A 56,724-nucleotide genomic window follows, 5' to 3' on the forward strand; every position below is an offset into this window, starting at 1 on the left:
CGGCAGTTTCGGCGAGCGTTCGTTCACCGACGTCGTCGCGCGCGATATCGGCGCGATGATCACTGGCTTCAACACCATCGATTAGATCGGAGGACCCCCGATGGCGTGGGATTTCGAGACCGACCCGCAGTACCAGGAATTACTGGACTGGGCCGACGATTTCGTGACGAACGAGGTCGAGCCGCTGGACCTGGCCTTTCCACATCTGCAGTTCACCCAACTCGAGGGCAAGCGCCGGGAGGCGATCGACCCGCTGAAGGCCAAGGTTCGCGAGAAAGGTTTGTGGGCCACCCATCTCGGTCCCGAGTTGGGCGGACAAGGCTACGGCCAACTCAAGCTGGCACTGCTCAACGAGATCCTCGGCCGCTCGCAGTGGGCGCCGATCGTGTTCGGCTGTCAGGCCCCCGACACCGGCAATGCCGAGATCATCGCGCACTACGGCACCGAGGAGCAGAAGAAGCAGTACCTGCACCCGCTGCTCGAGGGAGAGCTGTTCTCCTGCTATTCGATGACCGAACCGCATGCCGGTGCCGACCCCACCCTGTTCACCACGAGCGCGGTACGAGACGGCGACGACTGGGTGATAAACGGATGGAAGTTCTTCTCCTCCAACGCCGCAACCGCGTCCTTCCTGATCGTCATGGTGGTGACCAACCCTGAGGTCAGCGCCTATCAGGGCATGTCGATGTTCCTGGTGCCCACCGACACCCCCGGGGTGAAGATCGTCCGCAACGTCGGGTTGTACGGCGAGGCGGACAACCACGGCAGCCACGCGTTGATCCACTACGACAACGTCCGGGTGCCCGCCGAGGCGCTGTTGGGCGGTGAGGGGCAGGCATTCGTGATCGCCCAGACCCGGTTGGGCGGCGGGCGGATCCACCACGCGATGCGCACGATCGGCCTGGCCCAGAAGGCCCTGGACATGATGTGTGAACGCGCCCTGAGTCGAGAGACCCAGGGCAGCCGGCTGTCCGACAAGCAATTCGTCCAGGGTTACATCGCCGACTCGTACGCTCAGCTGCTGCAGTTCCGGCTGATGGTGCTCTACACGGCCTGGGAGATCGACAAGTACAACGATTACAAGAAGGTCCGCAAGGACATCGCGGCGGTCAAGGTGGCGATGCCCACGGTGTTGCACGACATCGCCTGGCGGGCAATGCAAGTCCACGGGGCACTCGGCGTCACCAACGAAATGCCGTTCCTGGGCATGGTGACCGGTGCCGCGGTCATGGGCCTGGCCGACGGCCCGACCGAGGTACACAAGACCACGGTGGCCCGGCAAGTCTTGCGTGACTACCAGCCGACCACCGACACCTGGCCCAGTCAGTGGATACCCCGCAAGCGTGAGGCCGCGAAGGCGAAGTTCGCGGAATACCTCGAGGCCGAGGTGGGCAATCTGTGACGCAATCTGATTCTGCTCCTCACGTGCGCGGCCTAGATACGGCCCGCCTTGCCGACTGGATGGACAACGCCGGGCTGGCCGGCAAGGGCGAGCCCCTTGACGCCCGTTTCCTGTCGGGCGGCACCCAGAACGTCATCTACGAGATCCGCCGCGGCGAGCACACCTGCGTGCTACGCATGCCACCGACCGGCGCACCACCGGACCGGGACAAGGGCATCCTGCGCGAGTGGCGCATCATCGAGGCGCTCGACGGCACCGACGTCCCACACACCGCGGCGGTGGGGGTGTGCGCCGATCCCGAGGTACTGGGCCGGCCCTTCTACCTGATGGGTTTCGTCGACGGCTGGTCCCCGATGGACACCCACGGCCGCTGGCCCGAGCCGTTCAACAGCGACCTGAGCGCCCGCCCCGGGCTGAGTTATCAACTGGCCGAGGGTATTGCGCTGTTGTCGAAGGTGGACTGGCAGGCCAGGGGCCTCGGTGATCTCGGCCGGCCGGATGGCTTCCACGAACGTCAGGTCTCTCGATGGATCGGGTTTCTCGACCGGATCAAGAACCGGGAGCTGCCCGGGCTCGACGTGGCCACCGCGTGGCTGCAGGCGCATAAACCGTTGGACTTCATCCCCGGTCTGATGCACGGCGACTACCAGTTCGCCAACGTCATGTACCGCCACGGCGCCCCGGCCACGATGGCCGCGATCGTGGACTGGGAGATGGGCACCGTGGGCGATCCGAAGCTGGACCTGGCGTGGATGGTGCAATCGTGGCCGGCCGACACGGATAACCCGGAGCCGTCGGAGATGGGTTATGTCGACATGCGTGGGATGCCTTCGCGCGACGACGTCGTCGCGCACTACGCGAAGGTGTCCGGGCGCCAGGTCGACGATCTCGACTACTACCTGGTGCTGGCCAAGTGGAAGCTGGCCATCGTGCTGGAGCAAGGCTTTCAGCGGGCCGGCAATGACGAGAAGTTGCTGGCCTTCGGGCCGGTGGTGACCGAGTTGATGCGATCTGCCGCCGAACTCGCCGAATCCACCGACTACCGGTGAAGGCCGCGGTCTGCCGGTCCTACGGGCCACCCGAGGTGGTCGAGATCGACGATCTGGACTCCCCCGCGCTCGGCGCCGGTCAGGTGCGGGTACGGGTCGGCGCGGCCGCGGTCAATTACCCCGACGTGCTGCTGGTGGCCGACAAATACCAGGTGCACCTGCCGACGCCATTCGTGGTGGGTAGTGAGTTCGCCGGGGTGGTCACCGAAGTTGCCTCGGACACTGACGCTTTCGCCGTCGGCGATCGGGTGACCGGCACCGGGATGTTCGGTGCGTTCACCGAAGAGGTGTGCGTGGATCCCGCCGGGCTCAACCGGATACCAGACGGGGTCGACGACCACACCGCAGCAGCTTTCGGCGTGGCACACCGCACCGCGTATCACACGCTGCGTTCCGTGGCGCGGGTCTCCCCTGGTGACGACGTGATTGTGCTCGGCGCCGGTGGCGGTGTCGGTTTGGCCGCGGTGCAGCTGGCCGTGGCATTGGGCGCGCGGGTGACCGCGGTCTCGTCATCGGACGAGAAGCTCACGGCTGCAGCCGACTACGGGGCGACTGAGGTGATCAACCGCACGCAAGGCGATCTGCGCTCGGCATTACGCGCCGCGCTGCCCGAGGGCGCGCACGCCGTCGTCGACCCGGTCGGTGGCGATCAGTCCGAACCCGCCCTGCGGTCGCTGCGTCGCGGCGGCCGGTTCGTCACGGTGGGCTACGCGTCCGGCGAGATTCCCCGTATCCCGCTGAACCTGGTACTGGTCAAGGGGATTCACGTCATGGGCTTCCAGTTCCAGGACGTCGATCCCGACGAGTTCGCCCGCAACGAAGCCGAACTTCGGGAACTATTGATCACCGGTGCTGCGAAACCACATATCGGTGCCGTCTACCCGCTGTCCGGGGTTGCCGCTGCGTTGCGTCACGTCGCCGACGGGCGGGCCGTCGGCAAGGTGGTCATCGATCTCAGCTAGTGCTGCTCTCGTCGAAATCCTTGGGCGGGTAGAAGTACTCGCGCCAGGCGGTGATCTTGTCGTCGCGCACTTCGTAGGCGCCCATGACCGGCCAGCTCATCTGCTTGCCGTTCACGATCCAGTGATCGTGGCGCTCCATCAGGACGACGTCACCGTCGACGGCAAGGTGGAGGATCTCGAGATCGACGCATTTCCCGCCCGCGAAGAACACCTTCATCATCTCGTGGATCGCCTCGCGCCCGGTCAGCTTCGGCCAGTCCGGACCGATGTCGAAGGTGGCGTCATCGGCGAAGTGGCTCATGACTTCCTCGACGTCATTGCTTGCCCACGCGGCGATCTCGGCGCGTACTACTTGCTCAGCGGTCATGGCTTTCCCATCAGTCCGTAGCGACAGTCATTTACACCTCACCGACTAACTGTAATGATGGTTCGATACCTGCTAAGCAAGTGCTCAGGAAAACCAGCCCGCATCAGCACTCCCGTCACCCGATGGAGACCTCATGACAGCGCCCACCGCACCAGCCGAACCAGATCTCTACTACGACCCGTACAGCGTCGAGCTCAACATGGACCCGTATGCGGTGTTCGCCCGAATCCGGGAAGAAGCCCCGCTGTACTACAACGAGCAGCACGACTTCTACGCGCTGAGCCGCTACGACGACGTCAACAAGGCCGTCATCGACCACGAGACGTTCATCTCCGGGCGCGGCGCGCTGCTCGAGATCATCAAGTCCGGCATGGAAATTCCGCCCGGGACCCTGATCTTCGAGGATCCGCCGATTCACAACATCCACCGCAATCTGCTGTCGCGGGTGTTCACGCCACGCAAGGTGCTCGCCCTTGAGCCGCAGATCCGGGAGTTCACCGCCCGCTGCCTGGATCCACTGGTCGGGGCGGAACGGTTCGACTTCGTCCAGGATCTCGGCGAGCAGATGCCGATGCGCGTCATCGGCATGTTGCTGGGCATCCCCGAGGATCGGCAGCGCGCCATCACCGACCACGGTGAGGAGACCCTGCAGGGGCAGACGGTCGATGCCCTGGCCACCGGTGAGGTGTTCGCCGAGTTCATCGACTGGCGCACCCAGCACCCGTCCGACGACATCATGACCGATCTGCTCAATGCCGAGTTCACCGACGAGACCGGCACCGTGCGCACGCTGCGCCGCGACGAGTTGTTGTTGTACCTGACGGTCATCGCGACCGCCGGTTCGGAAACCACCACGCGATTGATCGGCTGGGCGGGCAAGACTCTGGCCGACTACCCCGACCAGCGCCGCCAGCTGGTGGAAAACCCTGACCTCATCCCGCAGGCGATCGAAGAGATCCTGCGGTGGGAACCGCCCGCCCTGCAGATCGCTCGCTACGTCACCCGCGATGTCGAGTACTACGGCCAGACCGTGCCCGAGGGCTCGGCGATGCTGATGCTGGTCGGTGCGGCCAACCGCGACCACCGTCGCTTCGCTCCCGACGGCGACGTCTTCGACATCCACCGGGAGCAGAAGTCACACATGACTTTTGGGGCCGGCACCCACTTCTGCATGGGTAATGCACTGGCCCGGCTGGAAGGTCGTATCGCGTTGGAGGAGATCCTCAAACGCTTCCCGGAGTGGGAGGTCGACTGGGCCAACGCCAAACCGTCGGAAACCGCCGCGGTGCGGGGCTGGGCCGCGATGCCGACATTCGTCTAGCGTCGAGCGTGCGCCCAGATCGCGAAATCGCGTGAAATCACGATCTGGGTGCACGTTCGGCGAGTAGTCAGCTGGCCGGGATCAGATCGGCCGGCACTGACCGCTTGATCATGGTGCCGCACCGGAATACTTCGGTGTTGCCGACACCGCCGGCTTCCAGGTGGTTGACGGCGGCCAGCGCCTGCGCCTTGAAAGCCCGCGCCGCAGCGGACAATTCGTGACGAACCGGATCGACGCTGAGATCGGCCGGACACTCGTCGCCCCACAGCGTGACCTCGGTGTGCCCCTGCTCCAAGGCACCCAGGACGCCGCGGCGCACGCGCTCGTCGCTGTTGAACAGGTCAGCGGCCACAGCGACGGTCTGCGGATGCGGCCGGTCTTCCCAAGACTCGAGCACCGACTCCAGCGCGATGGTCTCCACGCCGAGAATCGCCAGCGGCCGGACGTCCTCGTCGGCGCCGATCAGCACCGTGACATCCCAACCAGCCATCACCCGGTCCACCAACCAGCCGCCGGCGAACCGGACCGCGTCCACCACACAGGGGGCGACCACATCGAGCCGATACCGCATGTCGTCCTCCAATCTCACTGGCCGGCCGCCCCGTTGCGCCCGACCGGTTGCGCGATCTCCCGCTCCAGCATCTCCGCGTAGCTGTTGAACACGTCCGTCAACGGGAGCGAGGGATCGAGTAACCATGAGGTCTCCATTCCATTGATGAATGCCAGGATTTCCACGGCCTTGGTGGCCGCGTCGAAGTCGGTGCGATAGCGACCGCTGAGCTGGCCGCGCGTGATGATGTCCGTGACGATGTCGCGCGCGGCCTGCTGCCGTTTCAGCAAACGATCGTGCAGTGGGGCGTCGGGGTGGATGTTCTCGACCAGCAGCACGGTGAACGTGCCGACCAACTCCGGCGCCCGGACGAACCGCTTGGCGACTCGCTTGATCTCCTCGGCGAGATCACCGGAGCGGTCGGCGTGAGTGTCGTCATCGTGATCGCGCGCGTCGAGCACGGCGTTGAGCAGTTGCTCCTTGGACTCGAAATGATGCAACAGGCCTGCCGGCGTCACGCCGACCTCCCTGGCGATCTGCGCCAGCGAGGTGTTGCGCCAACCATTGCGCGCGAGCAGCTTTTCTGCCACCGAAAGTATCCGCAGCCTGCGGTCTTCCCCCTTGGCCAGCAGCGTCTCGTAGGGCCGCACCCCCGCCGAAGACGCCTCTGCACCTGCCACCGAAGCCACCGGACTCCTTCGTCGAACCAACCTAGTGAACACACAGTAAGTTGGTTTGACCGTTGTGACAAGCGTCTCAGGGAAAGATTTTCCGAACGACTGTCACAACCGCCGGACAGGCCCGGTCAGAGGCCCAGCGATTTGGCGATGATGACCTTCATGACCTCGCTGGTACCGGCGTAGATTCGGGCCACCCGGGCGTCCGTGTAGAGCCGCGCGATGGGGTACTCCATCATGTAGCCGTACCCGCCGAACAGTTGCAGGCAACGATCGATCACCCGCGCCTGCATCTCGGTGCAGAACAGTTTCACACGGGCCGCATCGGCTCCCGACAGCTCACCGTCGACGTGCAAGGCCACGGCTCGGTCGAGCATCGCCTGCGCCGCCTCGACCTCCGTGGAGCACGCCGCGAGTTCGAACTTGGTGTTCTGAAACGACGCGACCGGCTGGCCGAAGGCCTTGCGGTCCTTGGTGTAGTCGATCGCCGCCGCGATCGCCGAGCGGGCCTGAGCCACCGAGCCCACCGCCACGGTGAGCCGCTCCTGGGCCAGGTTGTGGCCGAGGTAGCTGAACGCCTCGCCCTCCTCCCCCAACACGTTGGCCACGGGCACGCGCACGTCGGTGAACGACAACTCCGCGGTGTCCTGCACCTTGCAGCCCATCTTCTCCAGCTCGCGGCCCCGCTCGAACCCGGCCATGCCGTCCTCAACGACCAGCAGGGTCAGCCCCTTACGCCGGTTCTCCGGATCGGTGGAGGTGCGCGCCACCACGACGACCAGATCGGCCTGGATGCCCCCGGTGATGAACGTCTTGGCACCGTTGAGCACGTACTCGTCACCGTCACGGACCGCGGAGGTGCGCATGCCGGCCAGGTCCGACCCGGTGCCCGGCTCGGTCATCGCGACCGCGGTCAACAGCGTGCCGGCCGCCAGCCCGGGGAACCAGCGTTGCCGCTGCTCTTCGTTCGCGTAATGCAGGAAGTACGGCAGGATCACCTCGAGCTGGGTGCGCACCGTCGACAGCGTCACCAACGCCCGGGCGGCCTCCTCCTGCAGCACGACGTTGTAGCGGTAGTCGTCGATACCCGCGCCGCCGTACTCCTCGGGGATCGCCATGCCGAGCATGCCGAGCTCCCCCATCTGTTTGAAGACGTCACGGGGCATGCGCCCGCCCTTCTCCCACTCGGGATAGGCGGGGACGACTTCCCTTTCGATGAAATCGCGCGCGAGCGCACGAAACGCCTCGTGGTCCTCGGTGAACAGATTGCGTTGCACTACTTCTCCCTAGCGTCAGTCGATGAGCTCGACCAGCGTGGCGTTGGCGGTCCCGCCGCCTTCACACATGGTCTGCAGACCGTAGCGAATTCCGTTGTCGCGCATGTGATTGATCATCCGGGTCATCAGCACCGCGCCCGACGCACCGAGCGGATGGCCCAGCGCGATGGCACCCCCGAGCGGATTCGTCTTGGCTTCGTCGGCACCCGTCTCAGCCAGCCAGGCAAGTGGCACCGGGGCGAAGGCCTCGTTCACCTCGAACACACCGACCTCGTCGAGCCCCACGCCGGCCTTGCGCAGCACCTTCTGGGTGGCCGGGATCGGCCCCGTCAGCATCAAGACCGGATCGGCTCCGGTGACCGCACCCGCGCGGTACCGCACGATCGGTGAAAGCCCCAGTGCCAGGGCACTTTCGGCGGTCATCACCAGCAGCGCCGCGGCGCCGTCGGAAATCTGCGAGGAGTTGCCGGCGTGGATCACCCCGTCGTCGGCGAACGCCGGCTTGAGCCCGGCGAGTTTCTCGACGGTGCTCCCCCGCCGGACGCCTTCGTCGGCGACCACCGGGTCGAGCTGATCGGCCGGATCCGGGAACACCGTGATCATCTGGTTCTCGAACGCGCCGCGGTCCTGGGCGGCGGCCGCGCGCTCGTGCGAGGCCACGGAGTACTCGTCCAGCCGGGTCCGACTGAAACCCCACTTCTGTGCGATCATCTCAGCCGAGATGCCCTGGTTGAAGGAGAAATCCTGGTACCGGGCAAAAACTTTCGGGCCGTACGGGGTGCCGGTGGCTCGAGCGGCCCCCAATGGCACCCGGCTCATCACCTCCACGCCGCCGGCCACCACCACGTCCTGCTGACCCGACATCACGGCCTGGACGGCGAAATCCAGTGCCTGCTGGCTTGATCCGCACGCGCGGTTGACCGTGGTGCCCGGGATGTGTTCGGGCCAGCCGGCAGCCAGCACCGAATACCGGCCGATGTTGCTGGACTGATCGCCGACCTGCGACACGCAACCCCAGACCACGTCGTCGACGATGTCGGGGCTGATGCCGGCCCGTTCCACCAGCGCGTTGAGCACCAAGGCGGACAGGTCGGCAGCGTGGAAGCCGGACAGCCCGCCGTTGCGTTTGCCGACCGGGGTGCGGACGGCCTCGACGATGACGGTTTCGCGCATGGGATTCTCCTTCAGGACAAAGACTGGTAGGCCGGGCCGATCGCGCCGTGGCGACGTAGTTCGGTGATCTCGTCGGCACTCAGTCCGATCCCGCCCAGGATGGCGTCGGTGTGTTCGCCGAGGCCCGGCACCGCGCCCATGCCGAGTTCCATGCCGCTGATCACCGGCGGGGGCAGCAGTGCCGAGATGTCGCCGTTGGGCGTGCCGACGCTACGCCACCGGTCGCGCGCCTTCAGATGCGGATGCTCGATGACCTCACTGGGCAGGTTGTAGCGCGAATTGCCGATCCCGGCATCGTCGGCGGTCTGCTGGATATCAGCCAGATCGTTTTGCGCACACCAGGATTCGATGGCCTTGTTGAGCTCGTCGCGATGCGCACACCGATCGGAGTTGGTGGCGAACCGCGGATCGTCGGCCAGATCGGGACGTTCGATGATCTCGCGAGCCAGCCGCTGCCATTCCCGGTCGTTGGTGGTGCCGAGCACGACGGTCTGGCCATCGCGGGTGTCGAAGGCACCGTAGGGCGCCACCGCCGGCGAACTCATGCCGAGCGGGATCTGGTCGATCCCGGAGTGCTGGGTGTAGGTCAGTTGGTAGCCCATGATGTCGGTCATGGTGTCGAACAGGCTGACCGCCACGGCCGGCGCGACACCGCCCCCGCCGTTGCGGGCCCGCCCGACCAGCAGCGCCATGATGGACAGCGCCGAGTACAACCCGGTGGTGATATCGGCAACTGCGGCACCGGGTTTGGCCGGCATCCCGGCGTACCCGGTCGACGCGCACGAACCGGATTCCGCCTGCACCAGCAGGTCGTAGGCCCGCTTGTGCGACAGCGGGCCACCGGGGCCGTAGCCGTCGATCTCGACCGGGATCACCTGCGGATGACGCACCTTGAGATCCTCGGGCCCAAGCCCGAGCCGCGCGGTGGCGCCCGGGGCGAGATTGGACACGAAAGCATCGGCGGTGTCGAGCAGCCGGTGCAGGACCTCCATCCCCTCGGGAGATTTCAGGTTGAGGGTAATCGACTCCTTACCGCGGTTGGCCCACACGAAGTGGGCGGCCATCCCGTTCACCACGGTGTCGTAGTCGCGGGCGAAATCACCGCCCTTGGGGTTCTCGATCTTGATCACCCGGGCGCCGAAGTCGGCCAGCACCCGGGTGCACATCGGCGCCGAGACCGCCTGTTCCATCGCGATGACGGTGATACCCGCCAGCGGCAGGGCGGAACGGTCTGTCATCGGTGGTTCGCTCGTCAACTCGCTCACAGAGTCACATAACCATGCCGCCATCGACCGGGAGCACCTGCCCGGTGATGTACGACGCGGCATCGGAGGCCATGAACACGAACGCACCGGCGACCTCGTCGGCCTCGGCCCAGCGCTTGAGCGGGATGCGGTTCATCATGTTCGCGGCGAACTTCTCGTTGGTGCGGATGGTCTCGGTCATCGGCGTGGCGGCCAACGGCGCCAGCGCGTTGACCATGATGTTCTTGGGAGCCAGCTCCCGCGCCAACGACTTGGTGATGCCGATCAGGCCGGCCTTGGCCGCCGAGTAGTTCACCTGACCGAGCGTGCCGGTGATGCCTGCGGACGAGGTGACGTTGATGATGCGTCCGGTGCCGTCGGTGGGCATGTGCGGCAGTGCCGACTGGGTGACGTGGAACGTGCCCATCACGTGGATGTCGAACGTGAGCCGGAAGGTCTCGTCGGTCAGCTTGGGGAACATCGCCGGCGCGGTGACGCCGGCGTTGTTGACGACGATGTGTAGGTTGCCCTCGGTGAGGGCGGCCGCCTGGGCCACGGCGGCCTCCGCAGCTGCGCGATCACTGACGTCGAGCGCGGCACTGTCGGCCTTGCCCCCTGCGGTGTTGATCCGCTCGGCGACCTTCGCGGCCGCCTCACCGCTGATGTCGGTCACCAACACCGAGGCACCGGCCGCCGCCAGCGCCTCGGCGACCGCCGCGCCGATCCCCGCGCCGGCCCCGGTCACCAACGCCGAACGTCCGGTGAGATCGAAATAGGTCTTCATTGAACTGGTTTTCTCCTCAGTAGCTCTTCGGCAGGCCGAGAACATTCGCGCTCAAGAAGTTCAGGATCATCTCCTGGCTCACCGGCGCGATCTTCATCAGTCGGGATTCCCGGAAGAACCGGGAGATGTTGTACTCCTCGGAGTAACCCATCCCGCCGTGGGTCTGCAACGCCCGGTCGGCGGCACCAAATCCGGCGTCAGCGCACAGATACTTGGCCATGTTGGCCTCCCGACCGCACGACTTGCCGTTGTCGTAGAGCCAGGTGGCCTTGCGCAGGATCAGCTCGGCCGCATCCAGGCGGGCCAGCGAGTCGGCCAGCGGGAACTGGATGCCCTGGTTCATGCCGATCGGCCGGTCGAACACCACGCGCTCGTTGGCGTATTTCACCGCGCGGTCCAGCGCCACCCGGCCGATGCCGAGCGCCTCGGCGGCGATCAGCATCCGCTCCGGGTTGAGCCCGTGCAGGATGTACTTGAAGCCCTTGCCCTCCTCGCCGATCAGGTGCTCGGCCGGCACCCGCAGATCGTCGATGAACAACTCGTTGGAGCTCACCGCGTTTCGCCCCATCTTGTTGATGGGCCGGATCTCGACGTGGTCGCGGTCGAGGTCGGTGAGGAACAACGACAGTCCGTCGGTCGGCTTCCCGCCGCGCTTCTCGACGTCCTCGCGGGACTCCGTGCGGGTGAGCAGCAAGATCTTCTCGGACTCAAGGGCTTTGGAGATCCACACCTTGCGGCCGTTGACCACATAGCTGTCGCCGTCTTTTCTGGCGAACGTGGTGATGCGCGAGGTGTCCAGCCCGGCACCAGGTTCGGTGACGCCGAAGCACACGTGCAGATCGCCGTTGACGATGCGCGGCAAGGTCGCCTTCTTCATCTCCTCGGACCCGAAGACCACCACCGGCTGCATGCCGAAGATCGACATGTGGATCGCGCTGGCGGCGTTCATGGCTCCGCCGGAGCGAGCCACTTCCTCGGCCAGGATGGTGGCCTCGGTGATGCCGAGGCCGTGGCCGCCATACTCCTCCGGGATGGTCATTCCCAGCCAGCCGCCACCGGCGATGGCGTCGTAGAACTCCTGCGGGAATTCGTGCGCCTGGTCCTTGGTCATCCAATAGTGGTCATCGAACTTGGCCGCCAGCTCCGCAACGGATTTGCGGATCAGCTGCTGGTCCTCGGTCAGTTCGAAGTTCATACCGCCCGACACTGTGTGTTCTCCTATTTTCTGGGCCGGTCCCGGCCCGACGATCAGTCCCGTGCGCCGGAAACGGCTTTGGCGTTGGCCTGGAAGTCCGCGAAGCTGGTGCCAGTCTTCTCCTTGTTGCTCAGGGCGCGGATCGACACATCGTGTCCTTCGGCAGCCTTGCGCAGCGCTCCGACGGTGGCCTGGTCCTTGGGCACATGGGCGAACGGGTCGAAGTGATACAGCCGCATCGCGTTCTCGTGGGTGATCTTGTTGATCTCGTCGTCAGGTACGTCGTAGGTGTCGAACACCGCCCACAGTTCCTCGGGCGCACCCGGCCACATCGAGTCACTGTGCGGGTAGTCCATCTCCCAGCAGATGTTGTCCACTCCGATCTCGTGACGGTTCTTGACCCCGACCGGATCGGAGATGAAGCACGTCATGAAATGCTCGCGGAACACCTCGCTGGGCAGCTTGCCGCCGAAGTCCTGATTCGTCCACGTCGAGTGCATCTCGAAGGTGCGATCCACCCGGTCCAGGAAGTACGGAATCCACCCGGTGCCACCCTCGCTCAACGCGATCTTCAGGTCGGGGTAGGCCTTGATCGGCGCCGACCACAACAGATCCGCCGCGGCCTGAACGATGTTCATCGGCTGCAGCGTGATCATCACATCCATCGGCGCATCCGGCGCGGTGATCGCCAGCTTGCCCGAGGACCCGATGTGCACGTTCATCACCGTGTCGGTGTCAACGAGGGCCTCCCACAACGGCTTCCAGTACTCCAGGTCGTGGAACGACGGGTAGCCCAAGGTGGACGGGTTCTCGGTGAACGTCAGCGAGTGCACGCCCTTCTTCGACACCCGGCGCACTTCGTCGGCACACAGTTGCGGGTTCCAGATGGCCGGGATCGCCATCGGGATGAACCGCCCCGGGTTCGACCCGCACCACTCGTCGATGTGCCAGTCGTTGTAGGCCTGCACCAACGCCAGCGAGAAGTCGTCGTCGTCGGTGGCGAACAACCGTGCCGCAAAGCCGGGAAACGACGGAAAGTTCATCGTCGCCAGTACCCCACCGGCATTCATGTCCTTGACCCGCTCATCCGGGTCATAGCAGCCCTTGCGGATCTCGTCGAGCCCTTGAGGCTCCAACCCGTACTCCTCCTTGGGCCGGCCGGCCACCGCGTTCAACGCCACGTTGGGGATCACCGTGTCGCGGAACTGCCAGGTGTCGCTGCCGTCGGGGTTGTGCACCAACCGCGGCGCCTCATCTCGATACTTCGCCGGCAGATGATTCTTGAACATGTTCGGCGGCTCGATGATGTGGTCGTCGACGCTGATCAGAATCATGTCGTCTTTGTTCACTGCCTCACTCCGTCCGGTCGGATGCCACGCGGGTTCTCTAAGTGAGGAAACTAGCTTCTCGTCTAGCGAGAATCAACGCGCGAAGCCGTTGACATGGAAGTTTGGCCAGGTCAGCGCGAAACCTCGGTAGTTCTTGTTGACCATCGCGGCAAAAGGTGGAAACCTCTTAGTCGGAAATGAGAACCTGATTCTCGTCAACGAGAGTCCCGAGAGGAGAACGCCCCGTGCGCTTGGCCCCTCTGCCCGCCGAGGAGTGGGACGACGACGTGCGCCGAGCACTGTCGGTCATGCTCCCAGAGGAGCGGCTCAACCCCGAGGGAGCGGGCACCGCGTTGTCGACGCTGGCCCGGCACCCCGCGTTGACCAAGGCGTTTCTGCGATTCAGCAATCACCTGCTGTTCCGCTCGACGCTCGACCCGCAGATCCGCGAGTTGGCCATCCTGCGGATCGCACATCGAAAGCAGTGCGAGTACGAGTGGACCCACCATGCCTTCATCGGCAAGGCCGAAGGGTTGACCGACGAGCAGATCGCAAGCAGTACAACCGGCCAGGCCACCACGGCACTCGATCAACTCGTGCTCGACGCCGTCGACGAACTCGACGAGCACTCGAAGATCTCGGACGGCACCTGGGCTTCGCTGAGCGAGCACCTCGACGAGCGTCAGCGCATGGACCTGGTTTTCACGATCGGCGGCTACGGCCTGATGGCCATGGCTTACAACACCTTTGGAATTGCGCCGGAATCCGGTCACTAACTCAAGAAGAAAGTAGGTAGGAACACATGGCGTTTTTCCCGAAGCCGGATGCCGGCAGCTGGACCGAGAATTGGCCCGAGCTGGGTACCGCCCCGGTCAACTATGAGGATTCGATCGACCCCGAGCACTGGAAGCTGGAGCAGCAGGCCATCTTCCGCAAGACCTGGCTGCAGATGGGCCGCGTGGAGCTGATCCCGAAGAAGGGCAGCTACATCACCCGCGAACTGCCATCGGTCGGCCCGGGCACCTCGATCATCATCGTCAACGACGGAGACGAGATCCGCGCCTTCTACAACCTGTGCCGCCATCGCGGAAACAAGCTGGTGTGGAACGACTACCCCGGCGAAGAGGTGTCCGGCAGCTGCCGCCAGTTCGTCTGCAAGTACCACGCCTGGCGCTACAACCTCAAGGGCGATCTGACCTTCATCCAGCAGGAGCAGGAGTTCTTCGACGTCGACAAGGCCGACTACCCGCTCAAGCCGGTGCGCTGCGAGGTGTGGGAGGGCTTCATCTTCGTCAACTTCGACGACGATGCGGTGTCCTTGGAGGAGTACCTGGGCGAATTCGGCCAGGGGCTCAAGGGTTATCCCTTCCACGAGATGACCGAGCACTACAGCTACCGCGCGGAGATCAAGGCGAACTGGAAGCTGTTCATCGACGCGTTCGTCGAGTTCTACCACGCGCCGATCCTGCACATGAAGCAGGCGGAAAAGGAGGAAGCCGAGAAGCTGGCCAAGTTCGGTTTCGAGGCGCTGCACTACGACATCAAGGGTGACCACTCGATGATCTCGTCCTGGGGCGGCATGAGCCCGCCGAAGGACCTGAAGATGGTCAAGCCCATCGAGCGCATCCTGCACAGCGGTCTGTTCGGACCGTGGGATCGCCCCGATATCAAGGGAATCCTGCCCGACGAGCTGCCGCCGGCGATCAATCCCGGCCGCCACAGCACCTGGGGCCAGGACTCGTTCGAGTTCTTCCCGAACTTCACCCTGCTGTTCTGGGTGCCGGGCTGGTACCTGACCTACAACTACTGGCCGACCGGTGTGGACTCGCACATCTTCGAGGCCGACCTGTACTTCGTGCCGCCGAAGAACCTGCGCGAGCGGCTGTCCCAGGAACTCGCCGCGGTGACGTTCAAGGAGTACGCGTTCCAGGACGCCAACACGCTGGAGGCCACCCAGACCCAGATCGGCACCCGGGCCGTCCTCGACTTCCCGCTGTGCGACCAGGAAATTCTGCTCCGCCACCTGCACCACACCGCGCACAAGTACGTCGACCGGTACAAGGAGTCGCTGGCCAACGGGGCCAACGGAACCGGTTCGAGCAACGGCAAGCACACTGCCCCCAGTGAGAAGGCCGCAGAAAAGGATCCCGCAAATGTCTAAGCTGCCCGAAGAATTCGCCGATCTGGAGCGGTTCAGCGACTGGTGCCTGCCCACCGAGGAGGAGCGCTACCAGAAGCGGCTCAACTCCTCCATGGACGAGATGCAGGAGCTGTACGACGCCGGCATGGCACGACTCGAGGACATCATGGTCTACGTCGATGCCCGCTTCCCCCTGTCGAGCATGCCCGACGACGCCAAGGCGCTGGTGCATCTCGGCCAGTCCATCGTCATGGTGAGCTTCCCGGTCGAGGTGTGGAAGCAGCCGCGGGTCCTCGACAGCGGCGCGGCCTACATCAACCTCATCAAGGAGCCGGTGGTTTAACCGATGTTGACCCTCAAAGCCGCGGGTCTTGTCGACGTCGATGCCGGGACGATCATTCGTCCCGGCATTGTCCGTGTCGACGGTGACCGCATAGTTAGCGTCGGCGGAGCCGGCAAATCCGGCACTGTCGGTGGGGAGATCCCGGCCGACTCCGAGGTGACAATCGATCTCGGAGACTCGATCCTGCTGCCCGGCCTGATGGACATGGAAGTCAACCTGCTCATGGGTGGCCGGGGCGAGAACCCGGGCCTGTCACAGGTGCAGGACGATCCCCCGACCCGCGTGCTGCGTGCGGTGGGTAATGCCCGTCGTACATTGCGAGCCGGGTTCACCACCGTGCGCAACCTCGGGCTCTTCGTCAAGACCGGCGGATACCTGCTCGACGTGGCGTTGGGCAAGGCCATCGACGCGGGCTGGATCGACGGACCTCGCATCGTGCCGGCCGGACACGCCATCACCCCCACCGGCGGGCACCTGGACCCGACGATGTTCGCGGCGTTCATGCCGGGCGTGCTGGAGCTGACCATCGAGGAGGGCATCGCCAACGGGGTCGACGAGATCCGCAAGGCGGTGCGCTACCAGATCAAGCACGGCGCACAGCTGATCAAGGTGTGTTGTTCGGGCGGGGTGATGTCGCTGACCGGTGAGGCCGGGGCACAACACTATTCGGACGAGGAACTGCGCGTCATCGTCGACGAGGCCCACCGTCGCGGCTTGCGGGTCGCGGCCCACACTCACGGGGCCGAGGCCGTCAAGCACGCTGTCGCCTGCGGCATCGACTGCATCGAGCACGGCTTCCTGATGGACGACGAAGCCATCCAGATGCTCGTCGACAACGACCGGTTCCTGGTCACCACGCGCCGCCTGGCCCAGGCCATGGACGTGTCGAAGGCGCCGAAAGTCTTGCAGGACAAGGCTGCCGAGATGTTCCCGAAGGCCGAGACGTCGATCAAGGCGGCGTACGAGGCCGGGGTGAAGATCGCGGTCGGCACCGACGCGCCGGCCATCCCGCACGGCCGCAACGCCGACGAGCTTGTGACGCTCGTGGAATGGGGCATGCCGCCGGCCGCGGTGCTGCGCTCGGCCACCACGATCGCCGCCGATCTGATCAACGCCACCGACCGCGGCCGGCTGGCCGAAGGGCTGCTCGCTGACATCATCGCGGTGCCAGGCAACCCACTCGAGGACATCAGCGTTACACAGCGTGTGGATTTTGTAATGAAAGGCGGTAAGGTTTTCCGCAATGACCACATCAACTGACTCCCCGAGCCGCATCGAGGATCTGATCGAGATCCAGCAGGTGCTCGCCAAGTACGCGGTCACCATCACCCAGGGTGACATCGACGGTCTGATCAGTGTTTTCACCCCTGACGGCACCTACAGCGCATTCGGCGAGACCTATACGCTCAATCGCTTCCCCGTGCTCGTCGACGCGGCCCCCAAGGGCCTGTTCATGACCGGCACCGCGCTGATCGACCTGGTAGAAGGCGCCGATACGGCATCCGGCACGCAACCGCTGTGCTTCATCGAGCATTCCAAGCACGACATGCGCATCGGCTACTACCGCGACACCTATGAGCGGACCGCCGAGGGCTGGCGGTTGAAGACCCGGGCCATGACCTTCATCCGGCGCAGTGGCGATCACGATCACGGCCGGCCGCATGCGATCGGCAGGCCGGAAGCAGGATGACCGACCTCTTCGACCCTGCGACGTTCCGTGCGGCACTGCAGGACTGGCTCGCCGAGAATGACCTGACCCCGCCGGACGACCACTCGCTGGCCGCGCACATGAAGCAGTTCGCCCAAGTGATGCGCGCGCTCTACGACGGCGGCTGGGGCCGTTACGGCTGGCCCGAACATGCCGGCGGGCTCGGCGGCCCGGATGTGTTGCGCGCCATCGTCGGTGAGGAGATCGTCGGCCGGCGCCTCGCCGAGCCGGGCCCGTACTCGATGATCGAGGTGCTCGCACCCACGATGATCGACTACGCCACACCCGAACTGGCCGCGGAGATGCTGCCCAAGATGCTCTCCGGGGAAGAGCAGTGGTGCCAGGGCTTCTCCGAACCCGGATCCGGCAGTGACCTGGCCTCGCTGACCACCCGCGCGGTCCAGCGCGAGGACGGCAAGTGGGTCGTCAATGGCCAGAAAGTGTGGACCAGCTTCGCGCAGTTCTCGCACCGCTGCATCCTGCTCACCCGCACCGGCGACGCCGACACTCCCAATCATCAGGCCATCACGGCGTTCTTCGTCGACATGGATTCCCCGGGCATCTCGGTACGGCCCTTACACACCATGCACGACGTCGACGAGTTCTGCGAGGTGTACTTCGACGACGTCGAGGTCGACGCGAGCCGCATGCTCGGCAAGCCCGGCGACGGCTGGCAGCTGGCCATGGACCTGCTTCCCTATGAACGCTCGACCTGCTTCTGGCAGCGCATCGCCTATCTGTACTCCCGGTTCGACGCGTTGGTCGAAGCGGTGAAACGGCAAGGCCAGGTGGTGGATTCGGATCTCGGTGAGGTCTATCTGGCCCTGCACACGCTGCGTTGCCGCTCGGCGGCCACCCAGCGCCGTCTGGCCGAGGGCCACAAGTTGGGCCCGGACACGTCGATCGACAAGGTGCTGTTGGCCGGTGCCGAGCAATTGCTCTATGACACCGCGCGCAACCTGCTTCCCGGGGTCATCGAGCTCGAAGATTCCGAATGGCGCACGGAGTACCTGTATTCGCGGGCCGCCACCATCTACGGCGGGACCGCCGAAGTACAGCGCAACATCATCGCGCGCCGCCTCTTGGACCTCGGGAAGGAGTGAGCCATGGCCGCCACGACGGAACCGGGCTTGGACGCCGAGTCACTCGGCCTGCTCGAAGACACCCTGCGCAAGACCATGCTGGCCGCGTCGGGCCCTGAGCTCGACACTGCGCTGGCCGAGCTCGGCTGGGCTGAGATGCTCTCGGACATGCCCGAGGTCGCCATGCCGCTGGTGTTCCGGCTGCTGGGCGAAACCGGTTCGCACGCCTCGGTTCTCAACGACGTGCTGCTCGAGACCATCGGCGGTCTGCCCGGTGGCACCCCGCCCATGCCCTATGCCGGTGGCACCTGGGTGGTGTGGGAACGTGAGAGCAGCGCCGAGAATCCGACCCTCGGCGGGCTGCCGTTGCGTCAGGTCCCCGACGGCCAACTGCTACGGATCTCCGAAGCACGCCGCGCGCTGGGTTGGTGGCTGGTCGGCTCGGCCCGGGCGATGCTGGCCCTGGCCCGCCGGCATGCGTTGGACCGGGTCCAGTTCGGCAAGCCGATCTCGTCGTTCCAGGCGGTCCGCCACAAACTCGCCGAGACCCTGGTGGCCATCGAAGGTGCCGAGGCGACGCTGAGCCTGCCCGGTTCGGACAACGTCGACCTGAACTCGTTGCTGGCCAAGGCTGCGGCAGGCAAGGCCGCGCTGACCGCCGCCAAGCACTGCCAGCAGGTACTCGGCGGCATCGGCTTCACCGAGGAGCACGAACTGCACGTGCACGTCAAGCGCGCCCTGGTGCTCGACGGATTGCTGGGCAGCTCACGGGAACTCACCCGTAAGGCCGGCTCCGGCCTGCGGGCCCGCGGCACCGTGCCCCGCCTGGCCCAGCTGTAGCGTTCCTCTGCCGAGCAGACATAAACCCTTACCTTTTCCGCGAAGAAGGTAAGGGTTTATGTCTGCTCGCGGTAGGGGGGTGACCCACTAATCCGGGAGCGGTTCGGCGAAGACCGTCGCCGTCGAGCGACCACGCAGCACCGTCGAACCCCGCACCACCCAGTGCCGACTTTCGTCGGCATCGGCATGCGCCAGCGCACTACCCGAGCACAACACCGTCGTCTCACGGTCCTTGGCGTGATCGGCCAACCGGGCGGCTTCGTTGACCGCGTCGCCGATCACCGTGTATTCGTAGCGGTTCTCGGCACCGATGTTGCCGGCGAACACCGAGCCACACGAAATGCCCACGCCGAACTCGACATCCGGCAGCTGGTGCAGCCGTGGGGCCAGGGCCCGGGCGGTGGCCAGCGCCGAGGTGGCCGGATTGTCCAGGCGCAGCGGCGCGCCGAACACAGCCAGCACCGCGTCACCCTCGAACTTGTTGATCAGGCCGTGGTGGTGCTCGACGGTGTCCACCACGATCTTGAAGAAGCCGTTGAGCAGTTGCGCCACCTCTTGCGGCGGTCGAGTGGCGCCCAACGCGGTCGAGCCGACCAGGTCGACGTAGAGAACCGCGGCCTCGCGGACGTCTCCGGTGACTGCGGCGCCCTGCTCCAAGGCGTGCCGGGCCACGTCGACCCCGACGTAGCGGCCGAACAAGTCGCGCAATCGATTCCGCTCGGCCAGCCCGGCCACCATCCGGTTGAAACCGTATTGGAGCCGGCCGATCTCGGACGATTCGTACACCTTGACCGAGACTCCGGACCAGCCGCGTTCCACGGCCTTCATGGCCAGGACGACTTCTCCGACCGGGTCCGACACCGAGCGGGCCACCAGGAACATCGAGCGCAGTCCGAACATCAGCGAGATGACGGCCACCACCAGCACCGCAGCCTCGACCGGCGCCGTCTTCTGCACGAACCAGCCGTTCGAGCGGGCCAGCACGATCAGCGCGATACCGGCCAAGGGCAGCCCGCTGAACAGGGTCCAGATGGTGACCAGCCGGGCCAGCACACCGGGCATCCGGACCAGCATGGCGGAGGACGCGGTCAGCGAGGCAGCCACGATCGGCCGCAACATGCGTTGGGTCACCAGGAATCCCATGCAGGCGGCCGCGATTCCACCGAAGAGGATGGCACCGCCCATCACGTACGCGACTCCTCCCCCGACATCGAGGTTCAGCAGCGTGTACACCAGCGCGCTCACCGCCCAGGTGCTGAACTGGATGATCGTCTGACGCGGTGCAATACGCATGGCGGCACGTTGCTGCTGCGGCGTCGGCTCATCCCCCGCGGCAAACCATCGAAACGTCGGATGAACGAGGACCCAGCCGACGACGGTATCGACGATCGCGGCCGCGACCATCAGTGCGATCAGGGCAACAAGGTTCGCCTGGGTCAACAACTCCCGGGCATCACCGACGGTGTTGCGACTGAGCGCCAGCACCACCAGCGTCACCGCAACGGCCGCAGTGGTCTGCGCGTAGATCTGGCGGGCCGCGTAGGCCACGCTGAGCCGGATCGCCCCCATCCTCAGAGGCCCACCGCTACTTGATGTTCTGCTTCATCCCGTCGATATCCATGAGCACCGGCCATCCGCTGACGCTAAGCGCATTGCCGTGCCCGGTCTGGTGAATATCGAACACCGATTGGATTGCGGCGTAGAAGCCCTGCACGTCGAGGGTCTGATTGACCGCACGCTTGGCCTGCCGCAGCGCGAACGCGGGCATCCGCGCGATCTGTGCGGCCAGTTCGGCCGTCTGGGTGTCGAGTTCGTCGCGCGGGACCACCCGGTTGACCATGCCGGTGCGCTCGGCTTCCTCGGCGGTCAGGGCCCGGCCGGTGAACAGGATCTCCTTGGCCTTGCGGGCACCGAGTTCCCAGGTATGCCCGTGGTATTCGACACCACCGATACCCATCAACGCCACCGGATCGGAGAACAACGCGTCGTCGGCGGCCAGGATCAGATCACACGGCCAGCACAGCAGCAGGCCACCGGAGATGCAACGGCCTTGCACCGCCGCGATCGACGGCTTGGGGACGTTACGCCAGCGGAGGGTGTATTCGAGATAGCGCCGCGATTCGTGCTCGATCAGGAATTCCAAGGTGATCTTGTCGGGCACCGGTCCCCCGCCGCGCAGGTCGTGGCCCGCGGAGAAGTGCTTGCCGTTGGCTCGCAAGACGATCACTTTCACATCGTGGTCCTCGGCGGCCCTGGTCCACGCGGCGTCGAGTTCATCGAGCAGCTCGGGGTTCTGCGCGTTGGCGGCTTCCGGCCGGTTCAGCGTGATCGTGGCGATCGAGTCGCTGGCGTCGTAGTCGATATACACGTCATTCCTTCTGCTCACAGCGGCCCGAAAAGAGCGTCGAGAGGCACAAATTGATGTGAAAGGCTTCTTCCCGAAAGGCTTCTATAATTCCCGCGATGAGAATACTATTCTCTCAGTGCGAAAGTTACAATCTCCAACACATTGGCCGCGAGGGGGTCTGGGACCACAATGGCAAGGCGTTCTCCGGTACAGTCAGTTCATGTTCTCCCCACTCGACAAGCGTCGGACCAGCCAGTGACTACCGCTGGCGAAGAACCAGCTTGGAAGCAGCGCGCTGTCGAGCGGTCGATCAAAACCGCCAAGTTGCGGGCTGCGCAGCGCGTGCAGCGGTTCCTCGACGCCGCCCAGGCGATCATCATCGAAAAGGGCAGCACCGACTTCACCGTGCAGGAGGTCGTGGACCGCTCCCGGCAGTCGTTGCGCAGCTTCTACCTGCAGTTCGACGGCAAACACGAGCTTCTCCTGGCACTGTTCGAGGATGCGCTGAGCCGATCGGCCGACCAGATCCGGGCCGCCACCTCCACGCAGGATGAGCCGATCGAACGGCTCAAGGTCGCCATTCAATTGCTCTTCGAATCGTCGCGCCCTGACCCGGCCGCCAAACGTCCGCTGTTCACCGACTTCGCCCCGCGCCTGCTGGTGTCGCATCCGTCAGAGGTGAAGGTGGCCCATGCGCCGCTGCTGGCCCTGCTCACCGAGCTCATGGTGGAAGCTTCCGACGCCGGCCAGCTCCGCCCCGGAATCAACCCGCGACGCATGGCCGCCATGACCATGCAGACGGTGATGTTCGTCGCGCAGTCCAGCGGCGGAGCCGACGAGGCCTCCGTCCACCCGATCACCGCCGATGAAGTGTGGGACTTCGTGGCCAACGGCTTCGTCGCAGGCTAGCCGAGAACAGCGTTCTCTAGCAGTCAGAAGTACCTTCGCCCGGCGCTGTGTGCCGGATCTCATACCGGCCGCCGCCGACCTGATCGCGCCGGTTTTCCCGTTTGCATATCGCACGCACGGGCGCCATCGATGCACTCCGCACCGACGACGCGCCCCGCATCGCGACCGGGGTTCGGACCGTCGCACACTCTCCTGAGCTCGCCTCGCCGAGAACATCATTCTTCTAAGCGGAGAGTACAAATTGCTCGGACCGCATCTGTCGTTGACACGGCGGGCGGCCCGGTGACAGAGTGCTGAGCAGCTGCACAGATTTCGCCGAACGTAGCTGCTCACGAATACCGAACTGGGGTAACAATGACTGGACGGGTGGAAGGCAAGGTCGCGTTCGTCACGGGCGCTGCTCGTGGCCAGGGACGTAGCCATGCGATACGGCTGGCCCAAGAGGGCGCCGACATCATCGCGATCGACATCTGCGGACCGATCCGGCCCGGCGTGGAGACCGCCATCCCGGCCTCCACCTCTGACGACCTGGCCGAGACCGCGAACCTGATCAAGGGCCTCAACCGTCGGGTGGTTACCGCAGAGGTGGACGTGCGCGACGCCGACGCGGTCAAGGCCGCCGTGGACAGCGGGGTCGAGCAGCTCGGTCGCCTCGACATCATCGTGGCGAACGCCGGCATCGGAAACGGCGGGGACGTCCTGCACGAAACCAGCCAGCTGGACTGGGACGAGATGATCGACATCAATCTCTCCGGCGTCTGGAAGTCGGTGAAAGCCGGTGTGCCGCATCTGATCGCAGGTGGCCGCGGCGGGTCGATCATCCTGACCAGCTCGGTGGGTGGCCTCAAGGCGTACCCGCACTGCGGCAACTATGTCGCCGCCAAGCACGGTGTCGTCGGCCTGATGCGCGGCTTCGCCGTCGAACTCGGCCAGCACAACATCCGTTGTAACAGCGTGCATCCCACGCACGTGGCCACCCCGATGTTGCACAACGACGGCACGTTCAAGATGTTCCGGCCCGACCTGGAGAACCCGGGCCCCGACGACATGGCGCCGATCTGCCAGCTGTTCCACACCCTGCCCATCCCGTGGGTCGAGGCGGTGGACATCAGCAACGCCGTGCTGTTCCTGGCCTCGGACGAGGCTCGTTACGTCACCGGCGTGACCCTGCCGGTGGACGCTGGAAGCTGCCTCAAGTAGGCCCGGATCCCTAGCCTGGGCCGAGTGTTGCGGCACCGGACTGCGGGTGGCGGTACCAGCCACCCGCAGCCCGTGTGCCTCCGTCCACATGGATCGTCTGCCCGGTGATGTAACTCGACAGGCTGGAAGCCAGAAAGACTGCGGTCCCGGCGATTTCGTCGACGTGACCGGCCCGCCCCAGCGGTATCGCGTCGGCGATGCCTTCCGGCAACCCGTCCGGAGACAAGGCCAACAGCCCCTCGGTGACGGTGAGATCAGGCGCGATCGCGTTGACCCGGATGTTGTGCGGCGCAAGCTCGAACGACGCGGTCTGGGTGTAGTTGATGACGCCGGCCTTGGCCGCGGCGTAGGCAGCGTAGCCCGGTGCGGCCCGCACTCCTTCGATCGACGTGAGATTGATGATGCTGCCGGATGATCCTTCTGCGACCAACTGGCGCGCCACCCGCTGTGTGCACAACAGCACATGGCGCAAGTTGCTCTTATACAACGCATCCCAGCCATTCTCGGTGGTCTCCAGCAGCGGTGAGGAGAACACGCCACCGGCGTTGTTGACCAGGACGCGCACGGTGCCCAACTCCGCAATCGTCTGCACCAGCGCGGCATCCACCTGCTCGGCGTCACGTACGTCGGTGACGATACCCAGACAACCGATCGAATCGGCGGCCTCTGCGCAGGTGTCCGGGTTACGCTCCCAGATCGCCACGGAGGCACCGAAGGCGGCCAGGCCGGCGGCAACTCCCCGGCCGATCCCGGTGCCGCCGCCGGTGACCACGGCCACCTGTCCGGTGAGCAGAATGTCAGAAGGGTTGATAGCCATGGTTGTCGAGGTTAGATGCAACGCTGGGTGACCGGGGACGCTACCGGGCTTGAATTTCCCGCTGATCCCGAAGCCCTGCGGATTGCCGGCCCGGATTTCCTGACCACGGCGCTGCACGCCTTCGGCGTTCTCCCACAACGTAACCAGGTCGTCGCGGTCACCCGGTTCGAGGAATGCTCGGGCGGGAGCACCGGACGCAAGGCCCTCGTGGATGTCCGCTACGCCGATCCCGCTGACGGATTGCCCACCGAACTCTTCGTCAAGTTCTCCCGCGACTTCGACAACGCCCGCCGGGATCGAGGCAAGACGCAGATGGAACTCGAAACAGCATTCGGAGCGCTGTCGGCTCGCACGGCACTGCCGATCAGGGTGCCGCTGTGTCTGTTCGCCGACTATCACCAGGCCTCAAGCACTGGGGTGCTGGTGACCGAGCGAATCGCCTTCGGCTCCACCGGCATCGAACCCCACTACGACAAGTGCCTCGACTACCGAATGCCCGACGCGCTCGGCCACTACCGGGCGCTGCTCACGTCGGTCGCCCGTCTGGCTGGAGCACACCACGGCGGTGAGCTGCCCGAAGCCGTGGCCGACATGTTTCGATACGACGCCGCCAAGGTCGCCGTCGGCACCCGGGTGCGTCGCTCCCCCGCCGATCTGACCGCGCAGGTCCGCCGATTGGCCGCCTTCGCTGTGCGGTATCCGGCGCTACTGCCTGCAGTGGCCCGGCGGGCCGAGTTCATAGACCGCGTGCTCACCGATGTGGTCCGGATCGACGCGGCCGAAGATGCCGTGATGGCCTGGCTCCACGCGACCGACGAGCAGGTGGCGCTGTGTCACTGGAATGCCAATGTCGACAACGCCTGGTTCTGGACCGAACCACACGGCACGACGGCCTGCGGTCTGATGGACTGGGGTTGTATCAGCGTGATGAATGTCGCGATGGCCCTGTGGGGTTCGTTGTGCAGCGCCGAGACCGGCATGTGGGAAGACCACCTTGACGAGCTGCTCGCCCACTTCGCCACCGAGTTCCACGCAGCCGGTGGGCAGGGACTCGACGTGAACCTGCTCCGCCAACAGCTCGTGCTCTACGCCGCGGTGATGGGCGTGGCGTGGCTGCTCGACGTGCCCACGCATCTGCGGGCCGTGCTGCCTGATCGCAACCTCGACCGCTTCGACCCGGTGATCGCCGAGAGCGAGGCGATACGATCACCGCTGCTCATGTTGAACAACGTTCTGCACCTCTGGGCCACCGAGGATTTCGGTGCCCTCCTCGACGCGCTCGCGTATCGGCGGCGCTGAAACACCGCTCAGCGAGCTGCTTTTCGGCGTCCACCGACGCCGGGCTCGGTACCGATCACGCCGTCGGAGGCGAGTGCGGCGATCTCGTCGCCCGACAGACCCAGCTCGGTCAGCAGTTCGTGGTTGTGCTCACCCAGCAGCGGTGCGGCGTGGCGGTGCAGCTCCCGCGGCCCATTGGCGAGGCACACGGGCAACGTGCTGTGCGGAGCCGGGTTGTTCACCGGATGTCCGACATGCTCGAAGAACCTACGGAAGCGCAACTGCGGCACGTCAAGTTGCCGGTGCGGCTGCATCACCTTGGCCACCGGGATACCGGCGGGCCACAGCGCCTCGACGATCTCGTCACCGCTGCGGGGCAGGCACCAGGCCGCCAATCTCTCGTCGATCACATCGTGGCGGGCACGTCGTCCGGCGGCGGTGCCCAACTCCGGATCCGTCGCCCAGTCCGGCTGCCCGATCGCGGCACACAACGCCTGCCACTGGGCGTCGTCGCTCACCGCAATGGCGACCCAGCTGTCCGCCCGGCCGAACTCGTCGATGTCGGCGCACCGGTAGATGTTCTGCGGGGCTGCGGCCGGACCGCGGTTGCCATCGCGCTGCAGCAGTGCACCGTAGGCCGAGTACTCGATGACCTGTTCGGCGGCAATGTTGAGCGCAGCGTCGACCATCGCGGCCTCCACCAGCACGGCCTCGCCAGTGCGGCGGCGGTGCTCCAGCGCCAACATCAGCGCCGAAAGCGCATGTACCCCGGCGTTGGGATCGCCGACCGAATACGGTTCGAACGGCGCGCGGTCGGGATAACCGGTGAGCCAACTCAATCCGGACGCGTCCTCGATGATGTACGCGAAGGCCGGGTTGTCGCGCCACGGGCCGTCCAGTCCGAAACCGGGCATCCGCACCATCACGATGTCCTCGCGGAGGGCACGCACCGATTCGAAGTCGAGCCCGATCTGGTCGATCACCCGGGGAGTGAAGTTTTCCACCACCACGTCGCAGGTCGCGATCAACCGCCGCAGCAGGTCTCGGCCCGCCTCGGTTTGGAAGTCCAGGGTCAGGCTCTTCTTGTTGGTGTTGAGCGCACTGAAGATCGGTGAGCGCTCCCACCACTGTTCGACACTGGCCGGGATGCCCGCGATCAACCGGGTGCCGTCCGGCCGCGGCGTCGACTCCAGGTGGATGATCTCCGCGCCGAGCATGCCGAGCGCATGCGTGCACGACGGCCCCGCCCAGAACGTCGTCATGTCGAGCACCCGCAGCCCACTGAACGGCAGCCGATCTTTGGCGGGCGTGCCGGCCGGGACGGCGCGGGGCACTCGTTCGGCAGCCCGGGCCTCTTCGGTGTGCTCGCCGAGCCTTGGCGCCGGTGCGGGACCGCTCAACGTGACGCCGGAGAGCCGGTACGGCGCTGCGGGCTGGATGAATCCCTGCCCCGGGTTGCGGACGAACGCCTGACGCTCGACGAAATGGTCCATGGCCGTGACATTTTCGCCGTTGCCCACCGGCGAGTTGGGGATCCGAAATGCCGAAGCCAACTCTCGGACATCGTCGACCTTCTGCTCACGCAACCAGCTGTACAGCTCGTCGGCATGCAAGTTGGCCTGCTCGGTGATCGTCAGCTCCGACGTCTCGTCGATCCATTCGTCGTGGCCGGACATCGCACACAGATCCCACCACTGCTGGGCAGTGCCACAACCCAGCGCCACGAGACCATCGGCGGCTTCGGCCACGCCGGGAACTGTGGGCCTGCGCTCCGTGCGCCACGGTCGGCCCAACATCTCGAAGTAGGTCACGGGATAGTACGTCAGGCCGAGGATCTGGGCCTCGAGCGCGGACAGATCCACCAGCTCGCCGACGCCGTCACGCAGCGCACGGGCCCGAAATGCCAGCGTCATCGCCGCCGCATACGCACCGGTCAACCAATCCCCAACCTGACCACCGATCGACACCGGCGCCCGATCCTGCACGCCGCGGCCGATGCCGATCGCTCCACCCGACCACGCCTGCAGGGTGAACTCGGTGGCGGCCCGACCACTCCACGGACCGTCCAGCCCGAAGGGGGTGATCGTGGTGACGATCAGATGCGGATACCGCCGGAACAGGTCCTCGGGCGCGAGGCGCTGTGCGACAGCCGATTCCGGCGACCAGATCACCGCGTCAGCCGTGGCCACCAGGCTCTCGAGCAGCTGTGCGTCGTCGTGGTCATCGGGGTCGACGACCACGCTGCGTTTGCCACCGGCCAGGAAGGTGAACAGGGCGCCGTCCTCGTCGGGCCCGACCCGGGAGCCTGAGGCCGACCAGCGGCGCAACGGATCGCCCTCGGGTGCTTCGACTTTGATCACTTCGGCGCCGCCGTCGGCGAGGATCTTCGTGGCGTAGGCCCCCGCGATCCCCGACGACAGATCGATCACGGTGTAGCCGTCAAGTGGTGCGCTCATGTGTCTATTCGGGTTTGGCCCGGTTCTTCTTGGACAACCGGAACTCGGGTGGGAACTTGCTGTCGTTGTCGTTGACCGCGGCCGAGAGTCCGGAATCGATCGACTCGAACATGTCCAGGTCGTCGTCGCTGTCGTTCGCCACACCGTTGCCCATGGACTCGAAGAACGCGCTCAGCAGACTGCCCATGTACTCACCCTGCTGTTGCTTGAACACCTCGAAGAAGAGCTTCTGCTGGAACACGGTGTCTACCGGGCGGTTCCGGGCACAGGCCAGGGCGTACTTGGCCACCTCTGTCTCCAGTTGATCGCGAGGCACGACCTTGTTCAGGAAGTTGCAGTCATACATCTCGGCGGCGGTGAAGGGCCGGCCGGTGAACACCATCTCCTGGAACTTGCGCAGGCCCATCATCTGCACCCAGGTCCACATGCGTGGTCCCCAACCGTGGTACCGGAACGACGGATGGCCGAACAGCGCGTCCTCGCTGGAGATCACCAGATCGGCGTCGGCGCACTGGTAGAAGTGCCAGCCGTAGCAGTAGCCCTTGGCCTCGACGATGCTGATCTTCTTGAAGTCCTGCAGGGCGCGGTTGCCGGCCTGCGAATTGGCGTACCAGGCGGAGATGGTGGCACCGTTGCGGAAGGTGCCCTTCGGCGGGTAGGTCACCTCGCCGACACCGTCATCCTCCAGCCGCAACTCGGCCAGCCGCACCGCCGGATTGTCATTGCCCTCCATGAACTCCGGCAGGTCCGCGCCACTGCCGAGGTTGTCACCCACCCCACGGATGATCACCACCTTGACGTCGTTGTCGGCGTTGGCGGCCCGTAACACGTCGGCGTAACGCAGCCGGGCCATCGACGTCGGCGCGTTGAGGAACTCCGGCCGGTTGAACGTGATGGTGGCGATCTTGGTCTTGGGATCCTTGTCGTAGAGGATGATCTCCTCAGGTGTGGGGCGGGTGTCGGTCATGACGCCGACCATGTCGCCGCGTCGGACAACACCTCGGGGCCCCGGTCGGTGATCAGCACCGCATCGCGGGTGAAGACCGAGCCCACACCCTTCTCCCACACGTGCGCAGTAACGGCCAAAACCATTCCTTCCTCAAGTCGCTCACTGTCAACGGTCGCCTGGAGTTGCGGCGTCACCACCGGTGGATCGAAGCCGAGACCCAGTCCATGCGCCACCGGCATCGGTGGAACCGGCTCCCCGGCCTCGGCGTACGCACGGAGCAGGGCTGCGGCGCTCGCCCCGGGCCGGCAGGCATCGACTAGCTTGTCCCACAGGGCATCCCGACGCGAGTACAGCGCCTGCACGGCGGCCGAGTCGGCAATCTCACCGACCGGCCACGTGCGGGCCACCTCGCCCACATAGCCGCCGGCCAGCACACCGGCCGACACGGCCACCAGGTCGCCGTCGCGTAACCGGCCGTCGCCCGCGGAACGGCGGAACGGGCTGTCCTTCGACGTGATCCACGCCGAGTCCTGCGTGGCCGGGGTGCTGATACCACCGGCGGCTTCGCATTCCATCAGCGCCCCGGCCAGGTTGCGCTCGGTGTTGCCGGGCGCCACCGCGGCGACCGCAGAGGCCAGTCCGTGCTCGGCGATTCGCAGCGCGGTGCGCAGCGCCTCGATCTCCTCGGGCGTTTTGATACGCCGTGCCGCGCGCATCGCCGGTTCGGCGTCGACGAGGTCGGCGGCGGGAAAAGCCATCGGCAGCAGCGTGGCGAAAGTCGGTGTCAGCGCATCGGTTCCGACCCGCGTGAACGTATCGGCCCCCGGTATACCCTGCAGCACGCCGATCAACGTCATCGGGTTCCAGCACAGACCGTAGAGGTTCTCGTGCGGAATCTCCTCCGGGATGCCTTCATCCCACGTGCTGTTCAGGTACAGCGCACCGGTGTCGCGGGCCAGGCTGCAGATCGGGCCGAACGGTCGGGTGCCGGCCACCCACAGCTGCGGGGCACCGCTGACGTATCGGACGTTGGCCTGGCGTCCCAACACCAGGATGTCCAGGTCGTCGGCCGCCATCTGCGCCAGCACCCGTTCCCGGCGCCCGGTGCGCAGGGCAGGTGAATCGGGGGTGACGTCGAAATTCGCGTCGATGTTGGGGGTTTGGATACTCACGTGTTCGCTCCCGCTCACCGATACGGGTCGTAGGGGTAGTCGGTCAACGGCATCCACCCTTCTTCGGTGATCACCACGATCTCTTCACCGCGGTAGCCACCGGTTCCGTCCTCCCACACGACCGGTTCGAGCACCAGCAGCATGCCGGCCGGGAACACGAAGTTGTCGTCGAACTCCTGTCCGAGGTCGGTGCCGATCATCGGCATCTCGGCGGCGTTGGAGCCGATGCCATGGCCGATGTAGAAGTGCGGCAACCACGGCTTGTGTCCGCCGGCGGCGGCAATGGCGGCGCGGGCCAGATCTCCGTTGGTGGCACCCGCTTTGGTGACGGCGAGGACCGCGGCGAGGATGTCGCGCCATTGGTGGAACTGGGCCTGCTGCCGTTCGGTGGGCTCCTGCCCCACCACCCAGGTGCGGCCGAAGTCAGAACAATATCCTCGGTAGGTGATCGACACGTCGGTCCACAGCACGTCGCCCTGTTTGAGTTCACGTTCGGTGGACAACAGCGGCAGCGCCAGATCGCCGTGCGTGGTCCATGCACCTTCGGCCTTGCTGGCCGGCATCACCTGCCAGATCGCCTCGAGCATGCTGGCCGTCGCGCCGAGTTCGAAGGCGCGGCGCAGGAAGTGTGCCGACAGGTCGGTCTGCCGCACGCCCGGAGCCAACGACTTCTGCACGTCCACCATGGCTTCTTCGGTGATCCGGCAAGCCCGACGGACCGCGGCGATCTGATCGGGAGTTTTGACCAACTTGGCCGCGCCCACCACCGGTGCGGCGTCCGTCGGTGGGGTCGCGAACAGCCGATCGCCGGCGCGGCGCATCGCCCCGGTCAGCTCATCGACGGCGAAGGACGCCCCGGCCGGCACCAGACTGGCCAGTATCCGGCGGAAATGCTCCACGCCCTCGTCGAATTCGAGGAACAACGGCGGATGGAGATGGTCGTCGGGCAGGTCGGTCTCCAGCGGGGCGCCCTCACGTGCCGGCAGGAACAGGTGTGGGTATTCGTCGTCGGCCAAGACCACGGCGATCGGACGCTCGACATGCGAGAGGCCGGCATCCAGAAGGGGCCAGCTCGCGCCGGTGGCATACACGACGTTGCCGTTGCCGAGCAGCACCAGGACGTCGACACCGTGCTGCCGCATGGCATCACGAAGACGCACCCCAACCTCACGGCGCATCCGGCCGAGATCGGGCTCGTCGGGAATGTCCATCCAGCTCAAACCGGACCGGACGATCGTGGTCACCCCCGAGCGCGTCGCCGTCGTCGGCGTCGTCATACCAATCCCAGGAACTTCTGGACGTTGGTGGAGACGATCTTGACGGCGTTGTCCGGACCGACGGCCTCCACGACGGTGGCCAGCGACTTCTCCGAATACCCGAACGTGCTCTCGTTGTGCGGGTAATCGCTGGACCACATCACGTTGTCGACGCCGATCTCGTCGATCAGGCGAAGCCCCAGCGGGTCGACCATGAACGAGGCCGACATGTGCTTGTCCCAGTAGTGCCGGACATCGTGCTGCAGTTCGTGGTTGAACATGTGCCGGTAGGAGGCCAGCATATGCTCGGCGTCCTGCAAAGCCGTGGGCACCCAGGCGATTCCACCCTCGAACCACCCGATCTTGAGCGTGGGATGGCGATCGAGAATGCCGGAGAAGACGTACTTGGCGAACTGCTCCCGGAACGAGTCGACGTTGACCATCATGCCGACGACGACGCTGTTGTTCTGACATGGTGTCTTGGGCGGGGTTTCGCCGATGTGGTGGCTGACCGGGATTCCCGACGCCTCGATCTCGTCCCACACCGCATCCATGTCGGTGCTGCCGTAGTCGTAAATGTTGCCCTCGTCGTCCTTACCCGGGTTCAGCGGCAGCAGGAACGTCTTGAGGCCCAGCGACTTCAACTCCTCGAGTGTGCTGCGCGCCCCTTTGGGGTCCCACCAGTTGATCAGCCCGACGCCGTAGAAATGGCCGTTCGACTGCTCCTGCAAGGCGGCGATGTGCTCGTTGTAGATCCGGAACACCCGCTCGCGCAACGCCTTGTCCGGGTAGTGGAACAGGGCGAGCACCGCGTTCGGGAAGGCCAGCTCCTTGTCGATGCCGTCCTCTTTGAGTTCTCGGATGCGTGCGGCGATGTTGTTGGACGCCGCCCCGGCGAGGTCGTCGTACTGCATCAGCACGCGGCCGAAATCGCCACCGGTCCAGGCCTTGCCCTTCATGCCGACCATGTAGGCGCCGTCCTCGTACCAGATTCGCGGCGCGGCGCCCTTGAGCTCCTCGGGGAAGCGCTCGTAGAAGATGTCGTCGGCCACCGAGATGTGGTTGTCGGCGGAAAAGATCTCGGTGCCTCTGGGAAGACCGGTCAAACCGTCGGCCGATGCATGCCCTTTGCGGTTCTTGGGGGCACCGAAACCTTCTGGTGGATAGAGCGTTTGAGTCGCGGTAGACATTTCACATCTCCATTCGGGCTGTGGGCTGAAAGTCAGGTCACCAGGTGACGGGAAGCTCGTAGACGCCGTAGGCGAGGCGGTCATGCTTGAAGGGGACCTCGTCGAACGGGATGGCCAAAGCCAGGGTCGGGATGCGACGCAACAGCGTGTGGAAGACGATCTGCAGTTCGGCGCGTGCCAGCTGCTGGCCGACGCACTGGTGACGGCCGTACCCGAAGCCCAGCTGCTGGCCGGCGTCCCGACTCAGGTCGAGCTTGTCCGGTTCTGGGTAGGCCTTGGCGTCCCAGTTGGCCGGGGCCAGGTCGATGATGATGCCCTCGCCGGCGCGGATGGTCTCGCCACCGACCTCGATGTCCTCGATCGCGACCCGGCGCTGACCGGTCTGGATGATCGACAGGTACCGCATCAGCTCCTCGACCGCGTTGGCGATCACCTTGGGATCCTCGGCGTTGCGCAGGAAGTCGGCCTGTTCTGGGTTTTCCAGCAGGGCCAGGATCCCGATGCCGATCATGTTGGCCGTCGTCTCGTGCCCGGCGATCAACAGACCGGTGCCCAGCTGCGCGGCCTCCTTGACGCTGATCTCGCCCGCCGTGACCCGTTCGGCCAGGTCCGACACGGCGTCCTCGGAGGGATGGGCCTGCTTCTCCTCCACAAGGTTGATCAAGTACTGGTGCAGGCTCATCGCGCCCTTCTGCATGGCGTCGGCAGCTGCGTACCGGGCCAGGCCGGCATTGGCGTGCTCCTGGAAGAACTCGTGGTCTTCGTAAGGCACACCGAGCATTTCGCTGATCACCACGGTGGGCACGGGCAATGCCAGTCCGGCCACGATGTCAGCCGGCTTGGGCCCGGCCAGCATCTTGTCGATGCACTCGTCGGTGACCTTCTGGATCGCCGGGCGCAGGCCCTCGACCCGCTTGAAGGTGAACGGCTTGGACAGCATCCGGCGGAACCGGGTGTGCTCTTCGGCGTCGGAGGTGAACACCGAGCGTGGCCGCTTGTCGACCGTGGACAGCATGTGCTCGTTCCAGTGCGGGAAACCCGAGCGACGGTCGTCGACGCTGACCCGAGAATCGGCGAACAGCGTGCGCGCCTCCTCGTGACCGGTGATCAGCCACGGGGTGTCACCGTTCCAAATGCGTACCCGGGACAGGCCTTTGACCTTGCCCATGTCCAACATCTGTGGCGGCGGGGCGAACGGGCAGGCCGCCGCGCGCTCCATCGGGTAGTCCGGGATGTCGGTGGCGGTGGTGTCGGTAAGGGTTTCAGACATGGGTGGGTGTCATTCCTCGATCTCGATGGCCAGGGCTGGGCAGGCCGCTGCGGCGCGGCGGGCATTGTCGGCTTGGTCGGGTCCGGGGGTGGGCTCGAGCAGCACGACGACGCCGTCCTCGTCGCGCTGGTCGAACACCTCGCCGGCATTCAGCACACACTGTCCTGACGAGACGCACTTGTCCTGGTTGACAGTGACTTTCATACGCGGTCGCTTTCTCGTGTAACCGGTGCCAACCACAGACCGACGATGGCGTCGATCAGGCCCGAGGCGGCACGTTGCCAGGACGGCCTGGGCAAGGTGTCACCTTGAGCCATGGCACGTTCTCGATCGGCACAGCTGTGCATCAACAGGTTGCGCGCCATGATGTTGCGCTCCACGCGAACCTCGTCGGGCAGTTCGGGTAGGCAGTTCTTCATTCCCTCGATGACCTGGACCAGCGATGCCGAACTCAGGGCGTCGCGCACCACGATGTCGTGGTAGGCCGGGTCGGTCATCACCTGCGCGGCGAACCGGGCATACCACGTCGGGTTGCCCAGAGCCGCAAGGTGTTCGGTGAGCGGCTGCACCAGGCACGCCACCCAGTCGCGCAATTGGGAGGACCCGGCGGTGTCGGCGACCATCTGCTGTCGCAGGCACTCGATCGGTCCACGGTGCTTGTGTTCGATCGCGCGGACCAGATCGGTCTTGGTGCCGAAGTGATAACCGACCGCGGCGTTGTTGCCCTGCCCGGCCGCCTCACTCACCTGACGGTTAGAGACGGCGAACACGCCGTGCTCGGCATAGAGCCGCTCGGCCGCCTTGAGGATCGCCTCCTGGGTGCCGAGGGCCCGGTCGGCCCGCGCAGTCCGGCTGGCTGTCGTCACCGTTACAGTCAACGCCTCTCCTGTAATTAAGTCAAGCAGTTGATTTAATCTGTGTGCGGAGCCGCGCCACGCAGCCACACCAACGTGCCGACACTACGGTTTCTGCCGGAAAAACCTGGTTACCAGGGCAGAAACCGTAGGCTCGGCGGCTTCTTCGGGGCTCAGCGAGGCTAACTCTTGGGCTTGCGGACGATGACCTTGCCCGCGACGGTGCCCCCGTCGATCGGCAGCACGGTACCGGTGACATACCGCGAACGGTCGGTGGCGAAATACAGTGCCGCCTCGGCCACATCCTCGACCGTGCCCTCCCGCTTGAGGGGACGATCGTTGCGCATCTGAGCCCGAATCCCGGCCTCGAACTCCTCGATGCGCTCCCGCTCTTCCGGCGAGGCCGACTTGGCCACGATCGCGGTGCGGATGTTGCCCGGCGCGATGGCGTTGACCCGGATCTCGTAGTGCGCCAACTCGATCGCCGCGGACTTGGTGAATTGGATGACCGCGGCCTTGGACGCCCGATAGGTCATCACGCCGCCGCCGGCCTGGATCCCACCGATCGAGGTCAGGTTGAGGATCGATCCACCGCCGTGCTCGGCCATGTACCGCGCGGCGTCACGGGTCCCGGCCATGACGGCCCGCACGTTGACCCGCATCACGGTGTCGAAATCGGCCAGGTCGTCATCGAGGAACCGCCGGTGCATCCGGCCCGAGACCCCGGCGTTGTTCACCATCACGTCCAGACCGCCGAAGGTGTCCACCGCGGTCGACACCAGGGCGCCCACCTGCTCGATGTCGGCGACATCGGTAGCCAGGAACCGCGCGCTCTCGCCGAGTTCGTCGGCCAGCGCTTTGCCGCGCTCCTCATCAATGTCGCCGATCACCACCCGCGCGCCCTCGGCGGCGAACCGCCGCACCAGGCCCTCACCGAGACCCGACGCCCCGCCGGTGACCACGGTGACTTTTCCGGCCAGTTCGTTCATCGCACCTCTTTCAGGAATTCCAGCAGTACCGCGACGAGCGCGGCCGGTTGTTCGATCTGCGGACAGTGTCCGGCGCCGGCGATCACCGCACTACGCGCGCCGGCGATCTGCCCGGCGATGTCGGCGGCCCAACCGGACGGCAGCAGCTTGTCACGATCCCCCTCGATGATCATGGTCGGCACACCGATCCGGTCATAGGCACGTTTCGACGACGGTGTCGCCGGCGCCTCAAGGCCCGGCCGCCGAAAGCGGGCCGCTGCCAAGGATTCCCACGCTCCCGGCGCGACGCTGGACTCGTAGCGCCGCTTCACGTAGGCCTCGTCGGCCGGGTAGGCCGGATCGGCGAACAGTGCGGTGACGATGCGTCGCATCCCCTCCAACGTGGCGTCGTAGTCGTACAGCGCGGCCGAATGCTCGTTGCGCTGGATCTCCCCTCCCCCGCAGATCGCGGTGAGTGATCGCACCGGGAGCCGCGGAGCCTCCGATGTCATGTCGACGAGCAGGTTGATCGCGCCCATCGAGTTGCCGACGAAATGTGCTGAGGCGACGCCGAGTTCGGCACAGAACCGCCCGATGTGACGGATTCGCATGCCGCGGCCGTCGGTGAAGTCGACGACCTTGGCGCTCTCACCGAAGCCCAACATATCCGGCGCGAGCACCCGGTAATGCTCGGCCAGCGCACCGATGACGTGCTCCCAGCCGAGTTCGGCGCCGGCGCCGAACTCACCGCCGTGCAGCAGGACAACCGGGTCACCCTGCCCGGCTTCGAGGTAGCTGGTGGTCAGGCCGTCGACGTCGATGCTCTTGCGGGTGAAGTCCACGGCCACACGATACTGTCGTTTTCCGATTTAGAGAACAGCATTCTCCAGCTTATGAATTGACCAGAGCGCTTAGTAACGATCAGACGGTTACTCGCCGGCTCCGTCAAGCCTCATCGGCAGGGCCACCTGTCATACCTTTGGCAGCCATCCCGACCACGTGGTCGACAGGATGAAACCGCGACCCTGCGGGTCTTTGCACGCCGTAGTTCCTGAACCGTCCACTCCGCAGATCACCCCATCGACGGCGATCGAATGCATAGCAGGAAGTGTCTTGATCGCAGCAGAGCGGTCATCCGATGGAACGACGAATTTCAATCCCGACGCTGTGCCGATCCAATTGACACGAGGTCCGCCGTTTGACGTTGGAGACGCAGGCGGAATACCAGGCAGATCGTTTCCGATGCACTGCGCCTGTCCCGATAGAAAGTTGCAGGAAACACCGTCGGGCGTACGGAAATACACCTGCGTAGAGGGCCTGCCAGGCGTCATGGCATCCACCGCATATTCACCAGCGTCGGCCGGAGCGTAGGTGCCGATGTTAGGAAACTTCGGCAAGCCGGCCTGCGCTCCACCAGTGCCAACCGTAGCTACGGCGAAAGTTCCGAGGGCTGCGATCCCCACGCAGGCGACGCCCACACGATTGACACCGTCTGTGACGCGGTCACAAACTATTTGACGTCTCACACTTTTGGCAGCCAGCCCGACCAAGTCGATGACAAAATAAAGCCACGGCCCTCCGAGTCTTTGCATGCGGTTGTACCCTTATCATCCACGCCACATGTCGCCCCTCCCACCGTGATGGAGTGATAGGGCGGAAGTTCCTTTATCGGATGGTCACGCACCGTACCGTTCTCATACGGTGTCGAGCCGGCACGTTGTACGCCGACGGCTGTATCAATGTACGTGTACGGGTTCTTATCTTTTTCCTGAATTCCAGGGAGGTTGCCTCCAGTACATCCCACCGCCCCGGAAAGGAACGTGCACGGTATCCCATCCGGCGTCAGGAAAAAGACCTGACCAGCGGGCATACCAGGCGTGGAGGTGTCTATCTCGTATTCCTGAGCGTTAACCGGGACGTAGCCGCTGATGTCAGGGAACTTTGGCGAGTCGGCCTGTGCGGTACACGCGCTTAGGTAGACACTCATAACTCCTGCAGCGACGGCGGCCATCTTTGGAATCATTTGTTTCCTATCAAGGCGGATTACTTCAAAGCCGTAGCGGTCATTGTTTAGGATTCACCCTGAACTCCCCGACAGTATATGGGCTGCCTGTGTCCGTATTCCATTGACTGACCAGTACGCCCATGTCATTTAGAGTTGCGCCAGGCATGATGTAACCGCCATAGTTCTGCGGTACCTTGCCGACCTCGCCCCAGCGACCGCCTTCTGCGACGGTGGTAGCTGGGGCGGAAAATATTCCGGCAGGTGTTTCACCAACCCGAACCTCGACGTCTCCGGTAGTTGCATTGAATCCGGATAGAACGGGTTTCCCTTCAACTTCACGAAAGCTAAGTTCGCCGAACGCTTGACCACGGCTAACGTCTACGGCTTGCTGTCCCGGTTGGCCCCAATCCTGCCCCGTCCACGGCTGCCAGGCATCGCGGTCCGTAACTTGATCCGCGTCAACCCGATACATGGTGACGCCCTGGTTGCGGTCAAAGGTATCAGCGGCGATGTAGACATTGCCGTCATCGGCCTCGAACCCGCTGATCTGGGAAGGAGCGCTCCCTGGCGCACTCGCCCGATGGTTCGGGTCGTTCGGCAGCGGAGCGGGAGCAGATTCCCATGGCTTCCACGAGTCCTTACCGCCAGGAACATCGACGGGAACCAGTCCCCGTCCGTTCGAGAGGTCGGTGCCCTTGTTGACCTCCACCAACCACGAGCCGCCCTTAGGGGCCAGACCTTCGTTGGTATTGGTACCGACCACCATCATGACCGTGCGTCCGTCGCGCATCTGGATGCTTCCCGAAGGCAACGCATTGTTCGCGCCCGCCTCAGCCACCGCCTTCGGTAGAGGGAACAACACGTTGGGACTGCCATCCGGTCCAGTGATTGGCTTGCCGAACTGTGGACGCCCTTGTGCGTCGAAAGTGACCGGCACCGCGACCGACGGGTAATGGGTGCCATCACCCTGCTTGTCGCCTGTATACGAATCGCCGAATATCGCGATCTTCTGGCCATTTGGCAATTCGATAATTTCGCCGAGATCGGCGGCCCCGATACCAGGGATCCCGGGGTATGCACCCGTCCCCGCCACAGGGCCAAGATTGCGGACTTCGCCCTCCGCCAACGGTCCGTTGTCAGACATGCCCGGCAACAAAAGATCTTGCAGGGAAGTCGGCGTGTCCCCGGCGGGGACTCCCGTAGCGGTCGCAATGGCCTGTGCCAGGTCACCATCGACTGAAGCTCCAGCGGCCAGAGCCTTCGCTATGCGCGCTTCCAGGTCGGCGACCTTGTCCGCGACTTTCTGTGCCGACTCGGCATCGAGGTGCGTCGTATCCGGTGGCGTCAACTGATTGGTGTCCGTGTTCACCTGAACTCCGGGTGCTTCAGCGGCGTAATTCAACAGGTCGCGAACATCATTAGCGACGGCCTCGGCGTCAGTCTCACAGCGGTCCATCGCAGCTGCCGCAGTCTTCAGTTGCCCCGAGGCAACCTCGTGCAGTCCAGCGATCATCAACATCGAATTCATGGCCGCACCCGCAGCCTGGCCCTGCCATGTCGACATCGTCGCCAGCGACCGGTAAAACTCCGACGAGTTCGAGTGATTGTCAGCCATTTCACGGGTGCCCCTGGCCAACTCAGCGATCTCAGGAGGCAAGAAGAGGAGCTCTCGCAGCGTTAGCGCCACCCAGGTTCCTCACAACTCCGAGCCTTCATCGTCAATCCCCGCGGCGGCGGTTTCGTCGGTCGTGTCATATCCGGCGGCCGCTTGGCGGTGCCCCTCGGAGTGTCGGGTGAATTGCGCCCCGAACTGCACGCCCTGCTCCTCCCACGACGAGAGCAGCTGGGGCAACGCAGCGGCGGCCTGCCCCGACCCCAACGCTGTCCCGCCAACCCGAGCATGCGCGCTCTGGTGCTTCTCGGCGAAGCTACTGGCCTGCCCATCCAACTGCTCCGCAGCTACACGAAGCTCGGCGGGATCGACCTGCAACGGTTCGTTTGGCTTTGACATCGCTAGACCCCCACCAGCAACCCAGGTATACGCAAACAGTACACCCGGCGAGGGTGCCTCCAACGCACCAATCACCAGCCAGAACGTCGGGGCCGCGGCGAAAGCAAAGGCTTACGACAGCAACCAGCGGCCGGAGGGGCAAACGGGATCGCGTGCCAAACGATCTCTCTTACCTTGCCGAGGACGTCACTGCGCCGCCCCACCCGACCGGCCAAATGTCAGCAGCTGCGTAGCAAGCATGTCGAGTTGGCTGCGCACCGGACCGTCGGCCAATGCGCCTGACTCGTCCCAGATCTGGTCTGCGGAGTTGATCGCCACGCCCAGTGGCGTGGGCCAGGCGCGCAGCGCATGACCGATCGAACGCAACTGCCCCAGCGTGCCCACCGCGGCCTGCCAGCCGTAGGCACAGCTGATGCAGCCCCACGGGGTGTTGTCCAGATAGACCCGCGGGTCCTCGCGCAGATCCTCGATGTAGTCCAGCGCGTTCTTCACCAGACCGGAGATCGCGCCGTGATAGCCGGGTGAGCCCACCACCACCGCATCGGCGTCGCGAAGCGCCGAGACGAATTCCAACGCCGCGGGGGTGCGCTCCAGCGAATGCGGGGCGTACATCGGCAGGTCGAGGTCCGGTCCGGCGAACATCCGGGTCCGACCACCTTGCCGCTGCACCGATTCCAGGCAGTACCGCACGGCCCGCTCGGTCGATGAATCGGCGCGCAGCGTGCCACCGAGCCCGACGACGAAGGGCACTTTCTCAGTTGACGTCATACTTCCTCATTTGATCGCAACGGGATTCACCGGCGAACCGACAGCACCGGTGACGCGCAGCGGCGGGGCGATGAGCTGGAATTCGTAAACCCCGTCGGTCGCACAGTCGGCCGCCAATGCGCCCAGATCCCAGTATTCGCCGAGCATCAGACCCATATCGCGCAGGCAGAGCATGTGCATCGGCAGGAATGTGCCCTCGACCCCGTTGGCCGGGTCGGGATCCTCGACCATCAAATTATCGGCGGCCACCGCCGCCACCTCGTGGTCGTGCAGCCACGACGCGCAACGCCAATCCAGTCCAGACCCGGGCTCGGTACCGTCCCCGTTGGTCAGAAACCGTGTCCACCAACCCGTGTGCACGACGACGATGTCGCCCGGAGTGATCGCCACGCCCTGCGCGTTGGCCACGTCATCGAGCTCGGCCGGCGTGATCGGATTGCCCGGTTCCAGGAACTGCTCGGCACCGCGGTGACGGACCACATCCAGCAGCACGCCCCGGGAGGTGATGCCCTTGCCGTCCACCTTGTCGATTCCGCAGTGGAAGGCCCCGAAACTGGTCACCGAATCGGCCGGGAATCCGTTGTAGAGCTTGTCTTCGTAGTAGACGTGCGACAACGCATCCCACTGCGTGGCGGCCTGCAGTGGCATCACGATCATGTCGTCGTTGAACCGAAACGGGTTGTCCACGAAGAATTCGCTGACCTGATGGGCCACCGAATTACGCAACCACTGCGGTCCGTACTGCGCCAGCGTGTTGGCATCACCGCCGTCGACGGTCATCACATGCGTCGGGTTCTGCCGGAACTGGAACGCCCCCTGCGGCCCGGCCGAGGAGAAGTCGCCGCCGAGCGCGAACACCTTGCCCTGCTTGACCAGCGACGCACCCTCGGCGACCTTGTCAGCGGTGATCAGATTCAGCGTGCCCAGCTCGTCGGCATCGCCCCAACGTCCCCAGTTGCGCACGTCGTCGGCGACCTTCCGAAAGTCGCTCATCGTCCCGGCCACGCTCAACTCCTCTGCTCGGTGTCGACTCCAGCATCGAACAGATCAGCCTGCCGCTGGGCCAGAATGCCGCCATCGGCCCAGATCACCTGCCCGGTGACGTAGCTGGCCGCTGCACTGCCCAGGAACACCAACAACGAAGCCTGCTCGGCCGCTTCGGAATTGCGGCCCAGCGGGGTGGTGAACGAATCGAGATAGTGCTGACCGTAGGCCGAACGCAACTGGTCGAGGATCGGCGTCTCGGTCACCCCGGGCGCGGTGCAGTTGATCCGGATGCCGCGCGCGCCGAGTTCGCCGACCCGGCGCATCCCGTAGAGGATCATCGCCTCCTTGGACAGTCGGTAGCCGCCGTCAGCGAGTGCCTCGGGATGCTCGGCGCACCACCGCAATCCCTCCTCGACGGAAGCGGTCTTCACCAGACCTGCTGTGACAGCGACGTTGTCGCGATACCCCGATGCCGCCAACGAGGACACCGAGGTGATCGACCCGCCGTCGGCGATGTCGATGGCCTCGGTGAACTGCCGCGTTCCCAGGAAGTTGATCCGCACCACCAGCAGCGGATCACCGATACCCGAGGACACCCCGGCCACGTTGAACAGCGCGTCCACCGACCCGTCGACGGCCCCGGCGGCGCGGTCGACGGAATCCGGGTCGGCCAGGTCCAATTCGATGAACTCGTCGGGCAGGTGATCGGGTGGCCGGAGGTCCAGACCCGTCACCCGGGCGCCGAGTTCCCCCAATGCCCGGGTGGTCTCGGCACCGATGCCCGATCCGCAGCCGGTGACCACGACGTGCTTACCGTCATAGCGCACCAGATCGCTCAGCAGGGGCACGGTCAGCCGGCAGACTCTCGAGAAGCCTTCTCCGCCTGGGCTGCCTTGACCCGGCCCTCGTTGATCTCGGCCATCGCCTCGGGGATCTCACCGGCGGTGAACTTGTCGCGACCGGTCGGCAGACCACCGAAGGCATAGGTCTCATCGAACAGCGGGGCATCCGACGGCCGGCGGCGCGATTCGACCTTCTCGATCACCGGCTCCAGCCGCTTCGCCTTGTCTGCCACAGCTTTTGCGTCTCGCTCGATGAACTCGGGCAGGATCTCCTTGCCCATGATCTCGATGGACTCCATGGTGCCCTCGTGGCTGCGCGGGTTGAGCAGCAGGATGATCTCGTCGACCCCGCTGGCCTCATAGGCCCGCAGGAATTCGCGCACGGTGTCGGGCGAACCGATGGCGCCGCGGCCGGGACCATAGGCCAGCGTCGGATCTTCCTTGACGGCCTGCTCGTAACGCTCCCACACCTTGGTGCGGCCGGGGGTGTGCATACCGGTCAGGTAGTAGTGCATGATCCCGAAGGAGAAGAACCCACCACCGATTCCGAGCCGCTTGAGCGCCTCCTCGTCGGAGCGCGCCACCATCATCGACAGGTCACCGCCGATCGCCAGGATGTTGGGGTTGATCGCCGGGGTGACCGGGGCGCCCTGCTCTTCGAATTCCTTGTAGTAGCCGTCGACTCGCTCCTTGAGCGCTTCGGGTCCGGTGTAGGCGAAGCTCAAGGCACCGATTGCCTTCTGCGCGGCCATCTGCACCGACGACGGGCGGGTGCACGCCACCCAGACCGGCGGGTGCGGCTTCTGCAGTGGCTTGGGGATCACGTTGCGGGCCGGCATCTCGACATGCTCGCCCTTGAAACCGGTGAACGGGGCCTCGGTCATACAGCGGATCGAAACCTCAAGAGCTTCCTCCCACATCGTGCGCTTGTCCGCCGGGTCGATGTCGAAGCCGCCCAACTCGGCCACCGAGGAGCCCTCGCCGGTGCCGAACTCCACGCGCCCGTTGGACAGGTGGTCCAAGGTGGCGACCCGCTCGGCGATGCGGGCCGGGTGGTTGATCGGCGGCGGCAGGTGCATGACACCGAAACCGAGCCGAATGTCCTTGGTGCGCTGGCTGGCTGCGGCCAGGAACATCTCCGGAGCCGTGGAGTGGCAGTACTCCTCCAGGAAGTGATGCTCGGTGAGCCAGACGGTGGAAAACCCGGCCTTGTCGGCAGCCTCCACCTCGGTCAGGCCGTGCTGGAACAGCTGATGTTCGTCGTCCTCCGACCACGGCCGGGGCAGCGGGAACTCGTAGAACAGCGAGATCTTCATCGGTTTCCTCCTGAGGGATTGCTGACGGTGTCCTGGACGTGTTGGTTGGCGGCGGTCTGGCCGGCGATGTGTCTGGCGGCGACGTACCCGAATGTCATGGCCGGGCCTATCGTCGCCCCCGCACCGGCGTAGCTGCGGCCCATCACCGCCGCCGAGACGTTGCCCACCGCGTACAAGCCGCTGATCACGGTCTCGTCGGCGCGCAGCACCCGCGCCTGCTCGTCGGTGCGTAGGCCACCCGATGTCCCGAGGTCGCCGAGAATGATCTGAAAGGCGTAGTACGGCGGCTTGCCGAGTGGACGCAGGTTGGGATTCGGCAAAGTCGGGTCGCCGTAATAGTTGTCGTAGGCGCTGTCGCCGCGGTTGAAGTCGTCGTCGTGCCCGGTGTGCGCCAACTGGTTGAACCGCTCGGCGGTGGACCGCAGATTCTGCGCGGGCACGCCGATCTTGCCGGCCAGCTCATCCCAGCTGTGCGCCTCGACCACGACGCCGGAATCCAGCCAGGCTGCAGGCACCTTGCGGCCGGTGGGAACCGGCGCGAACGGAATCTTGGGGATGGGCAGGTGACCGGCCACCACATACCGGTGGAACGAGTCGATGTCGGTGATCAACCAGCACGGGATGTGGGTGGTGCCCGATTGCTGTCCCTTGATCATGGCGTGAGCGAAATCCATGTACGGCGCAGCCTCGTTGATGAACCGCTTACCGTCCCCGTTGACCACGAACTGCGACGGCATCATGCGCTCGTTGAGCATGAACTGCAGCCGGCCGTCGGGCCAGCAGATGGCCGGGAACCACCACGCCTCGTCGAGCAAATCGGTGGCACCGCCGACCTTTTCGCCGGCCCGGATACCGTCGCCGGTGGCTGCCGGGTTGCCGAAACTCCAGTCCTTCTCCAGCACCGGCAGGTGCTCCTTGCGCCAGGCCATGTCATGGTCGAAACCACCAGAGGCCAAGATGACTCCGCCGGTGGCCCGGATCTTGACCGGGCGCCCGTCCTTTTCGACGACTGCGCCCACCACCGCGCCGTCGGAGTCGGTGATCAGGGAGGTCATCGGAGCGTCCAGCCATAGCGGGATGTCATGTTGTTTGAGTGCCAAGCGCATCCGGGCGGCCAAGGACTGGCCGATGGCGGCCATCCGGTCACCGAACACCCGGGCCCGTACCATCCGCCAGATCAACTTCAGCAGCACTGCCTTGCCGCGCCAGTTCTGCCGGATCTGGTAGAAGAGCCGAAGATCCTTGGGAGCGAACCAGATTCCCTTGGGTGCCAACGCCAGGGGCGCGAGCAATTCCTGTTCGTGCTCGCCGAGCTTGCGCAGGTCGATGGCCGGGACGTTGATGGTGCTGCCCTGTGGGGAGCCGCCGGGCAGTTCGGGGTAGTAGTCGGCATAGCCGGGCTTCCAGACGAACTCGAACCAGTCGCTGTTGCGCTCGAGAAAGTCCATCATCTCCGGCGCGGCCTCGACATACTTGCGCAGACGGGCGTCGCTGACGGTGCCCTCGGTGATCTGCTTGAGGTAGTCGAACACCCCATCCGGCGACGGCACGTAGCCGGCTCGGCGCTGTGACGGGGCCCCAGGTACCCAGATCCCACCTCCCGACAGGGCGGTGGACCCTCCGAAGTAAGAGGACTTTTCGACGACGAGCGTGTCGAGGCCGGCTGCGTCGGCGGTCAGCGCCGCCGTCATGCCGCCGCCCCCGGAGCCGACGACGAGCACGTCGACTGTCTTGTCAAATGTCATGGTGTCTGAGGTCATACTGCGATTCCCACCGCCGTCCTGATTGCGAATCCTGCGATCAATTCCGGTGCCGCCCGGTAGAAGTGGTTCCCGGTCCGGTACGGCCCGTTGGCTGCCAACGCCGCGAAAGCGGCTACCCAGGTCCGGATTTCGTGTGCCGAATTGCCCCCTTCGGTGGCGATGAAGCTGTTGGACCAGCCGTCCAGGTCGGTCAGTCGGCCCTCGTCGAAGATCTCCAGCAGGCCGTGGTCCCATTCGGGGTTCAGCGGCCGCAGCGCGCTGTCACCGCGGGCGAAGTCATGAGCGGCCTGGCTCACGGCGGTTTGGCGGGCCATCCGTTGCTCGGTGGTCATCGGGACACCGTGCACGATGCGGTCCAGCGCCGCCGGCGGTGCGGTGGCCAGCGTCGGCACCGGCGGATCATGCGAGAGTCCACCGGAACCCAGCACCAGTACCCGCTTGTCGAGGGTGGCCAGATAAGCACCGACGGCGGCGCCGAGCGCACGGGATCGCGACAGCGGACCGAGCGGCGTGGCGACCGAGTTGATGAAGATCGGCACGATCGGGCGCGCGGTCGCCGCACCGAACAGTTCCTGCAAGGGCTGCACGGTGCCGTGGTCGACGTCCATGCTCGTCGAGATCGCGATGTCGACGCCCTGCTCCCACACTGCCTCGGCACACTGCTGGGCGATGTCGCCGGCGACGTCGAGCGCACCTTCGTGCGTCCCGTAATCGCCCACCCCGGCCGCGGAGGTGCCGATGCAGAACGGCGGCATCAACCGGTAGAAGAACCCGTTGTAGTGGTCGGGGGAAAAGGTGACCACCAGCTCCGGGTCGTACTCCGCCACGAATTCACGAGCATCGGCGACCGCAGCTCTGATCTCACCGAGGAGGTCAGCTGACGGTCCCGGAAGATTCAGCAGTGGGCTGTGGGACATACAGCACAGGGCTACTGGCACCGTTCATTCCTCCCTCCACGTGCAGAACCTCGAACAGGGCGGTACTGAGTTCGGGGGCGCGTTGAGCGATGTCGGCCCCGGCGATGCACCGGTCCGGCCGCAGCACCAGGACCGATTCGGTGTGCCCGTCGAACCACGATTTGAGTGCTCCGGCACGGTCCCCCACGATGACCACGTCATCGTCGTCGGGGTCGTGTCCGGTCCAGAACAGCTGGGTCTGCGGTCGGGCGGCGATGAACCTCGCGCCCAACGCTTTCCACCGCCCGAAGGCCTCCTCGCCGAGAAGCGCGCGAGGGTTGTTGTTCCAGCACAGCACGGCGAAGTTCAGCCCGATCACGTCGTCGAGCAGCACGTTGGACTGCTCGCGGGTGTCCACCCGCGGCTGGATGAACAACGTGCCCGCCGGTGAGTCCGCCGTCGGCGGCTTAGGGTGGTAGACCGCGCCCTGGTCGTAGCGCGGCATGGGCTTGAACCGCATCTCCAGCACATACCGCTTGAGCGCCGGCACCACCGAGGCACCGCGAATCAGCTTGTCCCGCAACACCGCGACCTTGCGGTTGGTCGGCGAGATGACCCGGCCCACCAGAGTGGACAGGTCGATCATCGCCCGGGCGTGCTTGCGCCGCTCGATGTCGTAACTGTCGAGCAGAGCGTCCCCGGCCTGGCCGTTGATCACGGCGGCCAGCTTCCAGCCGAGATTGGCCGCATCCCGGATCCCGCTGTTGTATCCCTGCCCCTGCCACACCGGCATGAGATGCGCGGCGTCGCCGGCCAGCAGGAATCGGCCCTTGCGGAAGTTGCCGGCAATCCGGGAATGGTGGGTGTAGACCCGGCGCCGGATGACGTCCACCTTGTCCGGATGCGGCACGAACGGTGCCAGCAGGCGGGCGACGAACTCGGGATCCTCGGCCTGCTCGTCGGTTTCGTCGGCGTGGATCATGAACTCGAATCTGCGGATGCCGTGCGCGATGGAGATCGAGGCATACGGCCGGTCCGGGTCGGCGCCGACCTCGCTGTTGGGATGTCCGAGCGGATCGTTGGCCAGATCGACGACCACCCAGCGGGTGGCCGACGTGGTGCCGTCGAACGACACCCCCATGAGGCGGCGCGTGGCACTGCGCCCGCCGTCGCACCCGATGACGTACTGCGCCTGTACCGCAGGCACATCCGGACCGAACGCGACGGTGACCCCGTCGGCCGACTCGGCGGCCGACTCCATCCGCCGTCCCCAGGCCACCTGCACGTGCTCGAACCGGTCCAGCCCGGCCAGCAGCTGCGCGTCGACCAGCGGCTGGACGAACCCGTTGCGTTTGGGCCAGCCGAATCGCGCGTCCGGAGGCGCCATCTCGGCCAGCAGCCGACGATTGCCGTCATAGAAGCGCAAGATCTGGTTGGGCACGGTGTGCGGCAGGATCGCCTCGACCAGTCCGATGGACTGGAAGGTACGCAGCGATTCGTCGTCCAGCCCGACGCCGCGCGGATAGTCGATGAGGGTGTCACGTTCCTCCACGACCAGGGTCCGAACACCTTTGATACCAAGGATGTTCGCGAGGGTAAGACCTACCGGCCCGGCCCCGACGATGACGACGTCGACCCGTTGGTCGGTCACGAGACGCGCCCCAGCAGGAAGTCCAGATGCAGCCGGTTGAACGTCTCGGGGTCCTCGTACTGCGGCCAGTGCCCACAGTCGGGCATCACCTCGAATCGTGCACCGGGGATCATCGAGGCGATGCGCCGGCCCTCGCTGACGTCGGCGGTCGGATCGTCACTGGTCCACAAGACCAGGGTGGGCGCGGTGATCGAGCCGAATTCCTTCTCCCCCAGCAGGTTCCGGGCCCGGATCTCGGGGTCCTGCAGGGCCATGATGTCGCTCATCGCGGCGACGAAGCCGGGCTGACGGTACACGGCCTGCCGAGAGGCCACGATGTCGTCGTAATCCTTTGTCTTGTCGGCCATCAACCACTTGATGCGGGCCTGCACGGTTTCCCACGTCGGGTTCTCCGCAGCCGCCATCGACAGCGTGATGATCCGCTTCATCACCTCGGGGTCGGCCTGTGAGCCGCCGGCCGTGTTGAGCACCAACCTCTCGACGCGATCGGGGTGATCGGCGGCAGCCCGCGCGGCCACCCAGCCACCCAGGGACTCACCCGAGATGTGGGCGCGCTCCGCACCGATCGTGTCGAGAAATCCGATCAGGTGATCGACGTAGTGCGCCACCTCCAGCGGGTGGCCGGGCTTGTCGGTGTAACCGTGCCCGAGCATGTCGATCGACCATGTCGAGAAGTGCTCGGCGTGGGACTCCAGGTTGCGCACGTAGGCCTCGGCATGACCGCCCGACCCGTGCAGCAGAACCAGCACAGGCGATTTCGGGTCACCGGCGTGCAGATAACGAGTGCGAACCCCGCCCACATCGAGGTAACCCTGCGAGAACGCCACGCCCTGCAGATCGCTCCAGACGCTCTCGTACTCGGTGGCCGAAACGGAACCGGATGCCGGCCCGGCGGCAGTGCTCGTCATGATGCCCTCTCCGGAGGTAGGGAGAATGAAGTTCTCCGAATTTGTAAGCACTTTGCTCATATATCGCACATCAACGTGCATTATTATCAGAGCATCACTCTCGCGGTTCTATCTGTCAAGGAGGGGCGCGATGCCGGCCAAGGCAAGCCAGCCGCAGGACCCGTCGAAGACCGACGGCACCCCGACCGGGGCACCGGGTTCACAGACGCTGGCGCGGGGTCTGAGCGCGCTCGCGGCCATCGCCGCGGCGCCGACCGGGCTGACCGTTCAACAGGTCGCCGACCACGTCGGGGCCCATCGCACGATCGCCTACCGGTTGTTGGCCACACTGAGCCAATTCCGTTACGTGACTAAGGGTGAGGACGGACGCTACCGCCCGGGCGCCGGGTTGGCGGCGCTCGGTTCGTCCTTCGACAACAACATGCGCGCCCTCAGTGTGCCGACTCTGCGCGCCCTCGCCGACGAACTGGGCAGCACGGTGTCACTCCTGGTGGCCGAGGGTGATCAACAGGTGGCCGTCGCGGTCATCGTCCCGACCCAGGTGTTCTACCAACTGTCCTTCCACGAGGGCAGCCGCCACCCGCTCGATCGCGGTGCGGCCGGCGTGGCGTTGCTGGCGAGCATGCCGCCACGTCCAGGCGAACGCGAACTGGTCCATCAGACCCGTGAGCAAGGCTGGGTGATCACCCACGGCGAGATCGAGCCGAACACGTACGGCCTGGCGGTGCCGGTGCGGCGGCGTCCGCCGTCACCACCCACCTGCATCAACCTCATCTCCCACCGCGAAGACGTCGTACGCAGCGGCAAGGACGCGGTGGTGCGGGCAGCAAAAGAACTATCGGGGATCCTGTACTGAAAGGGCTTGAACCAATGAGCGATTGGGACGACGAGGTCGACGTCGTGGTGCTGGGCAGCGGCGGGGCCGGTCTCACCGCGGCGTTGACCGCCTCGGTCAACGGCGCCTCTGTGGCGATCTACGAGAAGGCACCCACGGTCGGCGGCACCACCGCGGTCTCCGGCGGCATCGTGTGGATTCCGGCCCACGACCGCAGCGCCGACGGGCCGCTGCCGGTCTCCGACGCAATCGAGTATCTGCAGGCCCAATCACTCGGCTACCTGGATGCCGACCTGGTGGACACCTTCGTGCGAACCGGTGCGCCAATGCTCGACTTCGTCGAGGAACACAGTGAGCTGCGCTTCGCGGTCGCCGAGGGCTTTCCCGACTACAAACCCGAACTGCCCGGTGGGCGCCCCGGGGGTGGCCGCTCGCTGAGTGCGGGCCCGGTGGACAGGGCCAAACTCGGCGACTGGAAAGACCGGATCACCTCCTTCCCAGCCGATTTCAGCAACGTCGGCATCGACGCGGAGACCCGGGCCCGCATCCACGCCGTCTACGACGATCCCGACGCCGACCTCTGCGTGGCCGGCACCGCACTGATCGCCGGCCTGCTACGCGGCCTGCTCGAGCGCGGTGTGCAACCGGTCACCGAAACCCGCGCGGTCGAGCTGATCGGTGACGCCGCGGGAATCGCCGGGGTGCGCCTGCGTGTCGACGGAGCCGACGTGCGGGTCCGCGCCCGTAGCGGCGTCGTGCTGGCCACCGGCGGCTTCGAGTGGGACGCCACACTGGTCGAGACCTACCTGCGCGGCCCGATGCGTGGCGCGGTGTCCCCGCCGAACAACACCGGTGACGGACTGCGGATGGCCATGGCCCACGGGGCCGACCTGGCGAACATGGGCGAGGCGTGGTGGGTGCCGATCGTGCAGATCCCCGGCGACACCATCGACGGGCATCCGCGCAGCCGCAGCGTGCGGCTGGAACGCACCCGGCCCCGCAGCGTCATCGTCAACCGGGCCGGGAAGAGGTTCCTCAACGAGGCGGGCGAGTACAACTCCATGGCCGGGGCCTTCCAGTACCTCGACCCCAAGCTGGGCTACGCCAACGACCCGGCCTGGATCGTGTTCGACTCGCTGCACCTGCAGCGCTACGGCTTCCTCGGCGTGGAACCGGGTGGCACCGTGCCGGACTGGTTCTGCGAATCGGCCTCACTCGCCGAACTCGGCACCAAGACCGGCATCGACCCCGACGGCCTGGCCGAGACGCTGCGCCGTTGGAACGACAACGTCTCGCGCGAAGTGGACCCCGACTTCGGTCGTGGATCCAGTGCGTACGACGGCTACTGGGGCGACAATTCGGCCGCCACCCCGGCCGGCCAGACACTCGGCCCGCTGGACACCGCGCCGTACTACGCGGTGCCGGTCAAGATCGGCGCAATGGGCACCAAGGGCGGACCACGGACCGACCGGGATGGCCGCGTGCTACACGTCAACGGCGACCCGATACCGGGCCTGTTCGCCGCGGGCAACGCCATGGGCGGGGTGACCGGCAAGGCCTACGGCGGCGCCGGTGGCACCCTGGGCCCGGCGATGGTGTTCGGTTACCGCAGCGGATATACGGCGGCGACGGGCAAGTCGGTCAGCTGAGCGGCCGGTCAGTCGGCGAACAACTGCTCGGCAGCGGTGTACGGATCGGTGGTGCCGTCGGCCACGGCCGCGGCCAACCGGTCCAACTCAGCGTGATTGCGCAACAAGGTCTGTGCCAGGGACAAGATCTGGGTGCGGGCCCGGGCGGTGCGCCGTTGCCTGGTGTCGGTGCGATGATGCGCGTCGATGACCTCGACCAGTTCGGCCAGACCCTCACCTTGTGCCGCAACGAGTTTGAGCACCGGGACGCTCGCTTCGGTCCGCAGGTCCCGAACCGTCTGATCGGCGCCGTCCCGGTCGGCCTTGTTGACCACCACCAGATCGGCAACCTCCAGTAGGCCCGCCTTGGCGGCCTGCACCGCATCACCGGCGCCGGGGTTGAGGATCACCACCGTCGGGTCGGCGATCGCCGCGATCTCGATCTCCGACTGCCCCACCCCGACGCTCTCCAGCACGATCAGGTCATAGGCCAGTGCGGCCAACAGCCGGATCGCCGCGGGCACGGCGGCGGCCAGGCCACCGAGATGCCCGCGAGTGGCCACCGACCGGATGAGTACGTCGGGATCGTTGATATGGGCGGCCATCCGGATCCGATCGCCCAGCAGGGCGCCGCCGCTGTACGGCGAGGACGGATCCACCGCGAGCACCGCGACCCGCAGACCGCGCTCGCGATAGGCCCCGACGAGCGCCCCGACCGTCGTCGACTTGCCGGCACCGGGTGGTCCGGTGATGCCGATGACACGCGGGGAAGCCGGTCCCAGAACCGCGAGAACCTCGTCGCGGCGGTCGCTTTCGACCAGACTCAGCAACCGCCCGACGGCGCGTTGGGATCCGCCGCGGGCGGCGATGATGAGCTCGTCGATGTTGTGATTCGTCATTACGGTCGACACTACGGCGAAGGCACCTCGATGACCGTCGCCGAGCCCATGCCGCCCCCGGCGCACATCGCGGCCACACCGATACCGCCACCGCGCCGGCGCAGCTCGTGAACCATGGTGGCCAGCATCCGCGCCCCGGTGGCCGCCACCGGATGGCCGAGCGAGCAGCCGCTACCGCTGACGTTGACGATCTCGGGATTGATGTCGAGCAGTTTGACGGTGGCCACACACATCGCGGCGAAGGCCTCGTTGATCTCGAACAGATCGACGTCTGTCAGCGAAAGCCCGGCCCGGCCAAGCGCTTTGGTGATCGCCTCGACAGGTGCCAGTCCGGTGGAAGCCGGGTCGACACCGACAGAGGCCCACGATTTGATGGTGGCCAGGGCCGGTAGGCCGAGCTCGTCGCTGGCGATGGTCAGCAGTGCCGCGGCGTCGTTGGCACCGCATGCATTGCCGGCGGTGATCGAGAATCCCTGGATCTCGGGATGCAACGGCTTGAGCGCGGCCAGTTTCTCCAAGGTGGTGTCACGGCGGGGATGCTCATCGGTGTCGAACAGGCCGTGTGGCGTATCGATCGCGACGATCTCCTCCTTGAACCGACCCTCATCGATCGCCGCGATGGCCTTGCGATGCGACTCCAGCGCCCACTGGTCCATCTCCTCACGGCTCACGTCGGCCTTGACCGCCGCGTTCCAGCCGACCGTGATCGACATGTCCATGTTCGGCGCGTCGGGCCGGTCCGGGTGCGTGGGCGGGAACCAGTTGACCCACTCGGCATCCTTGGCGCTGCTCGCGGCTCGCATGAAGCGCGGTGAGGTGGACGCCGAGTTCACCCCACCAGCCAGGACCAGCCGGTCCATTCCGGCCCGGATGCCGGCGGCCGCAGTCTGCACGGAGGCCTGCCCGGCGGCGCAGTGCCGGTTGTTGGCCAGGCCGGGCACCGTGGTGAGCCCGGCGGTGATGGCGGCATGGCGCGCGACGACGCCGCCGCCGTAGAGGCCCTCACCCAGGATCAGGTCGTCGATCTGGTCGGTGAATTCGGCCGGGATGGTGTCCAACGCCGCCCGCACCACGTGATCAGCCAGGGTATATGCGTCCGTGTCGCGCAGCGTGCCCTTCTTGGCCGTACCGATGGGTGTGCGTAACGCGGACACGATGACGGCTTCGGGCATTGATCGACTCCCTGGTTAACACGATATGAGAATGTTATTCTCTCAGCCAGAGAGTCCTAGTTGCAAGAAGGGGAACCATATGCAAATCGCCGGTAGCTCCGCGATCGTCGTCGGCGGTGCGGGTGGCCTGGGGGAAGCAACTGTCCGTCGTCTCCAGGCCGCGGGCGCGAAGGTCGTCGTCGCGGATCTGGCCGACGAGAAGGGCGCGGCCCTGGAGAAGGAACTCGGCGTGCGGTATGTGAGCACCGACGCCACCTCCGAGGAATCGGTGCTCGCGGCCATCGCCGAGGCCGAAGCCCTCGGCCCGCTGCGCATCTCGGTGGACACCCACGGCGGGCCCGCCAGCGGCGGCCGGCTGGTGGGTAAGGACGGCTCCCCGCTGGACCTCGACGGCTTCAAGAAGACGATCGAGTTCTACCTGACCGCCGTGTTCAACGTGATGCGGTTGTCGGCCGCCGCGATCGCCAAGACCGAGCCGTTGGAGGAGGGTGGCCGCGGCGTCATCGTCAACACGGCCTCGATCGCCGGTTACGAAGGCCAGATCGGTCAGCTGCCCTATTCCGCCGCCAAGGGCGGCGTACTCGGCATGACGCTGGTGGCCGCGCGCGATCTGTCGCCGTTGGGTATTCGGGTGTGCACCATCGCGCCGGGCACGATCAACACGCCGGCCTACGGCAAGGCCGCCGATCAGCTGGAACAGTACTGGGGACCGCAGGTGCCGTTCCCCAAACGCATGGGCCGCTCGACCGAATACGCCCAGCTGGCACAGAGCATCATCGAAAACGACTACCTCAACGGCGAGATCATCCGCCTCGACGGGGCGTTGCGCTTCCCGCCCAAGTGATGGTGGCGGTGTTGCCCCCGTCACTGGCCGAGCGTGCGTGTCTGCCGGCGGAAACGCCGGTGCTGAGCAGCATTTCGGGCACACTCGACCTATGACGAACGTGGCCGAAACGTCGACTCACGGCGACGCGACATCCGGAAGTCTCGACGGGAAAGTCGCCTTCGTGGCGGGAGCCAGCCGCGGGATCGGCGCCACGATCGCGGCGGCGTTGGCCGCCGAAGGCGCCGCCGTGGCCGTGGCCGCCCGCTCCGAACAACCCGGCAAGCTACCCGGCACCATCGGATCGGTGGCTGAGGCCATCAACGCTTCGGGCGGTCGGGCGCTGCCGGTCGCCTGCGACGTCACCGACGAGCAATCGGTGAACAAGGCTGTGGCCACGGCGGTTTCAGAGTTCGGCGGAATCGACATCCTGGTGGCCAATGCCGGCGTGCTGTGGCTGGGGCCGGTCGAGACCACGCCCCTCAAGCGCTGGCAACTGTGTCTGGACGTCAATCTCACCGGGGTGTTCCTGGTGACCAAGGCCGTCATCCCCGAGGTACGCAAACGCGGCGGTGGCTCGCTTATTGCGATCACCACGACCGGAGTCGACATGATCGAGCACGGCTCGAATGCCTATTGGGTGTCCAAGGCCGCGGCCGAACGTCTCTACCTCGGCCTGGCCGCCGATCTGCGCGGCGACAACATCGCGGTCAACTGTCTGAGCCCGTCACGCGTGGTGCTGACCGAAGGCTGGCACGCCGGCGGCAGCGGGTTGAAGATCCCGCCGGAAATGGTCGAGCCGCCCGAGGCGATGGGCCGCGCCGCCGTGCGGTTGGCGGGTCAAGATGCCGGCGGTGTCACCGGTACCGTCCAGCGTTCCGAGGCGCTCACCTTATGACGCCGAGCAGACGCAAAACCGCACATTTCCGCTGGGAAATGTGCGGTTTTGCGTCTGCTCGCGGGGAAACGGAACTCAGTTCTTGGCGATCAGGCCGTCGACGATCCGGTTGAAGTCCGCCGTGCCGAACGACACGTACTCAGCGAGGTTGGCGTAATCCAGCGACGCCATCACCTGCTGCTCGAGTTGGATGTTCATCAGCCGCTTGGTCGCCTCGACCGCCTGCTTGGGCAGGTCGATCAACTTCTTGGCACAGGCAATCGCCTCCGAGAGCGGGTCGGCCACAACATGATTGGCCAGGCCCAGCTCCAGGGCCCGCTGCGCTTTGATCCGCACGCCGGTCAGCGCGAACTCCTTGGCCTGCAACAGGCTGATCTGCGAGCCCCACACCAGCGGACCACCGTCGGCGGCCACCAGACCGATCTGCACGTGCGGATCGGCGAAGTGCGCGGTCTCGGCCATGTAGACGACATCCGACAGCGCGGCCAGGCTGCAGCCCAGCCCGACCGCCGGACCGTTCACGGCCGCGATCACCGGGATGCGGCAGCGCACCATACCGATGACGAGGTCACGGCCGTGCTTGATCGTCTTCTGCCGCAACGCTTCGTCGCGCCGAAGCTCGTCGAGGTAGTTGAAGTCACCACCGGCCGAGAACGCACGTCCGGCACCGGTGATCACCGCGGCCCGCGCGTCGGCGTCCTCGTTGAGCTCCTCCCAGATCCTCGCCAGCCCGACATGCAGGTTGTCGTTGACGGCGTTGAGCGCATCCGGGCGGTTCAACGTGATGATGCGCAGCGCACCGTCGGCCTGCACATCGATTTCATCGGGCATTCCGTACATGTATCTAGACCCCCAGTCCGAGGATTCGTGACGCGATGATGTTCTTCTGGATCTGCGACGTGCCGCCCATGACGCTCTGCGCCCGGCTGTACAGGTACGCCTCGAGCAGTTCTGGGTCCTTCGTCCCCGTCACCGAGAGCGCGGCGTGCCCGACGGATTGCTCGACCCAGGTCATGAGCAGCTTGTCCAGCGAACCATTCGGACCGTGGGTAATGCCGTCGAGCTGCTCGGACAGCCGCCGGCGCACATGCAGCCGCAGCATCTCCGCCTGCACCCCGGCCCACGCCAGATCCTCCGGCGCCTTGCCGTCGCCGACACGGGAAGCCATCTCCCGCACCAGCTTTCCGTACCGGGCCGAGTACCCCAGGGTCGAC

The 56,724-nt window shown here is 65.6% G+C and carries 56 protein-coding genes (2 of these 56 running past the window's edge); 19 read left to right on the forward strand and 37 right to left on the reverse strand.

Annotated features, from left to right (window positions below):
* The 4 genes in view from A5699_RS02495 to A5699_RS02510 are tightly spaced (at most 59 nt apart) and all read left to right on the forward strand, a layout consistent with a single transcriptional unit that may run on beyond the window.
* Positions 1–85, forward strand: the 3' portion of a protein-coding gene (locus A5699_RS02495; RefSeq protein WP_067764842.1) for a TetR/AcrR family transcriptional regulator. 569 nt of this gene lie to the left of the window's left edge; only the last 85 of its 654 coding nucleotides appear in the window; its start codon lies beyond the left edge, outside the window; its stop codon occupies positions 83–85.
* Positions 86–100: 15 nt separating this feature from the next.
* Positions 101–1,402: an acyl-CoA dehydrogenase family protein gene (locus A5699_RS02500; protein WP_067764845.1), complete on the forward strand. Its 1,302-nt coding sequence runs from the start codon at positions 101–103 to the stop codon at positions 1,400–1,402.
* Positions 1,403–1,461: 59 nt separating this feature from the next.
* Positions 1,462–2,451, forward strand: coding sequence for a phosphotransferase family protein (locus A5699_RS02505; protein WP_067764848.1), 990 nt, complete (start codon positions 1,462–1,464; stop codon positions 2,449–2,451).
* Positions 2,448–3,413 (forward strand): NADPH:quinone oxidoreductase family protein, encoded by a 966-nt coding sequence (locus A5699_RS02510; protein WP_067764851.1) that lies wholly within the window; start codon positions 2,448–2,450, stop codon positions 3,411–3,413. Before A5699_RS02505 ends, A5699_RS02510 begins: the two co-directional genes overlap by 4 nt.
* Here A5699_RS02510 and A5699_RS02515 read toward each other — a convergent pair.
* Entirely contained in the window at positions 3,406–3,780 is a 375-nt protein-coding gene (locus A5699_RS02515; protein WP_067764854.1) for an SgcJ/EcaC family oxidoreductase, read from the reverse strand. The two genes, A5699_RS02510 and A5699_RS02515, sit on opposite strands and share 8 nt — an antisense overlap.
* A 133-nt stretch (positions 3,781–3,913) precedes the next feature.
* On the opposite strand from A5699_RS02515, the gene A5699_RS02520 reads away from it, so the two are divergent.
* Positions 3,914–5,101, forward strand: coding sequence for a cytochrome P450 (locus tag A5699_RS02520; RefSeq protein WP_067764857.1), 1,188 nt, complete (start codon positions 3,914–3,916; stop codon positions 5,099–5,101).
* A 67-nt stretch (positions 5,102–5,168) separates the two neighbouring features.
* On the opposite strand, the gene A5699_RS02525 is transcribed toward A5699_RS02520, so the two are convergent.
* From A5699_RS02525 to A5699_RS02560, 8 genes are all read right to left on the reverse strand, one after another.
* A complete protein-coding gene (locus tag A5699_RS02525) occupies positions 5,169–5,672 on the reverse strand; it encodes a hypothetical protein (RefSeq protein ID WP_067765052.1) in 504 nt (167 codons plus the stop codon).
* Between the two features lie 14 nt (positions 5,673–5,686).
* A complete protein-coding gene (locus A5699_RS02530; protein ID WP_369806645.1) occupies positions 5,687–6,340 on the reverse strand; it encodes a TetR/AcrR family transcriptional regulator in 654 nt (217 codons plus the stop codon).
* 116 nt (positions 6,341–6,456) lie between these two features.
* Positions 6,457–7,605, reverse strand: a complete 1,149-nt coding sequence (locus A5699_RS02535; RefSeq protein WP_067764860.1) for an acyl-CoA dehydrogenase family protein — start codon at positions 7,603–7,605, stop codon at positions 6,457–6,459.
* A gap of 15 nt (positions 7,606–7,620) precedes the next feature.
* A complete protein-coding gene (locus A5699_RS02540) occupies positions 7,621–8,778 on the reverse strand; it encodes a thiolase family protein (protein ID WP_067764863.1) in 1,158 nt (385 codons plus the stop codon).
* Between the two features lie 11 nt (positions 8,779–8,789).
* Positions 8,790–10,016, reverse strand: coding sequence for a CaiB/BaiF CoA-transferase family protein (locus A5699_RS02545; RefSeq protein WP_067765058.1), 1,227 nt, complete (start codon positions 10,014–10,016; stop codon positions 8,790–8,792).
* Positions 10,017–10,047: 31 nt separating this feature from the next.
* Positions 10,048–10,806 carry an SDR family NAD(P)-dependent oxidoreductase gene (locus A5699_RS02550; protein ID WP_067764866.1) on the reverse strand — a complete coding sequence of 253 codons (759 nt, stop codon included), beginning with the start codon at positions 10,804–10,806 and terminating at the stop codon, positions 10,048–10,050.
* 16 nt (positions 10,807–10,822) lie between these two features.
* Positions 10,823–12,001: an acyl-CoA dehydrogenase family protein gene (locus tag A5699_RS02555; RefSeq protein ID WP_067764869.1), complete on the reverse strand. Its 1,179-nt coding sequence runs from the start codon at positions 11,999–12,001 to the stop codon at positions 10,823–10,825.
* 53 nt (positions 12,002–12,054) lie between these two features.
* Positions 12,055–13,350: an amidohydrolase family protein gene (locus tag A5699_RS02560; protein WP_067764872.1), complete on the reverse strand. Its 1,296-nt coding sequence runs from the start codon at positions 13,348–13,350 to the stop codon at positions 12,055–12,057.
* A gap of 224 nt (positions 13,351–13,574) precedes the next feature.
* Between A5699_RS02560 and A5699_RS02565 the strand changes: the two genes are divergently transcribed.
* From A5699_RS02565 to A5699_RS02595, 7 genes are read left to right on the forward strand one after another with little or no spacing between them, the layout of a single operon-like run.
* Positions 13,575–14,105, forward strand: a complete 531-nt coding sequence (locus A5699_RS02565) for a carboxymuconolactone decarboxylase family protein (RefSeq protein ID WP_067764875.1) — start codon at positions 13,575–13,577, stop codon at positions 14,103–14,105.
* 26 nt (positions 14,106–14,131) lie between these two features.
* Complete coding sequence (locus tag A5699_RS02570; RefSeq protein WP_067764878.1) at positions 14,132–15,490, forward strand: aromatic ring-hydroxylating dioxygenase subunit alpha; 1,359 nt, start codon at positions 14,132–14,134, stop codon at positions 15,488–15,490.
* The gene (locus tag A5699_RS02575) at positions 15,483–15,812 is read left to right on the forward strand and encodes a hypothetical protein (RefSeq protein ID WP_067764881.1); all 330 of its coding nucleotides are present in this window, start codon (positions 15,483–15,485) and stop codon (positions 15,810–15,812) included. The genes A5699_RS02570 and A5699_RS02575 overlap by 8 nt, the downstream gene beginning before the upstream one ends.
* Before the next feature lie 3 nt (positions 15,813–15,815).
* The gene (locus tag A5699_RS02580) at positions 15,816–17,072 is read left to right on the forward strand and encodes an amidohydrolase family protein (RefSeq protein WP_067764884.1); all 1,257 of its coding nucleotides are present in this window, start codon (positions 15,816–15,818) and stop codon (positions 17,070–17,072) included.
* On the forward strand, positions 17,056–17,502 hold the full coding sequence (locus A5699_RS02585) for a nuclear transport factor 2 family protein (protein ID WP_067764887.1): 447 nt from the start codon (positions 17,056–17,058) through the stop codon (positions 17,500–17,502). The genes A5699_RS02580 and A5699_RS02585 overlap by 17 nt, the downstream gene beginning before the upstream one ends.
* The gene (locus A5699_RS02590; RefSeq protein ID WP_067764890.1) at positions 17,499–18,623 is read left to right on the forward strand and encodes an acyl-CoA dehydrogenase family protein; all 1,125 of its coding nucleotides are present in this window, start codon (positions 17,499–17,501) and stop codon (positions 18,621–18,623) included. Before A5699_RS02585 ends, A5699_RS02590 begins: the two co-directional genes overlap by 4 nt.
* A gap of 3 nt (positions 18,624–18,626) precedes the next feature.
* Positions 18,627–19,442 (forward strand): acyl-CoA dehydrogenase family protein, encoded by an 816-nt coding sequence (locus A5699_RS02595; RefSeq protein WP_067764893.1) that lies wholly within the window; start codon positions 18,627–18,629, stop codon positions 19,440–19,442.
* Between the two features lie 87 nt (positions 19,443–19,529).
* On the opposite strand, the gene A5699_RS02600 is transcribed toward A5699_RS02595, so the two are convergent.
* On the reverse strand, positions 19,530–21,011 hold the full coding sequence (locus tag A5699_RS02600; protein WP_067764896.1) for an adenylate/guanylate cyclase domain-containing protein: 1,482 nt from the start codon (positions 21,009–21,011) through the stop codon (positions 19,530–19,532).
* A 16-nt stretch (positions 21,012–21,027) separates the two neighbouring features.
* On the reverse strand, positions 21,028–21,810 hold the full coding sequence (locus tag A5699_RS02605; protein WP_067764900.1) for an enoyl-CoA hydratase: 783 nt from the start codon (positions 21,808–21,810) through the stop codon (positions 21,028–21,030).
* 168 nt (positions 21,811–21,978) lie between these two features.
* Between A5699_RS02605 and A5699_RS02610 the strand changes: the two genes are divergently transcribed.
* Positions 21,979–22,698 carry a TetR/AcrR family transcriptional regulator gene (locus tag A5699_RS02610; RefSeq protein WP_076238752.1) on the forward strand — a complete coding sequence of 240 codons (720 nt, stop codon included), beginning with the start codon at positions 21,979–21,981 and terminating at the stop codon, positions 22,696–22,698.
* A gap of 354 nt (positions 22,699–23,052) precedes the next feature.
* Positions 23,053–23,898, forward strand: a complete 846-nt coding sequence (locus A5699_RS02615; RefSeq protein ID WP_067764906.1) for a mycofactocin-coupled SDR family oxidoreductase — start codon at positions 23,053–23,055, stop codon at positions 23,896–23,898.
* A gap of 10 nt (positions 23,899–23,908) precedes the next feature.
* Here A5699_RS02615 and A5699_RS02620 read toward each other — a convergent pair whose 3' ends face one another.
* Positions 23,909–24,715 carry an SDR family NAD(P)-dependent oxidoreductase gene (locus A5699_RS02620; protein ID WP_067764910.1) on the reverse strand — a complete coding sequence of 269 codons (807 nt, stop codon included), beginning with the start codon at positions 24,713–24,715 and terminating at the stop codon, positions 23,909–23,911.
* Positions 24,716–24,742: 27 nt separating this feature from the next.
* Between A5699_RS02620 and A5699_RS02625 the strand changes: the two genes are divergently transcribed.
* The gene (locus A5699_RS02625) at positions 24,743–26,014 is read left to right on the forward strand and encodes a hypothetical protein (RefSeq protein ID WP_231965541.1); all 1,272 of its coding nucleotides are present in this window, start codon (positions 24,743–24,745) and stop codon (positions 26,012–26,014) included.
* Positions 26,015–26,022: 8 nt separating this feature from the next.
* Here the strand turns inward: A5699_RS02625 and A5699_RS02630 are convergent, their stop codons facing one another.
* The 21 genes from A5699_RS02630 to A5699_RS02725 all read right to left on the reverse strand — a co-directional run bounded on the left by A5699_RS02630 (position 26,023) and on the right by A5699_RS02725 (position 49,255).
* Positions 26,023–28,449, reverse strand: coding sequence for a CaiB/BaiF CoA-transferase family protein (locus tag A5699_RS02630; RefSeq protein WP_067764916.1), 2,427 nt, complete (start codon positions 28,447–28,449; stop codon positions 26,023–26,025).
* Between the two features lie 4 nt (positions 28,450–28,453).
* Positions 28,454–29,416, reverse strand: a complete 963-nt coding sequence (locus A5699_RS02635) for an enoyl-CoA hydratase/isomerase family protein (protein WP_067765061.1) — start codon at positions 29,414–29,416, stop codon at positions 28,454–28,456.
* Positions 29,413–30,570: a Xaa-Pro peptidase family protein gene (locus A5699_RS02640; RefSeq protein ID WP_231965542.1), complete on the reverse strand. Its 1,158-nt coding sequence runs from the start codon at positions 30,568–30,570 to the stop codon at positions 29,413–29,415. The genes A5699_RS02635 and A5699_RS02640 overlap by 4 nt, the downstream gene beginning before the upstream one ends.
* Positions 30,571–30,584: 14 nt before the next feature.
* Positions 30,585–31,847 carry a Xaa-Pro peptidase family protein gene (locus tag A5699_RS02645; RefSeq protein WP_067764919.1) on the reverse strand — a complete coding sequence of 421 codons (1,263 nt, stop codon included), beginning with the start codon at positions 31,845–31,847 and terminating at the stop codon, positions 30,585–30,587.
* The gene (locus A5699_RS02650) at positions 31,844–33,016 is read right to left on the reverse strand and encodes an amidohydrolase family protein (protein ID WP_067764922.1); all 1,173 of its coding nucleotides are present in this window, start codon (positions 33,014–33,016) and stop codon (positions 31,844–31,846) included. Before A5699_RS02650 ends, A5699_RS02645 begins: the two co-directional genes overlap by 4 nt.
* 37 nt (positions 33,017–33,053) lie before the next feature.
* Positions 33,054–34,286, reverse strand: coding sequence for a cytochrome P450 (locus tag A5699_RS02655; protein ID WP_067764925.1), 1,233 nt, complete (start codon positions 34,284–34,286; stop codon positions 33,054–33,056).
* A 9-nt stretch (positions 34,287–34,295) separates the two neighbouring features.
* Positions 34,296–34,490: a ferredoxin gene (locus tag A5699_RS02660; RefSeq protein WP_067764928.1), complete on the reverse strand. Its 195-nt coding sequence runs from the start codon at positions 34,488–34,490 to the stop codon at positions 34,296–34,298.
* Positions 34,487–35,152, reverse strand: coding sequence for a TetR family transcriptional regulator (locus A5699_RS02665; protein WP_231965543.1), 666 nt, complete (start codon positions 35,150–35,152; stop codon positions 34,487–34,489). The genes A5699_RS02660 and A5699_RS02665 overlap by 4 nt, the downstream gene beginning before the upstream one ends.
* A gap of 170 nt (positions 35,153–35,322) precedes the next feature.
* Positions 35,323–36,129: an SDR family NAD(P)-dependent oxidoreductase gene (locus tag A5699_RS02670; protein WP_067764934.1), complete on the reverse strand. Its 807-nt coding sequence runs from the start codon at positions 36,127–36,129 to the stop codon at positions 35,323–35,325.
* Complete coding sequence (locus tag A5699_RS02675; protein WP_082957541.1) at positions 36,126–36,950, reverse strand: alpha/beta fold hydrolase; 825 nt, start codon at positions 36,948–36,950, stop codon at positions 36,126–36,128. Before A5699_RS02675 ends, A5699_RS02670 begins: the two co-directional genes overlap by 4 nt.
* A 680-nt stretch (positions 36,951–37,630) precedes the next feature.
* Positions 37,631–38,119: a hypothetical protein gene (locus A5699_RS28325; RefSeq protein WP_142253742.1), complete on the reverse strand. Its 489-nt coding sequence runs from the start codon at positions 38,117–38,119 to the stop codon at positions 37,631–37,633.
* Positions 38,120–38,171: 52 nt separating this feature from the next.
* On the reverse strand, positions 38,172–39,728 hold the full coding sequence (locus A5699_RS02680) for a DUF4185 domain-containing protein (RefSeq protein WP_082957542.1): 1,557 nt from the start codon (positions 39,726–39,728) through the stop codon (positions 38,172–38,174).
* A gap of 81 nt (positions 39,729–39,809) precedes the next feature.
* Entirely contained in the window at positions 39,810–40,124 is a 315-nt protein-coding gene (locus tag A5699_RS02685) for a WXG100 family type VII secretion target (RefSeq protein WP_067764943.1), read from the reverse strand.
* A gap of 186 nt (positions 40,125–40,310) precedes the next feature.
* Positions 40,311–40,892 carry an NADPH-dependent FMN reductase gene (locus A5699_RS02690; protein WP_067764946.1) on the reverse strand — a complete coding sequence of 194 codons (582 nt, stop codon included), beginning with the start codon at positions 40,890–40,892 and terminating at the stop codon, positions 40,311–40,313.
* Between the two features lie 6 nt (positions 40,893–40,898).
* Positions 40,899–41,885 carry a cyclase family protein gene (locus A5699_RS02695; RefSeq protein ID WP_142253741.1) on the reverse strand — a complete coding sequence of 329 codons (987 nt, stop codon included), beginning with the start codon at positions 41,883–41,885 and terminating at the stop codon, positions 40,899–40,901.
* A gap of 14 nt (positions 41,886–41,899) precedes the next feature.
* On the reverse strand, positions 41,900–42,727 hold the full coding sequence (locus A5699_RS02700) for a coniferyl-alcohol dehydrogenase (protein ID WP_067764952.1): 828 nt from the start codon (positions 42,725–42,727) through the stop codon (positions 41,900–41,902).
* Between the two features lie 2 nt (positions 42,728–42,729).
* Positions 42,730–44,037, reverse strand: coding sequence for an LLM class flavin-dependent oxidoreductase (locus tag A5699_RS02705; RefSeq protein WP_067764954.1), 1,308 nt, complete (start codon positions 44,035–44,037; stop codon positions 42,730–42,732).
* Positions 44,034–45,782 (reverse strand): FAD-binding protein, encoded by a 1,749-nt coding sequence (locus tag A5699_RS02710; RefSeq protein WP_067765067.1) that lies wholly within the window; start codon positions 45,780–45,782, stop codon positions 44,034–44,036. Before A5699_RS02710 ends, A5699_RS02705 begins: the two co-directional genes overlap by 4 nt.
* A gap of 11 nt (positions 45,783–45,793) precedes the next feature.
* Positions 45,794–46,717: a 3-carboxyethylcatechol 2,3-dioxygenase gene (locus A5699_RS02715; RefSeq protein ID WP_067764957.1), complete on the reverse strand. Its 924-nt coding sequence runs from the start codon at positions 46,715–46,717 to the stop codon at positions 45,794–45,796.
* Complete coding sequence (locus A5699_RS02720; protein WP_067764960.1) at positions 46,674–48,347, reverse strand: bifunctional 3-(3-hydroxy-phenyl)propionate/3-hydroxycinnamic acid hydroxylase; 1,674 nt, start codon at positions 48,345–48,347, stop codon at positions 46,674–46,676. The genes A5699_RS02715 and A5699_RS02720 overlap by 44 nt, the downstream gene beginning before the upstream one ends.
* A complete protein-coding gene (locus tag A5699_RS02725) occupies positions 48,344–49,255 on the reverse strand; it encodes an alpha/beta fold hydrolase (RefSeq protein ID WP_067764963.1) in 912 nt (303 codons plus the stop codon). Before A5699_RS02725 ends, A5699_RS02720 begins: the two co-directional genes overlap by 4 nt.
* Before the next feature lie 130 nt (positions 49,256–49,385).
* Between A5699_RS02725 and A5699_RS02730 the strand changes: the two genes are divergently transcribed.
* Positions 49,386–50,111 (forward strand): IclR family transcriptional regulator, encoded by a 726-nt coding sequence (locus tag A5699_RS02730; RefSeq protein WP_067764966.1) that lies wholly within the window; start codon positions 49,386–49,388, stop codon positions 50,109–50,111.
* 14 nt (positions 50,112–50,125) lie between these two features.
* Positions 50,126–51,739: an FAD-dependent oxidoreductase gene (locus A5699_RS02735; RefSeq protein ID WP_067764969.1), complete on the forward strand. Its 1,614-nt coding sequence runs from the start codon at positions 50,126–50,128 to the stop codon at positions 51,737–51,739.
* A gap of 8 nt (positions 51,740–51,747) precedes the next feature.
* On the opposite strand, the gene meaB is transcribed toward A5699_RS02735, so the two are convergent.
* Positions 51,748–52,617: a methylmalonyl Co-A mutase-associated GTPase MeaB gene (gene meaB / locus A5699_RS02740; RefSeq protein ID WP_067764972.1), complete on the reverse strand. Its 870-nt coding sequence runs from the start codon at positions 52,615–52,617 to the stop codon at positions 51,748–51,750.
* 11 nt (positions 52,618–52,628) lie between these two features.
* Positions 52,629–53,789 (reverse strand): thiolase family protein, encoded by a 1,161-nt coding sequence (locus A5699_RS02745; RefSeq protein ID WP_067764975.1) that lies wholly within the window; start codon positions 53,787–53,789, stop codon positions 52,629–52,631.
* Between the two features lie 79 nt (positions 53,790–53,868).
* Here A5699_RS02745 and A5699_RS02750 point away from each other — a divergent pair, with 79 nt between their 5' ends.
* Together A5699_RS02750 and A5699_RS02755 are read left to right on the forward strand one after the other, a co-directional pair.
* On the forward strand, positions 53,869–54,633 hold the full coding sequence (locus A5699_RS02750) for an SDR family NAD(P)-dependent oxidoreductase (protein WP_067764978.1): 765 nt from the start codon (positions 53,869–53,871) through the stop codon (positions 54,631–54,633).
* Between the two features lie 91 nt (positions 54,634–54,724).
* A complete protein-coding gene (locus A5699_RS02755) occupies positions 54,725–55,510 on the forward strand; it encodes an SDR family NAD(P)-dependent oxidoreductase (protein ID WP_067764981.1) in 786 nt (261 codons plus the stop codon).
* Positions 55,511–55,585: 75 nt separating this feature from the next.
* Here A5699_RS02755 and A5699_RS02760 read toward each other — a convergent pair whose 3' ends face one another.
* Positions 55,586–56,350, reverse strand: a complete 765-nt coding sequence (locus A5699_RS02760; protein ID WP_067764984.1) for an enoyl-CoA hydratase/isomerase family protein — start codon at positions 56,348–56,350, stop codon at positions 55,586–55,588.
* Positions 56,351–56,354: 4 nt separating this feature from the next.
* Positions 56,355–56,724 carry the end of an acyl-CoA dehydrogenase family protein gene (locus tag A5699_RS02765; RefSeq protein WP_067765070.1) on the reverse strand. 722 nt of this gene lie beyond the right edge of the window, so the window shows 370 of its 1,092 coding nt (coding positions 723–1,092); its start codon lies off the right edge, out of view; it ends in the stop codon at positions 56,355–56,357.

The organism is Mycobacterium sp. E802 (assembly GCF_001666875.1).
Classification (GTDB): Bacteria; Actinomycetota; Actinomycetes; order Mycobacteriales; family Mycobacteriaceae; genus Mycobacterium.

Excerpts from the sequence above, each read along its gene's own strand:
- A5699_RS02500 (WP_067764845.1), top strand. The coding sequence starts at position 101 with ATGGCGTGGGATTTCGAGACCGACCCGCAGTACCAGGAATTACTGGAC.
- A5699_RS02545 (WP_067765058.1), bottom strand. The coding sequence starts at position 10,016 with ATGACAGACCGTTCCGCCCTGCCGCTGGCGGGTATCACCGTCATCGCG.
- A5699_RS02575 (WP_067764881.1), top strand. The coding sequence starts at position 15,483 with ATGTCTAAGCTGCCCGAAGAATTCGCCGATCTGGAGCGGTTCAGCGAC.
- A5699_RS02660 (WP_067764928.1), bottom strand. The coding sequence starts at position 34,490 with ATGAAAGTCACTGTCAACCAGGACAAGTGCGTCTCGTCAGGACAGTGT.
- A5699_RS02645 (WP_067764919.1), bottom strand. The coding sequence starts at position 31,847 with ATGACGACGCCGACGACGGCGACGCGCTCGGGGGTGACCACGATCGTC.
- A5699_RS02685 (WP_067764943.1), bottom strand. The coding sequence starts at position 40,124 with ATGTCAAAGCCAAACGAACCGTTGCAGGTCGATCCCGCCGAGCTTCGT.
- A5699_RS02650 (WP_067764922.1), bottom strand. The coding sequence starts at position 33,016 with ATGTCTACCGCGACTCAAACGCTCTATCCACCAGAAGGTTTCGGTGCC.
- A5699_RS02730 (WP_067764966.1), top strand. The coding sequence starts at position 49,386 with ATGCCGGCCAAGGCAAGCCAGCCGCAGGACCCGTCGAAGACCGACGGC.
- A5699_RS02580 (WP_067764884.1), top strand. The coding sequence starts at position 15,816 with ATGTTGACCCTCAAAGCCGCGGGTCTTGTCGACGTCGATGCCGGGACG.
- A5699_RS02555 (WP_067764869.1), bottom strand. The coding sequence starts at position 12,001 with ATGAACTTCGAACTGACCGAGGACCAGCAGCTGATCCGCAAATCCGTT.
- A5699_RS02710 (WP_067765067.1), bottom strand. The coding sequence starts at position 45,782 with ATGACATTTGACAAGACAGTCGACGTGCTCGTCGTCGGCTCCGGGGGC.
- A5699_RS02690 (WP_067764946.1), bottom strand. The coding sequence starts at position 40,892 with ATGACGTCAACTGAGAAAGTGCCCTTCGTCGTCGGGCTCGGTGGCACG.
- A5699_RS02630 (WP_067764916.1), bottom strand. The coding sequence starts at position 28,449 with ATGAGCGCACCACTTGACGGCTACACCGTGATCGATCTGTCGTCGGGG.
- A5699_RS02760 (WP_067764984.1), bottom strand. The coding sequence starts at position 56,350 with ATGTACGGAATGCCCGATGAAATCGATGTGCAGGCCGACGGTGCGCTG.
- A5699_RS02715 (WP_067764957.1), bottom strand. The coding sequence starts at position 46,717 with ATGTCCCACAGCCCACTGCTGAATCTTCCGGGACCGTCAGCTGACCTC.
- A5699_RS02505 (WP_067764848.1), top strand. The coding sequence starts at position 1,462 with ATGGACAACGCCGGGCTGGCCGGCAAGGGCGAGCCCCTTGACGCCCGT.
- A5699_RS02595 (WP_067764893.1), top strand. The coding sequence starts at position 18,627 with ATGGCCGCCACGACGGAACCGGGCTTGGACGCCGAGTCACTCGGCCTG.
- A5699_RS02525 (WP_067765052.1), bottom strand. The coding sequence starts at position 5,672 with ATGCGGTATCGGCTCGATGTGGTCGCCCCCTGTGTGGTGGACGCGGTC.
- A5699_RS02750 (WP_067764978.1), top strand. The coding sequence starts at position 53,869 with ATGCAAATCGCCGGTAGCTCCGCGATCGTCGTCGGCGGTGCGGGTGGC.
- A5699_RS02600 (WP_067764896.1), bottom strand. The coding sequence starts at position 21,011 with ATGGGGGCGATCCGGCTCAGCGTGGCCTACGCGGCCCGCCAGATCTAC.
- A5699_RS28325 (WP_142253742.1), bottom strand. The coding sequence starts at position 38,119 with ATGGCCGCCGTCGCTGCAGGAGTTATGAGTGTCTACCTAAGCGCGTGT.
- A5699_RS02615 (WP_067764906.1), top strand. The coding sequence starts at position 23,053 with ATGACTGGACGGGTGGAAGGCAAGGTCGCGTTCGTCACGGGCGCTGCT.
- A5699_RS02610 (WP_076238752.1), top strand. The coding sequence starts at position 21,979 with ATGGCAAGGCGTTCTCCGGTACAGTCAGTTCATGTTCTCCCCACTCGA.
- A5699_RS02520 (WP_067764857.1), top strand. The coding sequence starts at position 3,914 with ATGACAGCGCCCACCGCACCAGCCGAACCAGATCTCTACTACGACCCG.
- A5699_RS02670 (WP_067764934.1), bottom strand. The coding sequence starts at position 36,129 with ATGAACGAACTGGCCGGAAAAGTCACCGTGGTCACCGGCGGGGCGTCG.
- A5699_RS02695 (WP_142253741.1), bottom strand. The coding sequence starts at position 41,885 with ATGAGCGACTTTCGGAAGGTCGCCGACGACGTGCGCAACTGGGGACGT.
- A5699_RS02755 (WP_067764981.1), top strand. The coding sequence starts at position 54,725 with ATGACGAACGTGGCCGAAACGTCGACTCACGGCGACGCGACATCCGGA.
- A5699_RS02620 (WP_067764910.1), bottom strand. The coding sequence starts at position 24,715 with ATGGCTATCAACCCTTCTGACATTCTGCTCACCGGACAGGTGGCCGTG.
- A5699_RS02655 (WP_067764925.1), bottom strand. The coding sequence starts at position 34,286 with ATGTCTGAAACCCTTACCGACACCACCGCCACCGACATCCCGGACTAC.
- A5699_RS02680 (WP_082957542.1), bottom strand. The coding sequence starts at position 39,728 with ATGGCTGACAATCACTCGAACTCGTCGGAGTTTTACCGGTCGCTGGCG.
- A5699_RS02515 (WP_067764854.1), bottom strand. The coding sequence starts at position 3,780 with ATGACCGCTGAGCAAGTAGTACGCGCCGAGATCGCCGCGTGGGCAAGC.
- A5699_RS02550 (WP_067764866.1), bottom strand. The coding sequence starts at position 10,806 with ATGAAGACCTATTTCGATCTCACCGGACGTTCGGCGTTGGTGACCGGG.
- A5699_RS02590 (WP_067764890.1), top strand. The coding sequence starts at position 17,499 with ATGACCGACCTCTTCGACCCTGCGACGTTCCGTGCGGCACTGCAGGAC.
- meaB (WP_067764972.1), bottom strand. The coding sequence starts at position 52,617 with ATGACGAATCACAACATCGACGAGCTCATCATCGCCGCCCGCGGCGGA.
- A5699_RS02635 (WP_067765061.1), bottom strand. The coding sequence starts at position 29,416 with ATGACCGACACCCGCCCCACACCTGAGGAGATCATCCTCTACGACAAG.
- A5699_RS02705 (WP_067764954.1), bottom strand. The coding sequence starts at position 44,037 with ATGAAGATCTCGCTGTTCTACGAGTTCCCGCTGCCCCGGCCGTGGTCG.
- A5699_RS02540 (WP_067764863.1), bottom strand. The coding sequence starts at position 8,778 with ATGCGCGAAACCGTCATCGTCGAGGCCGTCCGCACCCCGGTCGGCAAA.
- A5699_RS02585 (WP_067764887.1), top strand. The coding sequence starts at position 17,056 with ATGACCACATCAACTGACTCCCCGAGCCGCATCGAGGATCTGATCGAG.
- A5699_RS02745 (WP_067764975.1), bottom strand. The coding sequence starts at position 53,789 with ATGCCCGAAGCCGTCATCGTGTCCGCGTTACGCACACCCATCGGTACG.
- A5699_RS02570 (WP_067764878.1), top strand. The coding sequence starts at position 14,132 with ATGGCGTTTTTCCCGAAGCCGGATGCCGGCAGCTGGACCGAGAATTGG.
- A5699_RS02735 (WP_067764969.1), top strand. The coding sequence starts at position 50,126 with ATGAGCGATTGGGACGACGAGGTCGACGTCGTGGTGCTGGGCAGCGGC.
- A5699_RS02725 (WP_067764963.1), bottom strand. The coding sequence starts at position 49,255 with ATGACGAGCACTGCCGCCGGGCCGGCATCCGGTTCCGTTTCGGCCACC.